Source organism: Azorhizobium doebereinerae UFLA1-100 (assembly GCF_000473085.1).
GTDB classification, from domain to species: domain Bacteria; phylum Pseudomonadota; class Alphaproteobacteria; order Rhizobiales; family Xanthobacteraceae; genus Azorhizobium; species Azorhizobium doebereinerae.
Window position 1 is genome coordinate 1 of record NZ_AXBA01000036.1, and the last position, 54,984, is coordinate 54,984.

Here is a 54,984-nt window from a genome sequence, read left to right on the forward strand (position 1 = left end):
TACGACAGTGCCTGGTTCCGCGAGGCACTGGCCTCCAGGGGCATCAATCCCTGCATTCCTTCATCGCGGAGCCGCAAGCAGCCCTTCCTCTATGACAAATCCCTCTACCGGCAGCGGCACAAGGTCGAGAACCTGTTCGCCAAGCTCAAGGACTGGAGGCGCATCGCCACGCGATACGACCGATGCGCCCACACCTTCTTCTCTGCCATATGCATCGCAGCAGTCGTCATCTTCTGGCTGTGATCAATGAGTCCTGAGCCTAGACTTTGGTGATGGGCTTGCCGCTGGAGGCCCACTCCGTCCAGGAGCCGTCATAGAGCGCCAGCGGCGTCTTGCCGATGCTCTCCAGCGCCACCCAGAGGATGGCGGCGGTGACGCCGGAGCCGCAGGAGGTGATCACCGGCCGGGCGAGGTCGATGCCGGCGGAATCCAGCGCCGCCCGCACTTCGGCGGGGGAAACGAGGGTGCCGTCCCGGACCACCTTGCCGACCGGCAGGTTGAAGCTGCCGGGCATGTGGCCGGAGGACAGGCCGGGCCGGGGCTCCGGCGCGGCGCCGGCGAAGCGCTCCGCCGAGCGGGCGTCCAGCACCTGCGCGGACGCATCCGAAAGCACATGCTCAACCCGGCTGATAGTCGCCACGATGGACTCATCGAGCTTGGCGGTGAAGCGCGCAAACGGCGGTTGTACGGCGCCGCTCTCCGTCGGGCGGCCTTCGGCCAGCCATTTCGGCAGCCCGCCTTCGAGAATCATCACCTCGCGCGCGCCGAAGGCCTTGAAGGTCCACCACACGCGCGGCGCCGAGAACAGGCCGGCGCCGTCATAGACCACGATGCGGGCGTCATCGCCGATGCCGAGCGCGCCCACCGCCGCCGCGAAGGCCTCCGCCGTGGGCAGCATGTGGGGCAGATCGGTGGCCGGGTCGGAGACGGCGTCGAGATCGAAGAACACCGCGCCGGGGATGTGGCGCTCCAGATATTCCCCATGGCCGCTGCGGCCGGTGGCCGGCATGTGCCAGGAGCCGTCCACCACCACGAGGCCGGGCGTGCCGAGGTTGGCGGCCAGCCATTCGGTGGAGACGAAGGGGGAGGAGGCGGTCATGGCGCGGCCTTCGGGCAAGAGGAGAACTGGCGAGGGGTAGGCGGGGGGGGGGGCAGGCGGAAGGGTCAGACGAGGACGTTGGGCACCGCCGCGGTTTCCTCCAGCCACGTGGGCACGGGCAGGTTCTTGGAGCGCAGGAAGGCCGGGTTGAACAGCTTGGACTGGTAGCGCGTGCCGTAGTCGCACAGGATGGTCACGATGGTATGGCCCGGCCCGAGCTCCCTGGCCAGCCGGATCGCGCCGGCGACGTTGATGCCGGACGAGCCGCCCAGGCACAGCCCTTCGTGCTGGAGCAGGTCGAACACGATGGGGATGGCTTCCTCGTCCGGGATCTGGAAGGCGGCGTCCACCGGGGCGTCCTCCAGGTTGGCGGTGATGCGGCCCTGGCCGATGCCCTCGGTGATGGAGGAGCCCTCCGCGTGCAGCACGCCGGTGGTGTAGTAGGAATAGAGCGCCGCGCCCATGGGATCGGCGAGGCCGATCTTCACCGCCGGGTTGCGGTCCTTCAGCGCGAGGCCGACGCCGGCGAAGGTGCCGCCCGTGCCCACCGCGCTGACGAAGCCGTCCACCTTGCCATCGGTCTGCTCCCAGATCTCCGGGCCGGTGGTGTCGATATGGGCCTGCCGGTTGGCCACATTGTCGAACTGGTTGGCCCAGATGGCGCCGTGCGGCGCGGTCTTCGCCAGCGCCTCGGCGAGGCGGCCGGAGACCTTCACGTAATTGTTGGGATTGGCATAGGCCACCGCCGGGACCTCCACCAGCGTGGCGCCGGCGAGCCGCAGCATGTCCTTCTTTTCCTGCGACTGGGTCTCGGGAATGACGATCACCGTCTTGAAGCCGAACGGGGCCGCCACCAGGGCGAGGCCGATGCCGGTATTGCCCGCCGTGCCTTCCACGATGATGCCGCCGGGCTCCAGCTGCTTCTTGGCGATGGCGTCCTGGATGATGCCGAGCGCCGCCCGGTCCTTCACCGACTGGCCCGGATTCATGAACTCGGCCTTGCCCAATATGGTGCAGCCGGTGAGTTCGGAGGCCTGCTTCAGCTTGATGAGGGGCGTGTGGCCGATTGAATCTACAAGTCCGTTACGGAAATTCATGAGAACCACCCCGCTGTCTGCGGGCAACCTAGCCAACGGGTGGGGCGGCGGCAACACCGGCGGCGTGCCCCATGCGCGCCGGCTCAGCCGGCGGAGCGCATGTCCTTGCGGGTATGCTCGAACGCCCGCAGCGCTCTGTCGCGGGCGGCGGCGTGATCGACCACCGGGCGCGGGTAGGTGATGCCGAGGCGGACGCCGGCCTGCGCCAGCTCCAGCCCGCCGGCCTCCCACGGCTTGTGGATGAGGCCGCGCGGCAGGCGGGCCAGCTCCGGCACATAGGTGCGCACATAGGTGCCGTCGGGGTCGAACTTCTCGCCCTGGAGCACCGGGTTGAAGATGCGGAAATAGGGCGCGGCGTCGGCGCCGGAGCCGGCCACCCACTGCCAGCTGGCGGCATTGCTGGCGGGGTCGGCGTCCACCAGTGTGTCCCAGAACCAGCGCTCGCCCTCCTGCCAGTGCAGCAGCAGGTGCTTGGCGAGGAAGGAGGCCACCACCATGCGCACCCGGTTGTGCATCCAGCCGGTGGCCCAGAGCTGGCGCATGCCGGCGTCCACGATGGGATAGCCGGTGAGGCCGCGCTGCCACGCCTTCAGGTCACCGGAGCATTCCCGCCAGGGAAAGGCGTCGAACGAGGCTTGCAGGTTGCGCTGGCCGAGGTCCGGCACGGCATCGAGCAGGTGGTGGGAGAATTCCCGCCAGTACAGCTCGGCCTCGAACTTGCGCACGTCGTCGGCGGGGACGTCTCCCGCCTCGCCCGCGTGCAGCACGGCGGCGAGCGCCTGGCGCGGGGAGATTTCGCCGAAGCGCAGGTGCGGCGACAGCCGCGAGACATGCGGCCGGTCCGGCCGGTCGCGGCCGTCCGCATAGCCGGCGAGGCCATGGGAGATGAAGTCCGCCAGCCGGGCGCGGGCGGCGGCCTCGCCCGGCGTCCAGGCGGCGCGCAGGCCGCCGGCCCAGTCGGGCGCATGGGGCTCCATATCCCAGGCCTCCAGCGCGTCGCTCTCCAGGCCGTGGCGGGCCGCCGTCAGCCGGGGCACGGGCAGGGGACGCAGCGCCGGCCGCTCGCGCAGGGCGGCGCGCTGGAAGGCGGAGAAGGTGCGCGGCAGGCCGCCGGCGGCGGTGCGCACGGTGCCCGGCGCATGGAGGAGATGGCCGAGGGTGGAGATGACCGCGCAGCCGCCCGCCTTCAGCCGGGCCGTCACCTCCGCGTCCACCTTGCCGGCGGCGCGGCCGGGGCGGGCGTTGAAGGCGACGCGGCCGCAGCCGGCGGCCCGTGCCACCTCCGGCACGACGCGCGCGGCCGGGCCGCGCCGCAGCACCAGCGGCACGCCGGAGCGGGCGAGGTCCGCCGCGAGCGCGCGCAGCGCGCCGGCCAGCCACCATTTCGCCGCCCCGCCCGGCTCGCGCAGGCCGGGACTGTCCTCGTCGAGCACATAGAGCGCCACCACCGGCCGCCCGCCTTCGGCGGCGGCGGCGAGGGCGGGATTGTCGGCGAGGCGCAGATCCTCGCGGAACCAGACCAGGGCGGCACCAAGGTCAGGGCTGGCGGCGGCGGGCATGGCGATCCTCCCTCGTGCGGCGTTGAGTCCCGGGAATGGCTCGGGTCCGCCTTCTACGCAGGCATGGTCCCTGAGGGATCATACGCCGAGTTGCGGCGCGTGGGGCGGCGATGGTGCGACCCATCGGCCGATGCGGCGCGGAGCCGCGAACGGCGTGGGAGCGGCGCATGCGGGGCCCTGAAACGCAAAAGTCCTCCGGGCGACGAGCGCCAGGAGGACTTTAGACGTGCGGCCCATGATCCACGCCGAAGCGCGCATCACGTCCGAATTTGGCTCCCCGGGCCGGATTCGAACCAGCGACCAACCGGTTAACAGCCGGTTGCTCTACCACTGAGCTACCGGGGAACGGGTCTTGACACCCGAGGCGCGCCATATAGCAACCACGTGCCGCCTTGTGAAGCCGGAGCGCCGGGATTTCTCGAACGATTGCACCGGGGCGGTGGATATCTTCGACAAATCGCGTGTTTCCGGTGGCGGAGGCGGCGGCCTCAGGCGCTCAGCAGGGCCTCCCCGTGCCCGTCCGCGCAGCGTTCGCCTTCGCTCTCGCCCTCGTGCGCGAACTGGATCTGGTAGAAATTGTAATAGCGGCCGCGCCGCGCCATCAGCTCCTCGTGCCGCCCGCTCTCGACGATGCGGCCGTGCTCGACCACGCAGATGCGGTCGGCGCGCACCACCGTCTGCAGGCGGTGGGCGATGACGATGGTGGTGCGGGTGCGCTGGAGGATCTGCAGCGCCTTCTGCACCTCCGCCTCCGACTCGCTGTCGAGCGCGGCGGTGGCCTCGTCCAGCAGCAGGATGGGGGCGTTCTTCAGGAAGGCGCGGGCGATGGCGATGCGCTGGCGCTGGCCGCCGGAGAGCTGCGCGCCGTGCTCGCCCACATGGGTGTCGTAGCCGTGCTCGAAGCCCATGATGAAGTCGTGCGCGAAGGCATCCTTGGCGGCGGCGACGATCTCCTCCTCGGTGGCGCCGGCGCGGCCGAAGCCGATGTTCTCGCGGATCGAGCCGGAGAACAGGTAGACGTCCTGGCTCACCAGCGCGGTCACCGCGCGCACCGAGCCGCGGTTGCACTTGGTGATGTCCTGCCCGTCGATGCCCACCGCGCCGCCGGTGGGGGTGTAGAAGCGCTCGATCAGGTTGATGATGGTGGTCTTGCCGCCGCCGGAGGGGCCGACCAGGGCCGTGGTCTGGCCGGGCTCGGCGACGAAGTCGAGGCCGCGCAGCACCTGCTCGCTGTCGCGATAGCCGAACGTCACCGCGTCGAAGGCGACCCGGCCGGGGCCGGCGGCGAGCGCCGGCAGGTGCGCGTCCTCGGTCTCCGGCGCGCGCATGTCGAGCATCTCGAACAGCATGTTGGCGCCGATCACGTGCGAGGCCAGCTCCAGGTGGAAGCGGGCGAGGCGCTTGGCCGGCTCGTAGGCGAGCAGCAGCGCGGTCAGCACCGAGAAGAACTCGCCCGGGCTCTTGCCGACGAACATCACGTTGTAGCCGGCATAGAGGATGACGCCGCCGATGGCGAAGCCGCCCAGCGTCTCCATCAGCGGGCTGGACTTGGCCTGGGTGCGCACCAGCTTGTTGGCGGCCCGCTCGACGTCGTCGACATAGGTGTGGACGCGCTCGCGCATGGTGTCTTCAAGGGTATAGGCCTTGATGGTGCGCATGCCCTGGATCACCTCCATGGAGGTGGACGAGAGCTTGATGCCGCTGGCGAACTCCTTGCGGAAGATGTTCTTCGCCTTCTTGATCAGCTTGCGCGTGCCGCCCACCGCCAGCGGCATCATGATGAGGGCCACCAGCGCCAGATTGGGATCCTGGATCACCGCCACCGCCACCAGCGAGATGAGCGACAGCAGGTCGCGCCCCATGGAGGTGATGACGAGGTTCAGCGCGTCGCGGGCGGAATTGGCGCCCTGCTGGAGGCGCATGGAGATCTCGGCGGTGTGGCGGGCGGCGTAGAAGGAGATTTCCTGGCCCAGAAGGTGGTCGAACACCTTCTTCTGATTGTCCGCGACGATGCGGTTGCCAACCCGCGCCATGGTCACGTTCTGGCCGTAGGCCGAGATGCCCTTGATGGCGGACAGCGCCATGATGCCCAGCGCCACGCCCCAGACGGCGGCCACCGTGGGGTGGACGAAGATGGAATTGACCGCGTCGCGCATCAGCCAGGCCATGCCGGCGGTGGAGAACGCCATCAGGCCCATGAAGGCGAAGGCGGTGGCGTAGCCCTTCCAGTGCGTGCGGCCGTCGGCGAGGAACAGACGCCGCAGCACACCGTAGGTCTCGTCGTTGGCGAATTTTGCGCGCAAGCGCACCAACGGTTTGAAGGTCATAAATCTCTCCAGGCGCGGGCCATGCGCCGGACCATCAACCGCCATCCCGGCCGCAAGTCAATGTCGCGGCACGCGATGTCGCGGCCCGGTCGTGCGGTGCCGGCAGGTCTCGCGGCAGGTCCTGCGGCGGGTGGCGCGGGCCGTGCGGGCGTTGGGTCCCGGGGCGTTGGGTCCAGGGACGGTGGTCCAGGGCGAAAAGGCAGCGCGCGGTCCGCGTGGTCGATCGGCAAGATGCTGCGTCGGCAGATGTCGCGGTCGGCAAGAAGCGGCGGTCGGCTAAGCGGGTACGGGGCGCTGCTGGAGGCCACGCCCGGAATCGAACCGGGGTGCAAGGATTTGCAGTCCTCTGCGTAACCACTCCGCCACGTGGCCTCACGTGGGGGCTACCTAAAGCACCGGAGGGCCGGGGGCAAGAGGCGCCGAACGCGGCGCCGCCGCGCGGCTGGGGACGGCAGGGCGCGAGGGCGCGGCAATGTCTTGCCTGTCATGGACTTGCGGCCGCCCGCGCCGGGCCGGCGATGCCGAGCCGGCGCGGCGCCGCCTTGCCCCCTGCGTCCGCGCCCGTGGCCCCGCCAGGGGGCGGGCCGGGCCGGCGTCCCGATTCCCTCCGGGCCGCTCCGCCCCCCGTATGGGAAGCCCGCATGGGAAGCGCGACCGCCGCCTTGCAAAAACGGCGGCGGTGTGGCTCTTGAGTCAGAAACATGGCCCGTATGACGTGCCGGAGGATGGGATGATCGATTTCGTGGAACTTCGCCGTGGCATGGTCGACAGCCAGGTGAGGGCCAATGACGTCACGGACCTGCGAATCGTGGCGGCCATGCTGGAAATTCCCCGCGAGCGCTTCGTTCCCGCCGCGCTGAAGTCGCTGGCCTATATCGACGACGACCTGCTGATCCGGCCGGCGGCCGGCGGGCAGTCGCCGCGCTATCTCATCGAGCCGATGATCCTGGCCAAGCTGATCCATCTGGCCGACGTCCATGCCGATGCCTTGGTGCTCGACGTGGGGGCCGGCACCGGCTACTCGGCGGCGATCCTGTCGCGGCTGTCGCAGCAGGTGGTGGCGCTGGAGGACGATGCCGAGCTGGTGGGCACGGCCAATGCCGCGCTGAGCGACCTTGCCATCACCAATGTGGCGGTGATGCAGGGCGCGCTGCCCGCCGGCTGGGCGCCGGAAGCCCCCTATGACGTGATTCTGCTGAACGGCTCGGTGGACGTGGTGCCCCCGGCGCTGTTCGGCCAGCTCAAGGATGGCGGTCGTCTGGTGGCGGTCGTCGGCCGGGGCGGGGCAGGGCGCGCGGCGGTGTTCACCAAGGTGGGTGATGCCATCTCCGAACGGGTCGTGTTCAATGCCGCGATCCCTCCGCTTCCCGGCTTCGAAGCGGCGCCGCGCTTCACTTTCTGACCGGATGCCGGTGGGGCGTCCGGCAACCTGTGTCCGAACTGTCGCGGTCGTCTAAAAAACATTCACACATCGAACCAGTTGGTTTCCTCAACCCGGGTCGATGGCTATGTTCGCATCACATCCGCGCGTCTGGCTTCGTCTGGCATCTTGCCGAGAGCGAAGCCGCGGTTCGGGAGATCTCAATGTCGCTTGCGACGCACATTAGCCGGCGCCTGACTGTTTTCGCCGCGGCGGCTGTCGTTTCCGGCTTCGCGCTGTCCTCCAGCGTCTCTGCGCAGACACTGGATGCGGCGCTGGCCCAGGCCTACGTCAACAATCCCACTCTCAATTCCCAACGCGCCGGCACCCGCGCGGTGGACGAGACCGTGCCTCAGGCACTGTCCGGCTACCGCCCGAATGTCTCGGCCGGCGCCAGCGTGGGCGGCGAATATGCCCGCGCCAAGGCGAGCGGCGTGGCGACCGACGGCACGCTGCTGCCGCGTTCGGTGAACCTCACCGTCAGCCAGACCATCTTCAACGGCTTCCTCACCGCCTCGACCACGCAGAAGGCCGAATCCTCGGTGAAGGGCTCGCGCGAATCCCTGCGCAACACCGAGCAGACCGTCCTGCTCAACGGTGTGACGGCCTATATGAACGTGCTCCAGGGCATCGCTCTGCTGGAGTTGCAGAATCAGAACCTCGCCGCATTGCAGCAGGAGTTGCGGGCGACCCGCGACCGCTTCAACGTGGGCGAGGTGACGCGCACCGACGTGGCCCAGGCCGAGGCCCAGGTGGCCGACGCCAACTATCAGGTGGCCAATGCGGTGGCCAACCTCCAGGCCTACAAGGCGACCTATCGCCAGGTGATCGGCGTGGAGCCGGGCAAGCTGTCGCCGCCCCGCTCCATCGAGTTCATGCTGCCGTCCACGCTGGACAAGGCGGTGGCGCTCGGCCTGTCGCAGCACCCGGCCATCCAGTCGTCGAAATTCGCCGTCGATGCGGCCATGTTCCAGGTGAAGATGTCCGAGTCCGGTCTCGCGCCGGTGGTCAGCCTCCAGGGGCAGGTCGCCCAGGCCTATGACCAGTCGAACTCGGTGGACAGCGCCACCACCGCCTCCGTGGCGCTCAACCTGACGGTTCCGATCTACCAGGGCGGCGCGGAATATTCCGCCATCCGCCAGTCCAAGGAACTGCTCTCCCAGGCCCGCATCGAAGTGGACGTGAACCGCGACGTGGTGCGCGCCAACGCGGTGCAGTATTGGGGCGCGCTGGAAGCCGCCAAGGCGCAGATCCAGTCGGCCCAGGCCTCGGTCGCCGCCAACACCCTGGCGCTCGAAGGCGTGCGCGAGGAATGGCGGGTCGGCCAGCGCACCACCACCGACGTGCTGAACGCGCAGACTGACCTCACCAACGCCAAGTCGGCCCTGGTGACGGCGCAGCGGGACCGCGTGGTGGCCGCCTATTCGCTGATCTCCACCATGGGCAAGCTCGACGCGGTATCGCTGAGCCTCAAGGTTCCGGTCTACGATCCGCGCGTGCATTACGGCCAGGTGCGCGACGCCTGGGCCGGAGCCCGCACCCCCGACGGAAAATAATCGCGGGATAGGCCGGGCGGGCGCTGTTGTGGCCGCCCGGCGCGATGACATACTCGGCGTGACAGGTGGCGATTCTGGCGTCCAAACTGAAGCTCAGCGTTGCGCGTGGGTTGAGGGACGTCTTCGGCCGAGGGCGAGACATGTCCGCATATCCAAAGCCGCAAGAGCCTTCCATGGAAGATATCCTGGCCTCGATCCGGCGCATCATCTCCGATGATGGGCAGGAGCCGCCGCGCCGCGCGCCGACCTCCCGTCCTGAACCGCATCGGGCAGAATCGCACCGGGCCGAGCCGCATCGGCCTGACGCCGGGCGCGAGGGTGCGCAGCGGCTCCAGGGCCAAGGCGGCCCCGATGGGGCATCGCGCGAGCGTCCCGTTTCTTCCGAGCGCACTTTTTCTCCCGAGCGCGTGCCCTCGCACGCCGAGCACGGGCGTGCGGAGCCGGCGCGCGCCGAGCTGAGCCGCGCCGAGATGGCGCATGCCGCGCCGCGCCCGGAGGTGGTCCGTGCGGGTCCCGCCGTGACGCCGCGCGCGGACGGGGTGCGCCGCGACGCCGATCTGCCGTCCCGCGCGCCGCCGGCGCACGAAGGGCCGCGCGGGGAGGGCGTTCGCCGCGACCCACCGCCGGTGGAGGCGCGTCCGCCGGAGGGGCGTCCGCTGGAGGCGCCGCGCGCCGACGGGCACCGGGCCGAGGCCCCGCGCGCCGCATCCGGGGCGCCCGGCGCCGGGCACGCGCCGGCCGAGGCCGCCGCCCCGTGGGTGGATGGCCGCCTGAGCCGCGACCTGGACCTGGAAGCCGGTCTCGAAGAAGCCTTACTGCGCCTGGAGGCGGAGCCCGTCGCCCAGCGCGCGGCACCCGCCCGTCCGGTGGCCGCCGCGCCGGTCGCGCGCCCCGCTCCCCGTCCGGCGGCGGATGAGCCGGCCGCCGCGCCGCCCCGCCGCAAGGACCTGTTGTCTCCGGCGGTGGATGCCGCCGTCGCCGCCGCCTTCGGCTCGCTGGGCGGTGCCGCCTTGCCGCAGCAGGGGCGAACGGTGGAGGATCTCATGAAGGAGATCCTGCGCCCGATGCTGAAGACCTGGCTGGACGAGAACCTGCCCGACATTGTCGAGCGGCTGGTCCGGGCCGAGATCGAACGCGCCGCGCGCGGCGGGCGCTGACCAGCCGCCGCCGGACCTTGGTCCGCGCGGGCTTTGATCCGCGCAGGGCCGCAATTCCCGCAGGGCCGGCATGCCGCGATGCCGTGACCGGACGCCGCCCCGTTGACGCGGGGGGCGCGGAACGGCTTTAACCCCCACACCGCATGTGCGCGCCGTCCCTCCGGGCGGCCGCGTGGCCATGCCGCGACTGTCCGGGGCCGCCGCCCGTGGGCGGGCGCGCAACCCATCTCCCGGAGTGCGGCCCGCCCGAAGCTTGTCGGCGCGGCGGGCGCGCCCCGGATTTCCTCAGGCGCACGGCGCAGGCGCGCGCGGTGGCCGCCTTGTTTTCCTGGTGAAGGACGCCGTGCGTCCGCGGAGCGCTTGCATGCTCGATAAGGTCTTCGATCCCGCCGCCGTTGAGGCCCGCATCTCCGCCGCCTGGGAAGAGGCCGGCGCGTTTCGCTGCGGCCGGCCGGAGCGGGTGGACGCGCCCGGCTTCTCCATCGTCATCCCGCCGCCCAACGTCACCGGCTCGCTGCACATGGGCCATGCGCTGAACAACACGCTCCAGGACATCCTGGCGCGGTTCGAGCGCATGCGCGGCAAGGACGTGCTGTGGCAGCCCGGCACCGATCACGCGGGCATCGCCACCCAGATGGTGGTGGAGCGCCAGCTGCTGGAGCGCCAGGAGCCGGGCCGCCGCGACATGGGCCGCGCCGCCTTCGTCGAGCGCATCTGGGCCTGGAAGGCCGAATCCGGCGGCACCATCGTCAACCAGCTGAAGCGCCTGGGCGCCTCCTGCGACTGGTCGCGCGAGCGCTTCACCATGGACGAGGGCCTCTCGCGCGCGGTGCTGAAGGTGTTCGTGGAGCTGCACCGCAAGGGGCTGATCTACAAGGACAAGCGCCTGGTCAACTGGGACCCCAAGCTGCTCACCGCCATCTCCGACCTGGAGGTCCAGCCGGTGGAGGTGAAGGGCAATCTGTGGCACCTGCGCTATCCGGTGGAGGGCGAGGACGGCCGCTTCATCACGGTGGCCACCACCCGGCCGGAGACCATGCTCGGCGACACGGCGGTGGCGGTGCATCCGGACGATGAACGCTATGCCGATCTGGTCGGCAAGTTCGTCATCCTGCCGCTGCTCGGCCGCCGCATCCCCATCGTGGCGGACGAGTATTCCGACCCGGAGAAGGGCTCCGGCGCGGTCAAGATCACCCCGGCGCACGACTTCAACGACTTCGAGGTGGGCCGCCGGCACCATTTGCCGATGATCAACGTGCTGGACGCGGAAGCCCGCATCCTGCCCGACGACATCCGCTCGGACTATGAAGCCCGCCGCGACGCCTATGTGGACGACCCGGACTTCGGCGGCGTGCTCTCGCACCTCGCCGGCATGGACCGCTTCGCCGCGCGCAAGCACATCGTCGAGCTGCTGACCAATCTGGAGCTGCTGGAGAAGATCGAGCCGCACCCGCACACGGTGCCGCACGGCGACCGCTCCGGCGTGGTGATCGAGCCCTGGCTGACCGACCAGTGGTACGTGGACGCCAAGACGCTGGCCCAGCCGGCGCTCGCCGCCGTGCGCGAGGGCCGGACGACGTTCGTGCCGAAGAACTGGGAGAAGACCTATTTCGAGTGGCTGGAGAACATCCAGCCCTGGTGCGTCTCCCGCCAATTGTGGTGGGGCCACCAGATCCCGGCCTGGTACGACCCGTTCGGCAACGTCTTCGTCGAGCTGGACGAGGATGCCGCCTTCGAGGCCGCGCTCGCCAAGAACGTGGCGGACGAGAACCTGTCGCCGGAGGAGGCGCAGGCGCTGATCGACGACGCCGACAAGCGCGCCGCCTTCCTCACCCGCGACGAGGATGTGCTGGACACCTGGTTCTCCTCCGCCTTGTGGCCCTTCTCCACCATGGGCTGGCCGGACGAGACGGCGGAGCTGAAGAAGTTCTACCCCACCTCGGTGCTGGTGACGGGCTTCGACATCATCTTCTTCTGGGTCGCCCGGATGATGATGATGGGCATCCACTTCATGGATGGCGAGATCCCGTTCAAGGACGTCTACATCCACGCCCTCGTCCGCGACGAGAAGGGCGCCAAGATGTCGAAGTCCAAGGGCAACGTCATCGACCCGCTGGACCTCATCAACCAGTATGGCGCCGACGCGCTGCGCTTCACGCTGGCGGCGATGGCGGCGCAGGGCCGCGACATCAAGCTCGCCACCTCGCGCGTCGAGGGTTACCGCAACTTCGCGACCAAGCTCTGGAACGCCAGCCGCTTCGCCGAGATGAACGGCTGCGTGCGCGTCGCCGGCTTCGACCCGGCCACGGTGAACGGCACGCTCAACCGCTGGATCCTGGGCGAGGCCACCCGCGCCGCCAACGAGGTGACGGCGGCGATCGAAGCCTACCGCTTCAACGAGGCGGCGGGCGCGGTCTACCGCTTCCTGTGGAACGTGTTCTGCGACTGGCACTTGGAACTGGCCAAGCCCGTGCTGTCCGGCCCGGACGGCGCCGCCAAGGACGAGACGCGCGCCGCCACGGCCTATGTGCTCGATGTGGCGCTGCGCCTGCTGCACCCGTTCATGCCCTTCCTCACCGAGGAATTGTGGGCCCGCACCGGCGAGCAGGGCCCGGCGCGGGACGGCCTGCTGGCACTCGGCGACTGGCCGGTGCTGGCGCTGGAGGCCCCGGACGCCGAGGCGGAAGTGGGCTGGGTGGTGGACCTCGTCACCGAGATCCGCTCCGTGCGCGCGGAGATGAACGTGCCGGCGGGCGCGCAGGTGCCGCTGGTGCTGGTGGCGGCGAGCCCCGACACCCACGCGCGCGCCTCCGCCTGGGAGGACGCCATCCGCCGGCTGGCGCGGCTGTCGGACATCTCGCGCGCTGACGCGGCGCCGTCCGAAAGCGTGCAGATGCTGGTGCGCGGCGAGGTGGCGGCCTTGCCGCTGGCCGGCGTCGTCGACCTGGCGGGCGAACTGGAGCGGCTGCGCAAGGAGGCGGCCAAGCTCGACCAGGAGGTGGCCCGCATCGACGGCAAATTGTCAAACGAGAGCTTCGTCGCCCGCGCCCCCGAGGAGGTGGTGGAGGCCGAGCGGGAGAAGCGCGCCGAATATCTGGCCCGCAAGGACAAGGTGTTAGCCGCTGTTAACCAACTTTCGCGCGGCAATGCGTGAATACTGGGGGCATCACCGCCCTGTGACAGCAAAGCCACACCGATTTCCTTATGCGTGACACGGGGGACTCCCGCGCCCCCGCGCCGCGAAGCCGCCACAAAACGCCACAACATCAGCGACAGGAAACGGCGGTCGCGTAGTCGGGAAATGGTCCCAACCGCCGCGCCCGGGGCAGGTCGCAGATGGTTGGGTTGAGGGCCGTGACAGGTCTGGAAGATCGGGGTTTGTGCCCGCCGTGCCAAGGAGAAGCCTTGGCTCGGCCTTGGCTCGGCCCCGATGTCGCCCGCACCCCGTGGCACCTTGTCCGGGCTATGAACGTGGTGGCTTTCATTCGAGGGGAACGGAGTTCGGCACGGCGCGGCCTCGGCCGGGCGTCGGCCGCGCTCGGCATCGTGCTGGGTGCCGTCTTGGCGTGCGGGGCGCTGTCCCCGGCCGCCGCCTTCGACGGCAGCCCCGATGGCGGCGGCAACGCCCCCGCCGGCCTGACGCCCCCCGCCAGCCTGCCGCTGCCGCCCGGCGCGCGCCCGGTGGACGAGGCATTCCGCTCCGGCGCCCAGGCGCTGCGCTCCGGCCAGACCGCCAAGGGCGTGGACGCGCTGCGCTATGCCGCCGACCAGGGCCATCCAGCCGCCCAGTGGAAGCTGGGCCGCATGTATGCCGACGGCGACGGCGTGAAGCGCGACGACGCCAAGGCGTTCGAATATTTCAGCCGCATCGCCAACCTGCACGCCGAGGACTATCCCGGCACGCCGCAGGCGCGCTTCGCGGCCAGCGCCTTCGTGGCGCTCGGCACCTATTACCTGGCGGGCATCCCGAACACGGCGGTGCGGCGCGATCCGGCCCGCGCCCGGGACATGTTCTCCTATGCCGCGTCCTATTTCGGCGATCCCGACGCCCAGTTCCGCCTCGGCAAGATGTATCTGGACGGCGTCGGCACCCAGCGCGACGCGCGCCAGGCGGCCCGCTGGCTGATCCTCTCCGCCCAGAAGGGGCAGTATGAGGCTCAGGCCATGCTCGGCCACCTGCTGTTCCGCGGCGACGAGGGCATCCCGCGCCAGGGCGCCCGCGGCCTCATGTGGCTGACGCTGGCCCGCGACGGCGCCGCCGGCCCCGACGACAAATGGGTGGTGGACCTCTATGAGGACGCCTTCTCCGAGGCCACGCCCGACGAGCGCGCGCTGGCGCTCAAATATCTTGAGCAGTGGCTCAAGAGCGCCCAGCGTTAGCGCCCGCCCGTCTGCACCGCACGCTATATTGTCTGCCGGCTCCTCTCCGTCATAATCAGCGCTCCGGAGGTGGCATCGCGCCGCCTCCGTAGCAGCGCGGAGCTTGCATGACCCATCTCAGCCGTCGTCAGGTCGTCCGGGGCGGGGCAGGGGCGGCCGGCGTGCTCCTCCTGCCGGCGCTGCGCTGGCCGGCCCTCGCCGTGCCCGCGAAGGCCGGGCTGCTGCTGCCCGGACGGCGCGACGACGGCGGCTTCATGCAGGCGGGTTATGCGGGTTTCGCGCGCGCGACGGGCACGCTGGGCATCGCGACGGTGGTGGTGGACGGCGTCCGCCCGCAGAAGGACGATCTCGTCGCCGCCCTGCGCCAATTGGCGGCGGAGAACCCGACCGTGATCGCCGCCCATGGCGGGCAGTGCAACGAGGCCGCGAAGATCGTGGCGGCGGACCATCCGGCCATCCAGTTCCTGGTGATCCAGGGCGGCGTCGAGGGCGCCAACCTCACCAGCTACGAGGTGCTCCAGGAGGAATCGGCCTGGCTGGCGGGCGCCGCCGCGGCGCTGCTGACCAAGACCGGCACCGTCGGCCACATTTCCGGCATCCGCGTGCCGCCCGGCCTCAAGGGCCGCGCCGCCTATGCCGCAGGTGTTGCCGCCGCCAGGCCCGGCGTGAGGCTCCTGACCACCTTCTGCGGCGAGCAGGACGACGCGGCGCTGGCCCACAAGGTGGCCACCGCCCAGGCGGATGCTGGCGCCGACATCATCTTCACCATGCTCAACGCCGGCCGTCCGGGCGCCATCGCCGCCTGCCGGGAGAAGCACATCTTCCAGATCGGCAACGTGCGCGACTGGTATCCCTCAGCGCCCGACGTCTTCATCGCCAGCGCCGTCGCCGACGTTTCGGTGGCCATGGCGGACGGGGTGAGTGATGCGGTGTCCGGGCGGCTGGTGCCGGGCCGGCATGTGAAGCTGGGCGTCGCGGCGGGCGATGCCGTCCGCCTCGCCCTGGCGCCGGAGGTTCCGGCGGAGGTGCGCGCGGCGGTGGAGCGCTATGCCGCCGGCATCGCATCCGGGGCGATCACCGTGCCGACCGCGTATTCCGGGCCGGAATTCGGCCTCTGAGCCTCCCGCCGCCGGCGGCCTCACGCCGCCAGCCTGAGGTCCACCCACACCGGCACATGGTCCGAGGGCCGTTCCCAGGCGCGCACGTGCTTGTCGATGCCGGCGCCGATCAGCCGGTCGGCGGCCTGCGGCGACAGCAGCAGGTGGTCGATGCGGATGCCGAAGTCCCGCTGCCACGCGCCCGCCTGGTAGTCCCAGAAGGTGAACAGCTTGTCTGAGTCGGAGGTGGCGCGGATGGCGTCCGTCAGCCCGAGGTGGATGAGGTCGCGGAAGGCGGCGCGGGTGCGCGGCAGATAGAGCGCGTCCTGCGTCCACGCCGCCGGGTCCGCCGCGTCGGCGGGGCCGGGGATGACGTTGAAGTCGCCGGCCAGCACCAGCGGCTCCTCCATGGCCAGCCGCGCTGCGGTGAACGCCTTGAGCCGCGCCATGAACCCGAGCTTGTAGTCGTATTTCTCGGTCTGCGGCGGGTTGCCGTTGGGCAGATAGATACAGCACACCCGCGCCACGCCGCCCTTCACCGACACCACAGCCTCGATGAAGCGGGCCTGCACGTCATCCGCGTCCCCGGCGAGGCCGTGGGTGACATCCTCCAGCGGCAGCTTGGAGAGGATGGCGACGCCGTTGAAGCCCTTCTGGCCATGCACCGTCACATTGTAGCCCAGCGCCTCGAACGGCTCGCGCGGGAACTGCTCGGTCTGGCACTTGATCTCCTGGAGGCACACCACGTCCGGCTGGGTCTCCTTCAGCCAAATCGTGGCCTGTTCGGCCCGCAGGCGGATGGAATTGACGTTCCACGTGGCGATACGCATGGGGCCTCCTTCTGCGGCCCGCAGGATAGGGCCAAGCGGCGCGGCAGGGAACCGGCCGGCAGTTTTCATTTTTTCTAAATGGCGGTAATGGAAGATGGTGATACGTGCGGCGTTCAAGTCCAGCGTTCGCATTTCCGTGATGTGCGCTTGCCCCGTGGGCCGATAGGTGGCATTGGCAACCGCACGCAGGACCTGGGCTCGGCACTCTCCGCATGACATTCGCATCGATAGAATTTCTATTCTATTTTCTGCCCCTCTTTTTGTTGCTGTATTTTGCCTCGAAAGAGCTGAAGACGCGCAATTTCATATTGGTCGTCTTCTCGCTTATTTTCTATTCCGTCGGCTATACGCCGCACCTGCTCCTGCTTCTGGCCTCGATCTACGTCAATTACCGCATCGCGCTGGCCATCGACGGCCGCGAGGGCTGGCCGCGCCAGAAGATGCTGATCATCGGCGTGACCGGAAACGCCCTGTTGCTCTGCATCTTCAAATATACCGGCTTCCTGGTCGAGAACCTGAACGTGCTGCTGGAGCCGGCGCACGTCCACATTCCGGTTCCGCGGATCTCCCTGCCGCTCGGCATCTCGTTCTATTCCTTCCACGCCATTTCCTATCTGGCGGACATCTACAAGCGCCGGGTCCACGCCAACCCGAGCCTGGCGCAGTTCACGCTCTACATGTGCATGTTCCCGCAGCTCGTGGCCGGCCCCATCGTGCGCTATTCCAGCGTGGCCCGGCAGTTGGGCGAGCGCCGCACCACCTGGGGGCGATTCTCCGCGGGCATGCGCATCTTCGTCATCGGCCTCGCCTGGAAGGTGCTGATCGCCGACGAGGTGGCGGGGATCGCCGACGGCATCTTCGATTCGACCACGGCGCCGACCTTCGTGGAGGCCCTGGCCGGGGTGTTCGCCTACACCATCCAGATCTATTTCGACTTCGGCGGCTATTCGGCCATGGCGGTGGGCCTCGGCGTCATGGTCGGCTTCACCCTGCCGCGCAACTTCCGCCTGCCGTATGCCGCGCTCAGCATCACCGACTTCTGGCGGCGCTGGCACATGAGCCTGTCGTCCTGGCTGCGCGACTATGTCTACATCACGCTCGGCGGCAACCGGCGGGGGCCGGCGCGCACCTACATGAACCTCTGGGCGGTGTTCCTGCTGTGCGGCCTGTGGCACGGGGCAAGCTGGAACTTCGTCATCTGGGGCGCCTATCACGGCGCCTTCCTGGTGCTGGAGCGCGCCTGGCTCGGCCGCTGGCTGAAGCGGCTGCCCGGCGGGCTCTCCCACCTCTACACGGTGGTGGTGGTGATGTTCGGCTGGGTGTTCTTCCGCGCCGAGACCTTCTCCGGCGCCATGGACATCTTCCGCGGCCTGTTCGGGCTCAACGGCTTCTATGACCAGTCGCTGGCGCTGGGCTTCGGCCTGCACCCGCTCAGCATCGCCGCGCTGACGGCCGGCACGCTGATCGGCTTCTGGCGCTGGCGCCGGCCGGCGATCCTGAAGGGCGACGGCCTCGTCGCCACGGGTGCGGACTACGCCATGGTGGCGGTGCTGATGGCGATCTGCGTCCTGTGGGTCGGCGGCGGCACCGGCACGCCCTTCCTGTACTATCGGTTCTGACCATGCCGCTGCTCAGCCGCCATCGCCGCTATCTCGGGCTGGTCGCCGTGGTGATCTTCGCCGCGTTGCTGCTCGCCAATCTGGTGCCCGACCCCATGGGCCGGGGCGTCTGGCGCACGCGCGGCGTGCCGCCCGCCAATCTGGTCCAGGAGATCACCACCCGGGCGCAGACGCTCAGCCTGTATTTCCAGGACAATTTCGGCTTCCGCGCCAGCCTGCCGATCGTGCGGCGCGACCTGCGCGCCGCGCTCGAATCGCCCAACGACCACAATACCTATTACGGCCGCCACGGCCGGCTGTTCTGGGCCCGCGAGCACACGCCCGAGCAATCCTCCGGCGACCTCATCCGCGCCGAGGCGGTGGACCGCTTCGTGCGCATGGCCGACATCCTCCAGCGCGAGCTGGCGCCGCTCGGCACCAAGGTGGTGGTGGCCATCCCGCCCAACACCCAGTCGGTGGAGATGGACGACCTGCCGCGCTGGCAGCACGGTTTCGAGCGCCGGCCCACCGAATACGATTTGCTGCTGGCCGGCCTGAAGAAGGACGGCGTCGCCAGCGTGGACCTGCGCGAGGTGCTTCGGACCGCGCCGTTCGCGGGGCCGCGCTACCTGAAGACGGATTCCCACTGGAACTTCGCCAGCTCGGTCTATGCCTTCAACGCCACCATGGTGGCGGCGGGCCATCCGGACTGGCAGGTGGACCCCAAGGCGGTGATCGGGCCGCTGGCCCCCTCGCCGGCGGGGGATCTGGTGCGCACCATGCGCATGCCGCCGCCGGTGGAGGATGAGAACTACCAGCTGCGCTTCGCGCCGCCCGACGTGCAGCATCAGACCACGCCGGAGCTGAAGCTCACCCACGAGCACCCGCTGTTCCAGCCTTATGTGGAGCGCTTCCGCCCCGAGGGGCCGCGCGTGCTGGTGATCGGCGACAGCTTCACGGTGAACATCTGGACCCGGCTGTTCGCCGCCACCCCGGTGGCGGAAGCCGCCTGGATGCACTTCTCCCGCCGCACGCTGGGCTATTGCGGCTTCGATGTCGCGGATGTGAAGGCCTACAAGCCGGCGCTGGTGATCCTGGCGCGCACCGAGCGCTTCTTCCCCTGCCTCGACGGCGCCTGGCCCTACAACCTGCCGCAGGAGTGAGCCCGCGGGCCGGCGGGGCCGGCCCGGAGCGCCCGGAGGGGCAGGTCGGCCCGGCGGCTCAGAGCGCGAAGCTGGTGCCGCAGCCGCAGGAAGCGGTGGCGTGGGGATTGTCGATCTTGAACGCGGCGCCGATCAGGTCGTCGACGAAATCGATGCGCGCGCCGGACAGATAGTCGAGCGAAACCTTGTCCACCAGCACGGTTGCGCCGTCCTGCTGGATGATGGTGTCGTCGGCGTTGCGGTCCCGCGTCACGTCGAAGCGGTACTGGAAGCCGGAGCAGCCGCCGCCTTCCACGCTGACGCGCAGTGCGCTCTGCGGGGCTTCCCCGGCGAGGATTTCACTGATGCGGCGTGCCGCGCTGGCGGTCACGACCACGGAATCTGAAGCGGTGTCCATTGTGTGTTCCCGCGCCGATCGGCGGTTGATCCAAGTGTCGATGGATAGTTAAGTGCGCCCGCCGCCGAGTCAACGCCACGGGACCGATCCCGCGCGGCGCGGGCGGCGCGGGAGGGCAGATGGCGGTTTCCGGAGCACGGCCCCGTGTGGCGTGGGCGAGCGACGCCGCCTTCACCCGCGGCCGACTGGTGCCCGAGGCGGAGGGCACGCGCAGCGCCTTCCGCCGGGATTGCGACCGCATCATCCATTCCACCGCCTTCCGCCGGCTGAAGCACAAGACGCAGGTCTTCGTGTTCCACGAGGGCGACCATTACCGCACCCGCCTGACCCATACGCTCGAGGTGGCGCAGATCGCCCGCTCCATCGCCCGCGCCCTGGGGCTGGACGAGGACCTGGCCGAGGCGCTGGCGCTGGCCCACGACCTCGGCCACCCGCCCTTCGCCCATGCGGGCGAGCGGGCGCTCGACGCCTGCATGGCCGACCACGGCGGCTTCGACCACAACGCCCAGTCGCTGCGCGTCGTCACCCGGCTGGAGCGGCGCTATGCCGAGTTCGACGGGCTGAACCTGACCTGGGAGACGCTGGAAGGCATCGCCAAGCACAACGGCCCGCTCACCGACCGCGCCGGGGCTTCGCTGCGCGACCCGGAGGCGCCGCTGCCGCACGCCATCCGCGCCCATTCCGCCGTGCAGGACCTGGAATTGTGGACCCATGCCGGGCCGGAGGCCCAGGTGGCGGCGATCTCCGACGACATCGCCTATGACGTGCACGATCTCGACGACGGGCTGCGCGCCGGCCTGTTCACGCTCGACGAGCTGGCGCCGCTGCCGCTGGTGGGCGAGGTGCTGGCCGAGGTGCGCGGGCTTTGGCCGGGGCTGGAGGAGGGGCGGGTCATCCATGAGGTGATGCGGCGCCTCATCACCCGCTTCGTCGAGGACGTGGTGCGCGAGAGCGAGGGGCGGGCGCGGGCCGCCGGCGTCGGCTCCAGCTATGACGTGCGCATGCTCGCCGCCCCGCTGGTGGCCTTCTCCGCCGGCATGCGCACCGCCGAGGCGGCGGTGAAGGGCTTCCTGTTCCCGCACATGTACCGCCATGCCCGGGTCAACCGCATCATGGACGAGGCCCAGCAGGTGGTGCGCGACCTGTTCGCCCATTTCCGCGCCGAGCCCCAGGATATGCCCAGCGACTGGCGCCTGGAGGGGGCGGCGGACGACCGCATGGCGCGGCGCGTGGCCGACTATATCGCCGGCATGACCGACCGCTACGCGCTGGACCAGCATGCCCGTTTCTTTGACACGACGCCGGAATTGCGTTAGGCGCCGGGGCCCTCATGACATCGGATTGAGCCATGAACGTCTACGCGATCTTCGCCGATCACGTGCGAGATGCCGTCGCCGCCATCGCCGGCGACCAGGTCGAAGCCAAAGGGCTCGACCTCTCCCGGATCGTGGTCGAGCCGCCGCGTGACGCCGCCCATGGCGATCTCGCCACCAATGCCGCCATGGTGCTGGCCAAGGACCTCGGCCTGAAGCCGCGCGACCTCGCCGAGCAGATCGCCGGCAAGCTTGCCGCGGTGGCGAGCGTCGCCAAGGTGGACGTGGCCGGGCCCGGCTTCATCAACCTGACCCTCGATCCGGCCTTCTGGCCGCAGGTGCTGGCCGCGCTGCTGCGCCTCGGCGGCGATTTCGGCCGCTCCCAGGTCGGCGCCGGCGAGCCGGTCAATGTGGAATATGTCTCCGCCAATCCCACCGGCCCCATGCACGTGGGCCATTGCCGCGGCGCCGTGTTCGGTGACGCGCTGGCGAGCCTGATGGACTTCGCCGGCTTCAAGGTGACGCGGGAATATTACATCAACGACGCCGGCGCCCAGGTGGACGTGCTGGCCCGCTCGGTGTTCCTGCGCTACCGCGAGGCGGTGACGGGGCAGGCGGCGGAGATCCCCGACGGCCTCTATCCCGGCGATTATCTGGTGCCGGTCGGTAAGGAACTGGCCGCCATCCACGGCGCGGAATATCTTGAGGCGCCCGAGAGCGAGTGGCTGCCGATCTTCCGCAGCTTCGCCATCGGCGCCATGATGGTGATGATCCGCGACGACCTCCAGGCGCTGGGCATTTCCTTCGACGTCTTCTTCTCCGAGCGCTCGCTGACCGTGGGCGTGGACCGGGTCGGCGGTACCATCGCGCAGTTGCGCCGCACCGGCGAGGTCTACCAGGGCCGCCTGCCGCCGCCCAAGGGCGCCCCGCCGGAGGATTGGGAGGACCGCGAGCAGACCCTGTTCCGCACCACCGCCTTTGGCGACGACGTGGACCGGCCGCTGGTGAAGTCGGACGGCAGTTACACCTATTTCGCCGGCGACATCGCCTATCACAAGGACAAGTTCGACCGCGGCTTCCGCCGCATGATCGACGTCTGGGGCGCCGACCACGGCGGCTACGTGAAGCGCATGCAGGCGGCGGTTAAGGCGGTGTCCGCCGGGCAGGCGAGCCTGGACGTGGAGCTGTGCCAGCTGGTGCGGCTGTTCCGCAACGGCGAGCCGGTGCGCATGTCCAAGCGCGCGGGCTCGTTCGTGACGCTGCGCGAGGTGGTGGACGAGGTGGGCCGCGACGCGGTGCGCTTCATGATGCTGTTCCGCAAGAACGACGCCCCGCTGGACTTCGACCTCGCCAAGGTGATCGAGCAGTCGCGCGAGAACCCGGTGTTCTACGTGCAGTATGCCCATGCCCGCGCCCAGTCGATCCTGCGCAACGCCATGGTGCAATATCCCGACCTGCCGGAGAGCGGCACGGTCTATGCCCATGCGCCGCTGGATCGGCTGGACGACGAGGGCGAGCTGGCGCTGGTGCGCCGCCTGTCCGGCTGGCCGCGCCTCGTGGAGCAGGCGGCCAACGCGCGCGAGCCGCACCGCGTCGCCTTCTTCCTGCACGAGGTGGCGAGCGAGTTCCACGGCCAGTGGAACCGCGGAAAAGACTTGCCACATTTACGCTTCATTATGGAGAATGATCGAGAATTGACCATGGCGCGTCTGGCTCTGGTCCATGGCGTGGCTGCGGTCCTCGCCTCAGGCCTCGGCTTGCTTGGCGTTGAGGCCGTCGATGAAATGAAGTGACCGTCCCTGGTCGGGCTCCTGCCGTCGTTCGGCACCCGTGCTCCCGGCGGTCTTTGGGTAAGATCGAGGCGACATGGGCGACGAAAGCAGGTTCCGCTACCGGCGCGACGAGAATTCCGCCAGCGACGGCCGACTGTCGCGGGCGGAACCGCCGCGCGGGGAGCAGCCGCGCGGGGAACGTCCCGCCGCGCCGCGCAGCGAGGCCGGCGGCAGCCGCGCCGATGACGCGCTCGCCGAACTCGCCCGCCTGATCGGCGACGAGGACCCGTTCGCCGATTTCAACGATCTGCGCACTCCGGAGCCGGAGCCCACCCGGGCCCGCGCCCGGCCGGAAGCCGCGCCCATGCCGCAGTTCTCGGCACCGCCGGTGGAGCGCCGCTTCGACGACTGGCAGCCCGGCCGCCGCGGCCAGCGCACCCCGCCGCCCGGCACCCCCGCCCATATCGCCCCCTCCGCACCGCCGGCGCCGGCCGCCGACGAATGGGCCGACCAGACCCGCGGCAACGTGCGCCAGGGCTACGGCTCGCTGTCCCGCCGCGCCTCGGCGGACTATGACGCCCCCGAGCCTGCGGCCGAGCCGGACTACGACCAGCCCGAATACACCCAGTCGCATTACACCCAGGTCCAGCCCGCGCGGCAGCCGCAGCGGGCCGCCCCGGCGGAGGACGAGGCCGGCTACGCTTATACGGCGCAGGCCCCGCACCAGCAGTATGACGAGTATGACGACGCCTACGACCCGGCCTATACGGACGACGGCTACATGCCGCCGCACGACGAGGACCTGTACGAGGCCGAGCCGCGCCGCCGGAAAAGCCGCATGGTGCTGCTGGCGGTCGCCTCGGTCCTCGCCCTGGTGGTGGTCGGCGTCGGCGGCGTGTTCGCCTATCGCATGATCGGCGGCAGCCGCACCACCGAGACCGCCGGTGGCCAGCCGCCGGTGATCCGCGCCGGCGAAGGCCCGGTGAAGACCGCCGGCCCCGCGCCCACCGGCCAGTCGGCGGACGGCCAGAAGCTCATCTATGACCGCGTCGGCGGCGGCACGCCCGGCAACGAGCGCGTGGTGCCCCGCGAGGAGCAGCCGGTGGACGTGAACGCCGCCGCAGCGGCTGCGGCTGCCGCGGCCGCCGCCAATCCCTCGGCTCAGGCCGGCGCCCCGGGCACCGAGCCCAAGAAGGTCAAGACGCTGACCGTGCGGGCCGATGGCTCGGTGGTCACGGCGGCGGCGCCCGCCGCCGCGCCGGCCCGGCCCAATGCCGTCGCGCCGGTGGCCTATGCGCCCAACCAGAACCCGCTGCCGGTGGCCGCCCCGACGCCGACCTCGGTGACGCCGACGCCGGTGACCAATGTGGCCAGCGCCACGCCCGCCGCCGCGCCCGTGGCTCCGCCCGCCCCGGCCGCCAGCGCCGCCGGCGGCTATGTGGTGCAGGTGGCTTCGCAGAAGTCCGAGACCGACGCCATGGGCTCCTGGAAGGTGCTCCAGTCGCGCTATCCGCAACTGCTGGGCAGCTACAAGGCCACGGTGAAGAAGGCGGACCTGGGCGATCGCGGCATCTATTACCGGGCGCAGGTCGGCCCCTTCAACACCCGCGACCAGGCCAACGAACTCTGCCAGAGCCTGCGGGCGCAGGGCGGCGACTGCCTGGTGCAGAAGAACTGAGGCGGTCGGCGGCGGGCGAACCCGACGCCGGCCCCCACCTTCAGCCCCGGATTCGGCTTTCCGCCGCAGGCAACATAACGATCTATCGCATCAAGGCGGCCCAGGAGGCCGCCTTTTTGCTGGGCGCGGCCAGCGCCGCTGCGCGGGTGCGGGCGGCGAACTGGCGGTCGGCCACCGCCACCTCGTCGATGGCCGCCATCACTTCGGCGGTCGCGGTCTGCTGCACCATGTGGCCGCCCTGCGGGATCAGATGCAGGCTGCTCCGGGGAAGCTGCCCATGCAGGCGCACGGACTGGCTCTGCGGGTCGATGAGGCGGTCGCCGGTGCCCACCACGATGGCGATAGGCATGGCCAGTTCGCCATAGCGGGCGGCGTTGGCCTCGGTGGCCGAGGTCAGCATCGCCACCTCCTGCGTCGCCGCCTCCAGCTGCCACGGCCGCAGCGCCATCTCCTTGGAGAAGCCGGCGAACTTGGGCGGCACCGGCTCGGGGCCGAACACGGTGTCCATCACCAGCGGCCAGGCCAGGCGCGATAGCGCCGGCGTCAGCGTGTAGCTCACCGCCGCGTTCACGCCGGGCAGAGCGAGGGCATTGGCGAGGCGCACGTCGAGGCGCGGATCGGGATAATAATAGCCGGACACCAGCACCAGGCCGGCGACGAGGTTCGGGTCCTGCAAGGCCATGGTGGCGGCCACCAGCGCGCCCCAGGAATGGCCGACGACGATGGCCCGCCGCACCCCGAGCCGGGCCAGCGCGGCGCGGAACAGGGTGGCCTGCATGGCCGGCGTCCATTGGGTGCCGGCGGGGCGGGTGCTGTAGCCGAAGCCGGGACGGTCGAAGGCGATCACATGGTAGCGGCGGGCGGCGAGGCCGACGAGGCCGCTCGCCTGGAAGTCCTCGACGCTGGCGCCGTTGCCGTGCAGCAGCACCAGCGCCTCGCCCTCGCCCTCTTCCACATAGTGCAGCTTCACGCCGCCGAAGGTGAGGAACCGCCCCGTGGGCGGATGGTCCCGCTCCGCCGCGACGCCGAGATAGGCGTTGCCGCCGGCCAATAGCAGCACAAGGAGAACGAACGCGAGCGCGCAGGCGCGCAACGGGGTCAGACGGCGCATGAGGTCTCCGTGGCCCCGTCCGCGGGCGCCCGGAGCGGACGCTCCGGGGAAGGGCCGATGCGCCGCGACAATGGCACGGATCACCCTCCGGGCGGAGCCCCCGCCGGGCCGAAGCCCGCGGGCGCGCGTCCGCCGCTCAGGGGCGCGCCAGCCGGCTCCAGTCGGCCACCGGCCGGGCCTGCGACAGGGCCAGTGTCGCCTCGGCGAGCGCCGCAGCCTCCGTCCCGAGGATCGGCTCGGCCAAGGTGAGGAACTTCGCTTTGAGACCGGCATCGTTCGGGAACAGGTGCGGCTCGCCGGAGGGATCGGGAATGCGGCGCTCTACCTCGCCACCGGCGAAGGAGAGCTTCAGCGTCGCGCCGAAGGGATGGGCGAGGCCCTCCAGCGAGGGGTCGCGCACCACGTCGATGCGGTCCGCCAGAGCATCCAAGCCGGGGTCGCCGAGGCGGCGGTAGTCGTCCCAGCCGAAGCTGCCCTGGTCGAGCGCCACGGCGGCGGTAAAGGGCATGGAGAATTGGCCGTCCACCACCGTCCGCGCCCGGCGCTTGTCGGCCAGCGGGGCGCCGGTGAGGGTGATGCCGTTGGGATGCAGGCCGACCGTGACCGCGCGGATGTCCTCTGCCTTGAGGCCCAGTTCCGCGCGCAGCGCCAGCAGGCCGTCGAGGGCCGCATGGGTGTAGCGACAGCTCGGGTAGGGCTTGAGCGCGATCTCCAGCGTCTCCCAATGCTGGCCGAGGCCCTTCACCGCCTCTTCGGGGCGCGGGGCGCCGCTATAGCCCTGGAAGAAGCCGTGGGTGCCTTCCAGCGCTTCGATGGAGCCCTTGAAGCCGTCCAGGGCAAGGCTGGCGGCGACGAGGCCGTTCATGGCGGCGGCGCCCACCTGGTAGCGCTTGGTCCAGGCGCCGTTGGCGAGGAATTGCAGAGAACCGGCCGCCTGGCTACCGGCGATGCCGAACGCCGTCACCATGCGGTCGGCATCAAGGCCGAAGATCCGGCCGGCGGCGGCCGCCGCCGCGAACACGCCGGTGGTGGCAGTGGGGTGGAAGCCGCGCGCGTAATGGGCGGTGGGGTCCACCGCGAGGCCGAGGCGGCAGCAGACCTCATAGCCCGCCACCACGGCGGCGAGGAAGGTGCGGGTGTCCGCCCCCGTCATCTCGGCCGCCGCCAGCGCGGCCGAGACCACCGGCGCGCTGGGGTGCAGGGAACTGGCGGCGTGGGTATCGTCGAAATCGAGCGAATGGCCGTAGACGCCGTTGAGCAAGGCGGCGACGGGCGGCGCGTAGGTCCGTCCGCTGCCGGCCACGGTGGCGGCGCCGGGGCCGTCGAGGCCGAGGCGGGCGAGGGTCTGGCGCAGCGGCGCGCTGGAATCGGCCTCGGCGCCGCCACGCACGATGTTGCCGAGATAGTCGAGCACCAGGCGCTCGGCCCGCGCCACCACCTCCGGCGGCAGATGTTCGAACGCGAGGCTGGCCGCGAAGGCGGCGAGGGTGCGGGTTTCGTGCGCCATGACTGGCCTCCTTCTGGACGTTCGGGTCGCGCGCGGCGCGCGGGCGATCAGGTGGCGGAGCGCCGCAGGATGCTTTCGGCGCGCAGGCGCACGGGCGCGTCCACCATGGCGCCGTCCACTTTCACCGCGCCGCCGCCCTGCGCCATGGCGTCCAGGATGCGCCGCGCCCAGGCGATCTCGTCCGCGCTGGGGGCGAAGCCGGCCATCACCGGCGCGATCTGGCTGGGATGGATGCACAGCTTGCCGGCAAAGCCGAGCATGGCGGCATAGGCGGCATCGTCCTGCGCCAGCGCCGCGTCGGCCACCGCCGTGGTGACGCCGTCGATTGGGCCGGCCCGGCCGGCGAGGCGGGAGGCGAGCACCAGTTCCGAGCGCGCCATGAGCAGCGCCTCGCGGGTGTGGGCGCTGCCGAGGTCGGCGCAATAATCGATGGAGCCGAAGGCGAGGCGCGCCACGCCGGGGGCGGCGGCGATGGCGCGGGCATTGGCAAGGCCGAGCCCGCTCTCGATCAGCGGGATGACCGGCACGCCCGGCACGGCGGCCTCCACGGCGGCGACATCCTGCGCCTGCTCGGCCTTGGGCAGCACGATGCCGGCCAGCCGGAGGGTGCGGGCGAGGGCGAGGTCGTCGGCGAGGAAGGGCGTGCCGCTGCCGTTCACGCGCAGCAGCAGGCGGCCTTCCGCCGGCCAGTGGGCGGCGATGGCGGCGCGGGCCTGCGCCTTGGCCTCGGTGGCCACTGCATCCTCCAGATCGACGATCACCGCGTCGGCGCCGGCGGCGAGCGCCTTGCCGAACCGCTCGGGGCGGTCGCCGGGGACGAACAGGACCACGAGGCGGTCGGTGCGGAGAAAGTCGCTCATGGGGCATCCTGACAGGGCAGGGCGGCAGAGTGCCGTCTGGCGGCGGCGGCGCAAATAGCGATTTGCGCGCGGGCTTATAGGAAAGTCCTATATGACGCGGGCGGCGGCCTCGGCCTAGCGTGGCGCCGCCCTGGCCGGCCTTCCCTTGGGGGCGATGCCTGCCGTGCGGCGTCCCTGCGTCCTATAGGTTGCCTGCGCCATGCCGAATGATCTTGACGGGTTGCTCGTCGTTTCCGTCGAACAGGCGGTCGCCGCGCCCTATCTCTCCGGGCGCCTCGCCGAGGCCGGCGCGCGGGTCATCAAGGTGGAGCGGCCGGAGGGGGATTTCGCCCGCGGCTACGACAGCCTGGTGCATGGCGAGAGCGCCTATTTCGTCTGGCTCAACCGGGGCAAGGAATCCGTCTGCCTCGACCTCAAGCAGGCGGACGACCGCGCCGTTCTGGCGGCCATGGTCGCCAAGGCCGACGTGTTCATCCAGAACCTGGCGCCGGGGGTGATCGACCGCCTCGGCTTCGCCCCGGCGGAGCTCCGGGCGGCGAACCCGCGCCTCATCACCTGCTCCATCTCCGGCTATGGCGAGGACGGGCCGTATCGCGACCTGAAGGCCTATGACCTGCTGGTGCAGGCGGAGAGCGGCCTGTCCAGCATCACCGGCAATCCGGAGGGGCTGGCGCGGGTCGGGGTGTCGGTGTGCGACATCTCCGCCGGCATGACCGCCTTCCAGGCGGTGCTCCAGGGGCTCTATGCGCGCGAGCGCACCGGGCAGGGGCGGCACATCGCCGTCTCGCTGTTCCATGCGCTGGCCGACTGGATGAACGTGCCGTACCTGCAATATGTCTACGGCGGCAAGGTGCCGGCGCGCGCCGGCCTGACCCATCCCACCATCGCGCCCTATGGCGCCTATGCCTGCGGCGACGGCAAGGCGGTGCTGTTCTCGATCCAGAACGAGCGGGAATGGGTGCTGTTCTGCCGCGACGTGCTGGGCAAGCCCGACCTCGCCGCCGAGCCCCGCTTCGCCGACAATTCCGCCCGCGTCGCCGCCCGCGCGGCGCTCAACGGCGAGATCGACGCGGTGTTCGGCGCGCTGTCGCGGGACCAGGTGGTGGAGCGGCTGGAGGCGGCGCGCATCGCCTATGGCCGGGTGTCCTCGCTGGAGGATCTGGCCGCCCATCCACAGAACCGCTATGTGGAGGTGGACACGCCCACCGGCCCCGTGCGCATGCTGGCGCCCGGGGCGCTGGTGGACAGCACCCCGCCGCATCCCGGCCCGGTCCCGGCGCTGGGCGCCCAGTCCGCGTCGCTCCGGGCCGAGTTCGGCGCGGTGGCCCCCTTGCAGGAGACTTCCCGTCCATGAGCCGCGACGTGCGCACCACCCTGTCGGTGATCGAAGACTATCTCGGCCCGTTCGAAGGCCGCCGCATCCTCGACGTGGGCTGCGGCCACGGCGCGCTCGCCCGCGCGCTGGCCAAGCGTGGGGCCAAGGTCACCGGCATCGACCCGCAGGCGGAGGCGGTCGCCGCCGCCCGGGCGGCGGTGCCGGACGCCACGTTCGAGACCTCCGGGGCGGAAAGCCTGCCCTATGCGGACGGGGCGTTCGACGCGGTGGTGATTCTCAACGCCCTGCACCATGTGCCCGGCCCGCTCATGGACCGCGCGCTCGGCGAGGCGGCGCGGGTGAGCGCCGGCCCCCTGCTGGTCATCGAGCCGCTGGCGGAGGGCTCCTTCTTCGCCGCCGTGCGGCTGGTGGACGACGAGACCCAGATTCGCGCCGAGGCCCAGGCGGCGATCGCCGCCGCGCTGGCCGCCGGCCGCCTGCGGCTTTCCGCCGAGATCGAATATGACGACCGGCGGGCGTTTCCCTCCACGGCCGCCTTCCTGGCCAGGGTGGTGGAGGTGGATCCTGCCCGCGCCGCCATCGCCGAGCGCGAGGCGGACAGCGTGGCGGCCATCATTCGCGAGGTCGGGGAGCCGAACGGCGAGGGCTTCACCCTGCTCCAGCCGCACCGCGCCCACCTGCTGCGGGCGGCGTCGGCGTCATAGGTTTGCGATCGGCTGGAAGGGGGCGGTATAAGGGAAACCTCTGCCCCTCCAGCCCGGTTTGCCCGTGGACCTGCGTCAGCTTCGCTATTTCGTCGCCATCGTCGAGGCCGGGTCCTTTTCCAAGGCGGCGCAGCGGCTGCACATCGCCCAGCCGGCGCTGAGCCAGCACGTGCGCAACATGGAGAGCGACCTCGGCGTCGAGCTGCTGTTCCGCAGCCCGCACGGCGTGCTGCCGACGCAGGCGGGCGAGACGCTGCTGCGCCACGCGCGCGGCATGCTGGCCCAGATGGAGGTCGCCCGCGAGGCGGTGATCGGCCAGCAGGCGGAGCCCGAGGGCGAGGTGCGATTCGGCCTGCCCGGCACCATCAGCCAGATGATCTGCGTGCCGCTCATCACCGAGGCCCGGCGGCGCTATCCCAAGGTGAAGCTGCGGGTGGCCGAGGCCATGAGCGGTTTCGTGCTCGACTGGCTGCGCGAGGGCAAGATTGACCTCGGCGTGCTCTACCGCACCGTGACCGACCGCGGCCTGGAAGCCCGCCACGTGCTCTCCGAGGACCTGTGCCTGCTGGGGCCGGTGGCGCCCATGGGCCATCCCCATCCGCCCGAAGGCCCGGTGCCGTTCCCGGCGCTGGCCGGCCTCACGCTGATCCTGCCCAGCCCCGGCCACGGCCTGCGCGACCTCATCGACGAGCGGGCGGCGGCCGAGGCGGTGCGGCTCGACACGGTGATCGACCTCGACACCTACGGCCAGATCAAGCTGCTGGTGGAAGGCGGGCTCGGCTATGCCATCCTGCCCGCCGCCGCCGTGCAGCGCGAGGTGCTGGACGGGCGGCTGAAGACCTGGCCCGTGGGTGTGCCGGTGCTGACACGCGACCTGCACGTGGTGCGCCCCAGCGACCGGCCCTTGTCCAAGGCGGTGCGGGTGATCGAGGACCTCGCCTATGCCACCCTGGTGCAACTGGTTCAGGACGGCGTCTGGCATGCGTCGCTGGCCGGCGAGGCGCGTCCCGAGCATGCCGCCGGGCGGCGGCTATAACATCGGCTTATGCGCATCAGCGTGAAATCGTCTTTGGTTCTGGCCTCCCCGTTTTGCAACATGCCGGTATCGGGCTCGTGCGGGACGGGCGGGGCCATCATGGGCGCACGACGGCGTTATGATGCGGCTCCGGCCGAAGACTATGTGCCGGACAGTGAAAGGGCGCCATAGTGCGTCCGGCGGATCGCATCGACGAGCCGCGCCAAGACCCCTGGGCCTGCGCCCGCACAGAGGGGCGGATCAACGGAACGCCTTGGGAGAGACGCCAATGAACAGGTTCGTATTCAGCGCGATGGTCGCCGCCGCGGCGCTGCTGGGCACGCCGGCCGCCTATGCGCAGCAGATCGTCATCAAGTTCAGCCATGTGGTCGCTCCCGACACGCCGAAGGGCAAGGGCGCGGACAAGTTCAAGGAGCTGGCCGAGAAGTACACCGCCGGCAAGGTGAAGGTGGAGATCTATCCCAACTCCCAGCTCTACAAGGACAAGGAGGAGATGGAGGCGCTCCAGCTCGGCGCGGTGCAGATGCTGGCCCCCTCGCTGGCCAAGTTCGGGCCGCTCGGCGCGCGGGCGTTCGAGGTGTTCGACCTGCCCTACATCTTCCCCGACAAGGACGTGCTGCAGAAGGTCACCCAGGGCGAGGTGGGCAAGAAGCTGTTCGAGAAGCTGGAGCCCAAGGGCATCAAGGGGCTCGCCTATTGGGACAACGGCTTCAAGATCATGAGCGCCAATACGCCGCTCGTGAAGCCGACCGACTTCCAGGGCCTGAAGATGCGCATCCAGTCCTCCAAGGTGCTGGAGGCGCAGTTCCGCGCCCTGGGCGCCCTGCCGCAGGTGATGGCCTTCTCGGAAGTCTACCAGGCCATGCAGACCGGTGTGGTGGACGGCTCGGAGAACACGCCGTCCAACATGTACACGCAGAAGCACTATGAAGTGCAGAAGTATGCGCTGGTCACCAACCACGGCTACATCGGCTATGCGGTGATCGTGAACAAGAGCTTCTGGGACGGCCTGCCGGCGGACACCCGCGCCCAGCTGGAGAAGGCGATGGCGGAAGCCACCGTCTATGCCAATTCCATCTCCCAGACCGAGAATGACGACGCGCTGGCGGAGATGAAGAAGTCCGGCCGCATCGCCATCCGCGTGCCGACGCCCGAAGAGACCGCCGCCTTCCGCAAGGCGCTGGAGCCGGTCTATGGCGAGATGGCCAGCCGCATCGGCCAGGACACCATCGACATGGTGCTGAAGGAAACCAAGGCCGCCGGCCACTAACGGCCCGCGCACCCACGGTTCCGCACGCTCCGCCCACGCCTGCCGGCGTGGGCTTTTCCACCTCTGCGCACGACGAAACATCCGCCATCGGGCCCCGCGCCGGGTGGCGGCGCGCGGCCTCAGGCCGAAGGGACGGGGAATGGAAGACCCACTTCACAAGTTCTACGTGATGCTGGCGTTCACGGCGGTGGTCTTCGTCGCCTACATGGTGGTGAAGATCCGCGCCGACGGGCTCGGCACCGCCTTGGCGCATCTGCTGGACCATCTGGAAGAGACGCTGATCTCGGTGCTGATCGCCTCGGCGACGCTGCTGATCTTCGTCGCCGTGATGCAGCGCTACGCCTCCGGCATCCGCGTGCTCTATCCCTACGTGCACGGCTTCGACCTGGGCTGGGCGCAGGAAGCCTGCATCCTCATGTTCGTCTGGATGGCCAAGATCGGCGCCGCCTATGGCGTGCGCACCGGCATCCATGTGGGCGTCGACGTGCTGGTGAACCGGCTCAAGGACCGCCCGCGCAAGGCGCTGATCCTGTTCGGCCTGATGTGCGGGGCGCTGTTCACCGCCGTGGTCGGCACCTTCGGCCTCAAGTTCGTGATGGCGCGCTACGGCTTCGGCGACACCACGCCGGAGATGGAGATGCCGTCCTGGATCGCCTATCTCGCCATCCCCATCGGCTCCTATCTCATGTGCTTCCGCTTCCTTCAGGTGGCCTTCTGGTTCTGGCGCACCGGCGAACTGCCCTCCCATGACCACGGCCATGTGGACGGGCTCGACGACCCGCCCGGCATCACCGACAGCGACCTGTTCCCGAAGGAGGTCCGCCGGTGAGCGCTCTCATCATCTTCGGCCTGTTCGTCCTGCTGATGGGGACGGGCATGCCGATCTCCATCGCGCTCGGCCTCACGGTGCTGACCTTCGTCTTCACCCTGACCAGCATTCCGGTCGATATCGTCGCGCAGAAGCTGTTCACCGGCATCGAGAAGTTCGAGATCATGGCGATCCCGTTCTTCATCCTGGCCGGCAACTTCCTCACCCACGGCGGGGTGGCGCGGCGGCTCATCAACTTCGCCACCTCGCTGATCGGCCACTGGCACGGGGGCCTCGGGCTCGCGGGCGTGCTGGCCTGCGCCCTGTTCGCGGCGGTGTCCGGCTCCTCGCCGGCGACCGTGGTGGCCATCGGCTCCATCATCCTGCCGGCGATGCAGGCACAGGGCTTTCCGCCGCGCTTCGGTGCCGGCGTGGTCACCACCTCCGGCGCGCTGGGCATCCTCATTCCGCCGTCCATCGTCATGGTGATGTATGCGGTGGCCACCACCGGCATGCAGATGACGGGACCGTCCGGCGAGCGCGTGACGTCGGCTTCCATCGGACAATTGTTCATCGCCGGCGTGGTGCCGGGTCTGATGCTGGCCTTCATCCTCGGCCTCACCACCTGGTACCGGGCGTGGAAGAACGGCTATCCGCGCCTGCCGCGCGCCAGCCTGGCGGAACGGTGGACGGCGTTTCGCGATTCCGTCTGGGGCCTGCTGCTGATCGTCATCGTGATGGGCGGCATCTATGCCGGCATGTTCACCCCCACCGAGGCGGCGGCGGTGGCGGCGGTCTACGCCTTCATCATCGCCGTGTTCGTCTACAAGGACATGTCGCTGAAGGACGTGCCCAGGGTGCTGCTGTCCAGCGCCAGCATGTCGGCCATGCTGCTCTACATCATCTCCAACGCGGCGCTGTTCTCCTTCCTGATGACCAATGAGAACATCCCGCAGGCGATGACGCAGTGGATGGTGGACCTGGGGCTCGGCCCCATCGGCTTCCTGCTGGTGGTGAACCTCCTGCTGCTGATGGCCGGCAACGTCATGGAGCCGTCCTCCATCGTGCTGATCATGGCGCCGATCCTGACCCCGGTTGCGGTGCGCCTCGGCATCGACCCGCTGCACTTCGGCATCATGATCGTGGTCAACATGGAGGTGGGCATGTGTCATCCGCCCGTGGGGCTGAACCTCTACGTGGCGTCGGGCATCACCAAGATGGGGATCAGCGAACTGACGGTCGCGGTGATGCCGTGGCTGCTGGCCATGCTCGTGTTCCTGGCCATCGTGACCTACATTCCGGCGGTCTCGCTGTTCCTGCCGCGCCTCATGGGCATGTGAGCGGCTCCAAGGGGAAGACTGCATGACACCGCAGGTGGTCATCGCCGAGGAAGATGTCATCGCCAGCGTCGCCGACGCCTTGCAATACATCTCCTATTTCCATCCGCCGGACTTCATCGCCCACCTCTCCCGCGCCTATGAGCGGGAGAGGTCGCCGGCGGCGAAGGATGCCATCGGGCAGATCCTGCTGAACTCGCGCATGGCGGCGCTCGGCCACCGGCCGATCTGCCAGGACACCGGCCTCGTGGTGGCCTTCGTGAAGGTGGGCATGGAGGTGCGCTTCGACACCGCGCGCCCGCTCGCCGCCTTGATCGACGAGGCGGTGCGCCGGGCCTATCTCCACGCCGACAACCCGCTGCGTGCCTCCATGGTGGGCGACCCCCTGTTCGACCGCCGCAACACCGGCGACAACGGCCCGGCCGTGGTGCATGTGGAGCTGGTGCCGGGGCGCACGGTGGAGATCACCGTCGCTGCCAAGGGCGGCGGCTCGGAGAACAAGGCGCGCTTCGTCAATCTCAACCCCGCCGCATCGGTGGTGGACTGGGTGCTGAAGACGGTGCCGGAACTGGGCGCCGGCTGGTGCCCGCCGGGCATGATCGGCCTCGGCATCGGCGGCAGCGCCGAGAAGGCCATGCTGCTGGCCAAGGAGGCGCTGCTGGCGCCCATCGACATGAGCGACCTGCTGGCGCGCGGTCCCTCCAGCAAGGAGGAGGAACTGCGCATCGAGCTCTATGAGAAGATCAACGCGCTCGGCATCGGCGCGCAGGGACTGGGCGGGCTCACCACCGTGGTGGACGTGAAGATCGCCCGCTTTCCCTGCCACGCGGCCTCCAAGCCCGTGGCGCTGATCCCGCAATGCGCCGCCAACCGCCATGCCCATATCGTGCTCGACGGCTCCGGCCCGGTGCGGCTCGACCCGCCGGATCTGGCGCTCTGGCCGCAGATCGTGCTGGAACAGGCCGGCGTCGCTGCCCGGAAGGTCGATCTCGACACGCTCACCCGCGCCGACGTGGCCGGCTGGCAGCCGGGCGAGAAACTGCTGCTTTCCGGTCACCTGCTGACCGGGCGCGACGCCGCCCACCAGCGCATGGTGGAGCTGCTGCGCGCCGGGCAGGACCTGCCGGTCAGCCTGAAGGACCGCGTGCTCTATTATGTCGGCCCGGTGCAGGCGGTGCGCGAGGAGGCGGTCGGCCCCGCCGGTCCCACCACCGCCACCCGCATGGACGGCTATGTGGAGGAGATCCTCGCCGCCACCGGGCTGCTGGCGATGATCGGCAAGGGCGAGCGCGGCCCCGCGGCGGTGGAAGCCATCGCCCGCCACAAGGCGGCCTCGCTGATCGCGGTGGGCGGGGCGGCCTATCTGGTGTCGAAGGCCATCAAGAGCGCGCGGGTGCTCGCCTTCCCTGACCTTGGCATGGAGGCGATCCACGAATTCGTCGTGGAGGACATGCCGGTGACGGTCGCCGTGGATGCCGGCGGCCGCTCGGTCCACGTCACCGGGCCCGCCCAATGGCGGCGCTCGGCCTGAGGAAGCGGGCCGAGGGGCAGCCCCCCGGCCGGGTGCTCAGGAACGTTCCTTCACATAGCGGCCGGGCGCGTCCTCGATGGGATTGAAGGCGCCGCCGCCCGGCTCGCGGGCCGGCACCTCGTCCGGGTGCAAAGCGGAGAACCACTGCAGCCAGTCCGGCCACCAGGAGCCCTTGTGCTCCTGCGCGTTCTCCAGCCAGCCGTGGTAGTCGCCGCCCACCTCGCCGCCGGTCCAGTACTGGTACTTCTGCTTGGCCGGCGGGTTGACCACGCCGGCGATGTGGCCGGAGCCGGCCAGCACGAAGCGCACCGGCCCGCCCAGCAGGCCGGCACCGATATAGGCCGACATGGCCGGGGCGATATGGTCCTCCCGCGTCGCCAGGGAATAGACCGGGACCTGCACCTTGCCGACGTCGATCTTGACCCCGGCGATCTCGGCGAGACCCTTTGCGATGTTGTTCTGCAGATAGCAGTTGCGCAGGTAATAGGAATGGTTCGCCGCCGGCATGCGCGTGGAATCGGCGTTCCAGAACAGCAGATCGAACGGGAAAGGCGATTTGCCCTTCATGTAATTGTTGACCACATAGGGCCAGATCAGGTCGTTCGACCGCAGCATGTTGAAGGCATCGGCCATCTTCTTTCCTTCGAGATAGCCCATTTCCTTCATGCGCCGCTCGATCACTTCGAGCTGCGCCTCGTCCACGAACACCTTCAGGTCGCCCGCATGGGTGAAGTCGATCTGGGTGGTGAGGAAGGAGGCGCTGGCGACGCGGTCGTCGCCGGTGGCCGCCATGTAGGCCAGCGTCACCGCCAGCAGCGTGCCGCCGACGCAATAGCCGATGGTGTGCGCCTGGTGCTCGCCGGTGGCCTTCTCCACCGCGTCGAGTGCGGCGAAGATGCCTTCGCGCATGTAGTCGTCGAACCCCTTGGCGGCGAGGCGGGCGTCCGGATTGACCCAGGAGATCACGAACACCGTCAGCCCGCTGTCCACCATCCACTTGATGAGGGATTTTTCCGGGTTGAGGTCGAGGATGTAGAATTTGTTGATCCACGGCGGCACCAGCAGCACGGGGATCTTCTTCACCGTCTCGGTGGCGGGAGCATACTGGATGAGCTGCATCAGCTCGGTCTCGTAGATCACCTTGCCGGGGCTGAGCGCCAGGTTGCGGCCTACCTCGAACGCGCCCATGTCGGTCTGGCGGATCTTGAGGTCGCCGCCGCCCTCGGCCAGGTCCTCGGCGAGGTTCTTCATGCCGCGCACCAGATTCTCGCCGCTGGAGGCGATGGTCTCGCGGATCAGCTCCGGATTGGTCATCACGAAATTGGACGGCGACACGGCGTTCGAGAGCTGGCGCACCAGGAACTCGGCCTTGTGCTTCACGTGCGGGTCGAGGCCCTCGGCCTCTTCCACCATGGCCTCGGCCCAATGGCTGGTGACGAGGTAAGTCTGCTTCAGCGCGTCGAAGAACGGGCTTTCCCAGTCCGGGTCCTTGAAGCGGGCGTCCTTGGGATCGCTCTTCGCCGCGGCTTCCGCCTGCTCGCCGGCCAGCTTCTTCAGCGCCGAGGCCCACACGCCCATGTAGCCGGTCATCAGCCGCACCTGGGCGTCCAGCGAGCGCTTGGGATCGGACATCCAGTAGTTCGCCACCTCGCCGATGGTTTTCAGCGCATCGGCGATGTCGTCGCTCATGTCGTCGGCCTTGCCCTCCTCGCGCGGGCGCATGTAGGCCGCGACGGCCTTGCCGCCTTCCTCCACCAGCTTGGCGAGGTTCTGGGCGAAGGCCTCCACGTTCATGGAGGCGGGGGGAGCCTTGGTGGTGACGTCGCTCGGCGGGGCCATAAGGGATTCCTTGAGACGGTTCCGTCCGTTATAGATCGTTTTTCCGACGGATCTGTTTCGCGCCGTCAGCTTTGGTCATATTAATGCGGCCATCAAGCGGGGGCGAGTGGCAGACGGGCGCAGGTCCGCCGAGTTGTGAGGATGGGATGGGCATGAGGCCAGAACGCGGCGCGTTGCGCCTGCCGGTCACGCATAAGGACGCCTCCCGCGCCGTGCGGTTGGGGCTGCGCGCCGCCGTGCTGGCCGCCGCGCTGGCGCTCGCCGGCTGCGCGGGCGATTCCCCGTTGGCCTTCCTGAATCCGCACGTGCCGGACGTGCCCAAGGTGGAGCCCACCGCCTATCCGACCCTCGGTGCCCCCGACGTGAAGCGGATGCCGGTGCTGACCCCGGACGCCCAGGCCAAGCTCCAGAAGGATCTGGAAACCCTGTCCAAGGATAATGGCAAGAGCCTGGAGCAGGCCATCGAGAAGGGCACCTGAGGCGCCAAGGGCACCGGAAGCCGGCAGATCCGCCGCTCCGGTGGTAAAACCGCCGCAATGGGTGGTTTTTGATTCACGGAAGAGTGTTAAAAGGGCCGTTCGCCGCGCCGGGAGCTGAGATGCGCGGCCGTTGGAGCTTGTGTCATGACTGACTTTCACCGTATTCGCCGGCTGCCGCCCTATGTGTTCGAGCAGGTGAACCGTGTGAAGGCCGCCGCCCGCAACAACGGCGTCGACATCATCGACCTCGGCATGGGCAACCCCGATCTCGACGCGCCGGCGCACGTCATCGAGAAGCTCAAGGAAACCATCGGCAAGCCGCGCACCGACCGCTATTCGGCTTCCAAGGGCATCCCCGGCCTGCGCCGCGCGCAGGCAGCCTATTACGAGCGCCGCTTCGGGGTGAAGCTCAATCCCGACACCCAGGTGGTGGCCACGCTGGGCTCGAAGGAAGGCTTCGCCAACATGGCGCAGGCCATCACCGCGCCGGGCGACGTGATCCTGACGCCGAACCCGTCCTATCCGATCCACGCCTTCGGCTTCCTGATGGCCGGCGGCGTCATCCGCTCGGTGCCGGTGGAGCCGGACGCGCAGTTCTTCCACGCCATGGAACGGGCGGTGCAGCACTCCATCCCCAAGCCGATCGCGGTGGTGGTGTGCTATCCGTCCAACCCCACGGCAACGGTGGCGAGCCTCGATTTCTACAAGGACGTGGTGGCCTTCGCGAAGAAGAACGACCTCATCGTCCTGTCCGACCTCGCCTATGCCGAACTCTATTTCGACGACAACGAGCCGCCGCCGTCCGTGCTCCAGGTGCCGGGCGCCATGGACGTGACGGTGGAGTTCACCTCCATGTCGAAGACCTTCTCCATGGCCGGCTGGCGCATGGGCTTCGCGGTCGGCAACGAGCGGCTCATCGCCGCGCTGTCGCGGGTGAAGTCCTATCTCGACTACGGCGCCTATACGCCGATCCAGGTGGCGGCCGCCGCGGCGCTCAATGGCCCGCAGGAGTGCATCGCCGAGATGCGCGAGACCTACAAGCGCCGCCGTGACGCCATGGTGGACAGCTTCGGCCGCGCCGGCTGGGACATTCCGGTGCCGAAGGCCTCCATGTTCGCCTGGGCGCCGATCCCTGAGCCCTTCCGGGCCATGGGCAGCGTGGAATTCTCCAAGCTGCTGATCGAGAAGGCCGAGGTGGCGGTGGCGCCGGGCGTCGGCTTCGGCGAGCATGGCGACGACTATGTGCGCATCGCCGTGGTCGAGAACGAGCAGCGCATCCGCCAGGCCGCGCGCAACATCCGCCGCTTCTTCGAGCAGGCGGGGACGCTGCACAATGTCGTGCCGCTGTCCGCCGCCCGCTGACGCATCCGCCGCGGCCCGTCCGGGCTGCGGCCCCTCAACAGGACATCCGTTCGTTCCATGAGCCAATTGAGAGTTGGGCTGGCTGGCCTCGGCACGGTCGGCGTCGCTGTCGTGCAGATGCTGGAGCGCCGCGCCGCCGAGATCGAGGCGCGCACCGGCCGCAGCGTGAAGGTTGTCGCCGTGTCCGCCCGCAGCAAGGGCAAGGACCGGGGCATCGATTTGTCCGGCGTGCGCTGGCATGACGATCCGGTGGCGCTGGCGCGCGACCCGGAGATCGACGTGTTCGTCGAACTGATGGGCGGGGAGGGCGATCCGGCCAAGGCCGCGGTCGCCGCCGCCCTGGCGGCCGGACGGCCGGTGGTCACCGCCAACAAGGCGCTGCTGGCCCGCGCCGGCCTGGAGCTTGCCGAGGTGGGCGAGGCGTCCGGCGCCACGCTGCATTTCGAGGCGGCGGTGGCGGGCGGCATCCCCATCGTGAAGACGCTGCGCGAGGCGCTGGGCGGCAACCGCATCGAGCGCGTCTCCGGCATCCTCAACGGCACCTGCAACTACATCCTCACCCGCATGGCGGACGAGAAGATGGCGTTCGACACCTGCCTCGCGGAGGCCCAGCGCCTCGGCTATGCGGAGGCCGATCCCAGCTTCGACATCGACGGCTACGATACTGCCCACAAGCTGTCGCTGCTCACCAGCCTCGCCTTCGGCAGCAAGGTGGATGCGGACGCCATCTATGTGGAGGGCATCCGCTCGCTGACCCTGGCCGATCTCGAAGCCGCCGACGAACTGGGCTTCAAGGTGAAGCTGCTCGGCGTCGCGGTCCGGACCGAGGAAGGCATCGAGCAGCGCGTGCACCCGACCATGGTGCCCAAGCACTGGCCCATCGCCCAGGTCTCCGGCGTCACCAATGCGGTGGCGGTGGACGGCGATGCGGTGAACCTCACTTTGGTGGGCCCCGGCGCCGGCGGCGCGGCCACCGCTTCGGCGGTGGTGGGCGACCTGATCGACGTGGCGCGCGGCAACGGCGGCTTCGCCTTCGGCCTGCCGGTGGCGGCGCTGCAATCCTCGCCCCGCGCGCCCATGCAGCGGCACGAGGGCGGCTACTACATCCGTGTCGCGGCGGTGAACAAGCCGGGCACGGCGGCCACCATCGCCCGGCGCATGGCGGAGGAGGGCATCTCGCTCGAATCCATCGTGCAGCGCCGGCCGCCCCGGCCCCATGGCGCCTCCGCCTCCGGACCGGACGACGTGGGCGTGATCCTCATCACCTACGCCACCACGGAAGACGCGGTGCGCCGGGCCATGGCCGCCATCGAGGCCGATGGGGTGATCGTCGGCGAGCCTCAGGTGATCCGGATCGAAAAGGACTAGGCCCCATGTCCGCCTCCCGCGTGCCGCAGCAACTGGACCGCCGCCTCGCGCTCGAAATGGTGCGCGTCACCGAGCGGGCGGCCGTGGCGGCGGCGGTCTGGCGCGGGCGCGGCGACGAACAGTCGGCGGAGGAGGCGGCCACCAATGCCGCTTATGCCGAGCTCGGCCATATGCCGGTCAGCGGGCGCGTGGTGATCGGCTCCGGCGTCGAGGGCGAAGTGGCCCACCTGTTCATCGGCGAGAGCGTGGGCGGCGGCGGGGACGTGGTGGAGATCGCCGCCGACGCGCTGGAGGGCGCCACCCTCTGCGCCAAGAACATGCCCGGCTCCATGGCGGTGATGGTGCTGGCCGCGCCCGGCTCGCTGCTGAACGCGCCGCCGGTCTACATGGACAAGGTGGCCATCGGCCCCGGCTATCCGCAGGGCATCGTCTCGCTCGCCGCCAAGCCGGAGGAGAATGTCCGGGCCCTGGCCGAGGCCAAGGGCGTGCCGGCGAGCGAGATCACCGCTTTGGTGCTGGACCGGCCGCGCCATGCCGGGTTGATCGCGGCGGTGCGCGGGGTCGGCGCCTCGGTCAAGCTCATCACCGACGGCGACGTGGCCGGCGTCATCCACACCACCAATCCGCGCGAGAGCGGCGTCGACATCTATCTCGGCATCGGCGGCGCGGCCGAGGGCGTCCTGGCGGCCGCCGCGCTGCGCTGCATGGGCGGCCAGATGCAGGGGCGGCTCATCCTCGACAGCGAGGACAAGCGCACCCTCGCCAAGCGCCAGGGCATCCGCGATTTCGCCAAGGTCTATGCCTTGGAGGACATGGTGGCCGGAGACTGCCTCGTGGCCGCCACCGGCGTCACCGACGGGCCGCTGCTCCAGGGCGTTCGCCTCGGGCGCTCGGTGGTGGAGACGGACACGCTGCTCATGCGCGCGGCCACCGGCACGGTGCGCCGCATCGCCACCCAGCATCGCGACCTCGCCAAATTCGGCTTCGACGATTAGGCCGCCCCGGGGGCGGCCGGACGGGGAGCGGGGCTGATGCAGGATCTTCTGGTCAGGCTGGCCATCGCGCTCGGCATCGGGCTTCTGGTGGGCGTGGAGCGGGGCTGGCGCACGCGCAAGTGGCCCGGCGGAAGCCGTGCCGCCGGCGTGCGCACCTATGCCCTGTGCGGCCTCTCCGGCGGGGTATTCGCGGCGGTGTCGCAGGCGCTGGGAGGCGCCCCGGTTCTGGTGGCGGGCTTCCTGGTGTTCGCCGCCGTCTTCACCGTTTTCAGCCTGCGGGAAATGCGGGCGCGCCGGCAGTTCAGCGCCACCGGCCTCGTGGCGGCGCTGCTGGTGTTCGCGCTCGGCGCGCTGGCGGTGGTGGGCGATGCCCGGGTGGCGGGGGCCTGCGGCATCGTGGTCGCCGGCCTGCTCGCCAGCCGGGAGATGCTGCACGGCCTGGTGCGGCGCCTCACCTGGGTAGAGCTGCGCTCCGCCCTGGTGCTGCTGGGCATGACGGTGATCGTCCTGCCGCTGCTGCCGGACCGCGCCATCGACCCGTTCAACAGCGTCAATCCACGCGAGATCTGGCTGTTCACCGTGCTCACGGCGGCGATCTCCTACGCCGGCTATGTCAGCATCAAGGTGGCCGGGCCGCAGGTGGGCATCGTCATCAGCGCGCTGGCGGGCGCAGTGGTGTCGTCCACTTCGGTGACCATCGCCTTCGCGCGCCGGGCCAAGGCCGGCGACCCGGTCGGGCTGCTGGCGGGTGGCGCGGCCCTGGCGGCCATGGTCTCGCTGCTGCGCGTCCTGACCCTGCTGGCGCTGGTGGCCCCCGCCCTGCTGGCCGTGGTGGCGCCGCCGACGCTGGCGGCGGCGGCGGTGTTCGCCCTCGGCGCCGTGGCGCTCATGCGCCGGCGCGAGCCCGGCGCGGCGCCGGGAACGGAGCCGGGCAATCCGTTCGAGCTCCAGTCGCTGCTTGTGTTCGCGGCGGTGTTCGCCGCCGTCTGCGCGCTCTCCGGCTGGCTGCTGCAACGGGTCGGCACCGCCGGCCTGCTGGTGATCTCAGCGGTGATCGGCATCGTCGACGTGGATGTGGCGACCCTGAACGCCGCGCGCCTGCCGGCCGGGACGGTGGCGCCGGAGGCCGCCGGCAGCGCCATCCTCGCCGCGCTGCTGGTCAACGGGCTGGCGCGGGTGGTGTTCGGCGTGGCGGGCGGCACGCCGGGCTACGCGCTCCGGCTGCTGCTGGTGAGCGTCCTCGCCGGGCTGGCGGGTGGGGGCGTGCTGCTGGCCCTGCGGGCGTAGGGCAGCCCTGCGTCCCGTGGACTCGACGGGGCATGCCCGCTCTGTCTTCATGACGCCCGTGAACCTGATGCTGACGAATCGCCCCTTCCTGTCGGTCTCGCGCTCGGCCACCGGCCGGGTGTGGCGGGACCGGCTGGACGTGCGCGGCTCTCAGGCGGCGCTCGCCATCTCGCAGCGCCACCATGTGCCGGACCTTGTCGCCCGCATCCTCGCCGGGCGCGGCGTCGATCTCGACGAGGTGCCGGCCTATCTCGATCCCACCATCCGCGCGCTGCTGCCGGACCCCGACACGCTCACCGACATGGGCGGGGCGGTGGACCGCATCGCCGCCGCCGCCGCCAAGGGCGAGCAGGTGGCGGTGTTCGGCGATTACGACGTGGACGGCGCCACTTCCACCGCGCTGCTGGTGGAGGTGCTGCGCGCGGCGGGGCTCGACCCGTTCTTCCATATTCCCGACCGCATCTTCGAGGGCTACGGCCCCAATGTGGGGGCCATCGAACAACTGGCGGCCAAGGGCGTGACCCTGCTGGTGACGGTGGACTGCGGCACCACCAGCGCCGAGCCGCTGGCCGCCGCCCGGCGCCTCGGCATGGACGTGGTGGTGATCGACCACCACCAGGCCGGCGAGCACCTGCCGGAGGCGGTGGCCATCGTCAATCCGAACCGGGAGGACGATCTCTCCGGCCTCGGGCACCTGTGCGCGGTCGGGCTGGTGTTCGTCACCATGGTCGGGCTGCTGCGCAAGCTGCGCCAGATCGGCCACTGGACCGCCGAGCGCCCGGCGCCGGACCTCCTCGCCGCGCTCGATCTCGTGGCGCTGGGCACGGTGGCGGACGTGGTGCCGCTCAAGGGCCTCAACCGCGCCTTCGTGTCGAAGGGGCTGATCGCGCTGCGGCGACGGGAGCGGCCGGGCCTCACCGCCCTGATGGATTGCGCCCGCCTCGATGGGCCGCCGCGCCCCTGGCATCTGGGCTTCCTGCTCGGCCCGCGGATCAATGCGGGCGGGCGCATCGGCGACGCGACGCTGGGCACGCGCCTGCTGCTGACCCGCGACCCGGCCGAGGCGCGGGCTATCGCCGCCGAACTCGACCGGCTGAACAGCGAGCGGCAGGCGGTGGAGCAGGGCATCCTGGCGGACGCCGAGGCTGAGGCCCAGGCGGCGCTCGGCATCGACGGGGAGGGGGCCGCAACGGTCGTGGTGAGCGGTGCCGGCTGGCATCCGGGCGTGGTGGGCCTCGTTGCCTCGCGCCTTAAGGAGCGCTTCAACCGCCCGGCCTTCGCCATCGCCTTCACCGGCGACACCGGCACCGGCTCCGGCCGCTCGATCCCCGGCGTCGACATCGGCCGCGCGGTGCGGGCCGCCGTGGAGCAGGGCATGCTGGTCAAGGGCGGCGGCCACGCCATGGCGGCCGGCCTCACCGTGGCGCGCGACCGGCTCGGCGACCTGCGTGCCTTCCTGGAAGCCGAACTGGCGCCCGCCGTGGCGCGTTCGAGCGGCGAGGGCGAACTGATCATCGACGGGGCGCTCACCGCCAGCGGCGCAACGCCGGCGCTGCTGGAACAGGTGGCGAGAGCCGGGCCTTTCGGCGCCGGCAATCCCGAGCCGCTGTTCGCCTTCCCCGCCCATCGCCTCACCTATGCGGAGACCTTCGGCAACGGCCATGTGCGGGCGCGCCTCGCGGCGGGCGACGGCACCACGCTGAAGGCGGTGGCCTTCCGCTGTGCGGAGGAACCGCTCGGCCGCGCCATCCTCGGTGCGCGCGGGCGCAGTGTGCATGTGGCCGGCTCGCTGGAGCTGGAGCATTGGCAGGGCGAGACCCGCGTCGGCCTCCGGGTGCGCGACGTGGCGGAGATCGGCTGACCGGCGCTCAGCGGCCGGAGGGCTTTCCGCGCACCGGCCCGTCCAGCAGGATGCCGCGCTTCACCGCAGCCGCGCCGAACTTGGCCCGCACCGCGTCCATGGCGGTCTCGGTGGCCTTGATGCGCTGGGTGGAGGTGTCCACCAGGTCCGCTGGGTCCGCATCGCTGCCCGGCGAGAGGTCGGAGAGGCCGACGCCGATGAGACGGAAGGGCGTGCCGTCCACTTCCTTCAGCAGCAGATCGTGCGCGGTGGCATAGAGCCGGGCGGCCAGGTGCGTGGGGCTGTCGAGGCCGCGTGAGCGGGTGCGCAGGCGAAAGTCGGCGGTCTTCAGTTTCAGCGTCACCGAGCGGCCGGACAGGTCCGCCTGCTTCATGCGGGCCGAGACCTTCTCGCATAGGGCATAGAGCGTCTGTTCCAGCGGGCGCAGGTCGCGGATGTCGGTGTCGAAGGTGGTCTCGGAGGAGACGCTCTTGGCTTCCCGGTCCGGGGTCACGCTGCGGGCATCGATGCCGCGCGCCAGCCGCCACAGGCGTAGTCCCTCCGCGCCGTAGCGGCGGGCCAGGTCCTTCTCGTCCGCCCGCTGGAGATCACCGATCAGCTTGAAGCCGTCGCGCGCCAGCTTGCCGCCGAAGGCGGGGCCGACGCCCCAGATGAAGGTGACGGGCCGAGGGGCGAGGAAGGCGGGGGCTTCCTCCAGTCCCAGCACGGAATAACCGCGCGGCTTGTCCAGCTCGGATGCGGTCTTGGCGAGGAATTTGTTGGCGGCAAGGCCCACCGAGACGGTGATGCCGATGTCCGTCTCCACCGCGGCGGCGAAGCGCGCCAGCACGCGGGCCGGGCTCATGCCGTGCAGGCGCCCGGTGCCGGTGAGGTCGAGGAAGGCCTCGTCGATGGACAGCGGCTCCACCAGCGGCGTCAGGCTCTGCATCATGGCCCGCACCTGCCGGCCCACGGCGGCGTACTTGGCCATGTCGGGCTTCAGCACCACGGCATTGGGGCATAGCGCCTTGGCCTTGAACATGGGCATGGCCGAGCGCACGCCGGAGATGCGGGCGATATAGCAGCAGGTGGAGACGACGCCGCGCGTGCCGCCGCCGATGATGAGCGGCACGTCGGCGAGGGCCGGATTGTCCCGCTTCTCCACCGCCGCATAGAAGGCGTCGCAATCCACATGGGCGACGCTCAGCTCATCGATTCGCGGATGCCGCACCAGGCGCGGGCTGCCGCAGGCGGCGCAGCGCGGGCCGTCCCCCGCATCCGCCAGGCAGTCGCGGCAGAAGCCGGGGACGCGGGTCGCGCCGGCCATGGCGCTCAGTGCGCCCGCCGCACCACGGCATCGGGGTCCGCCGGCGGGCTCAGGATGTCGTGGGCGCGGGCCACCGCCTGCGGCTCCAGGCCGGCATGGGCGCAGAACACCAGCAGCAGCGGCTCGTCGGCGAGCAGATAGGCCAGCACGCCGGCGCCGAAGTCCGCCCGCTTCACTGCCTCGCGCAGCGCCGAGGGATCGAGTCCGGTGGCCTCCAGGAAGCCGGCGATGCGCTCACCGTCGCCGGCGAGGAAGGAGAGGCCCGCGAGGGCGATGTCGTCTGCCCGCGCGCGTTCGGCGGGCCGTTCCTTGATGGGCATTTGCGCTTCCGCAACGATTGGTCTCTAGCTATGCCATCATGTCCGATCCGCTTGCACGTGCGAAGCGGCAATAAGGTGGCCCGGGGGGCAACACACATGCCGAAGACCGTGATGATCGTGGAAGACAACGAGCTCAACATGAAGCTCTTCCACGATCTGCTGGAGGCGCACGGCTATCGCACGGTGGAGACGCGCAACGGCATTGAGGCGATGGACCTTGCCCGCGCCCATCAGCCGGACCTCATCCTCATGGACATCCAATTGCCTGAGGTATCGGGCCTGGAAGTGACCAAGTGGCTGAAGGCGGACGCGGAGCTGAAGTCCATCCCCGTGGTCGCCGTCACCGCCTTCGCCATGAAGGGCGATGAGGAGCGCATCCGCGCCGGCGGCTGCGAGGCCTATCTGTCCAAGCCGATCTCGGTGGCGAAGTTCCTGGAGACGGTGCGCCAGTTCACCGGCGGCTGAGCCGTCCGCGTCCCAGGGGAATCGCCCGCCCCGAGCGTGGCCCTTTGCTTTCCCCCGGCCATAGGCTAGCTTTGGCCTGATGTTGGAACATCGGGTGTTGCCTGACGTCGCGTGACGCGCAGCCCCTGTTCTAACCCTACGGAGTGCTCAGGTCCGCCGCATCTCCTGGGTCCGTGGGGTTCGGCCGGCTGGTGGACGATCACGGGAGGCCTCCCCGTCCGTCCACCGCCGGCCACCTCATCCCTCCAATCCGTCCCGTCCGCCGTGATCGATGTCGCGATTCGCCGACGCCTGTCGCGGTGTCGGCGCACGAGGTGTTGGACCGGGCGCCGGGTCAAAGAAAAAGGCGCCTTCCGGGGAAGGCGCCTTTAGTCGGTCACAAATCGCGGCGGGATCAGATCACTTGATCTTGGTCTCGCGGAATTCCACGTGCTTCTTCGCGACGGGATCGTACTTCTTCATCGCCAGCTTCTCCGTCTTGGTGCGGGAGTTCTTCTTGGTGACATAGAACACGCCCGTGTCCGCGCTGGACAGAAGCTTGATCTTGATGGTTGCAGCCTTGGCCATGGTCGTTCCTTGATGCCGTTCCGGCGGGCAAGCCGACGAGGTCGGTTGCGGGTAAAGAATTACGGACGCGCTGCCGGTGCGGCGGCTCGTGGACGCGGAAATTCCCTCATCAGCCTTTGTTTGTCAAGCCGTCCCGCATCCCGGCACGCACCAGACAGGCGACCACCACCGCGACGTAAAGGCCGAGAAGCCCGGCGACCACGACGGCGAAGCCGTAGGGATTGTAGGCGTCCATGCCGAAGCCGACGAGCGGCGGCCCGATCACGAGGCCGATGGAATAAAGCATGACGAAGGCCGCATTGGCGGCGGCGAGGTCCGCGCCGCGGAATCGTTCGCCCAGAAGGGCGAGACCGATGGTGTAGATGCTGCCGACGATGCCGGTGACCAGGAACATGGCCACCTTGAAGCCCAGCGTGTCCACCGGAATGAACGGCAGCACGGCGGCGCCGAGCGTGCCCATGCTGGCGCAGAACAGCAGCAGGTAGCGCCGGTCGATCTTGTCACTCACGAGGCCGAGCGGGACCTGGAAGGCGACATTGCCCAGCACGGCGATGGTCAGCAGCAGCGAGGCCTGGGAATCGGACAGGCCGAGCCGCACGCCGTAGAGCGGCAGGAAGCTCATCACCGCCGTCTCGATGGCGCCGAACATCAAAGCGGCGAGGGTGGCGATGGGCGAGCGGCGCACGAAGCCCAGCACGCCGTGATGGTCTTCCTCGTGGATCCTCGGCGTCATGCCGTGGGCCAGCAGGATGGGGATGATGCCGAGGGTCATCACCGCCGCGCCCGCCACGTAAGGCGCCCAGCCGCGCGCGCCGAGCACGCCGAGAATCACCGGGCCGAGGGCCGCCCCGACCGACAGGCCGGTGGCGTAGAGCCCCATGACGAGGCCGCGCCGGTGGGGCGGGGCCACCGCATTGATCCAGAACTCGCTGACCGCGAACAGGATGCACAGCGCCGCCCCGAAGACGAAGCGGAGCGGGAACCACATGGCGAAGGAGGGAATCGCCTTGAAGCCGAGCAGGCTCAGTGCGGTGGCGAGGATCGCCAGCGTCAGCACGCCGCGCACGCCGAGCTTGCGCACCATGAGCGGCACGAAGGGCGCGGTGAAGATGGTGGCGACGCCGGCCACCGCCGTGTTCACGCCGATCCAGGTATTGGCGATGCCGCGGCTCTCCAGCTCCAGGGCCAGGAGCGGGATGGACAGGCTGAGGCCGATGCCCACCACGGACACGGCGGAAATCGCGGCTGCGATGGATGCAGACCGGCCCGCGCGCGAGATGGGCCGCTCGGGAGCGTGCATGAAAACCTCAGGACCTCGCGTGCGCCACGGCCGGCGCGCGCATGGGGTGAAGTGGAAGGGCGCCTGCCCGGGCGGGGGCTGCGCGGTCGATCGGAGCTGCGGTCATCGGCGGCGGCGTCAATCCAGCAGCGCGCGGACGAAGCGGCTGCGCGGCATGGAATAGAAGGGCACCGGCGCCCGGCGCGGCAGCCCCGCCTCGATCCGCGCGCCGACCTCCTGGAGGACGACGCGGGTGATGGTCGGCAGTTCCAGGGCCTCGGTCTCGGCGAGCGTGAGCCAGCGCAGCTCCGTCAGCTCCGACTGCGGGCCGACCATGCCGTCGACGCGCGCGGCCACGTCCGAGGCGTCGGCGAGAAAGAAGCGGGTGTCGAACCGCTTGGGCCGGCGCGGCGGGGTGATGGCGCGCGCCACGAAGGTCAGCGATTCGAGATTGGGAAACACGCCGTGCTCGGAGAATGCCCGCCATTCGCCGGCGGGAGCCTCCGGCGAGCCGGCATCGGTGGTGCCCAGCAGCAGGCCGGTTTCCTCGAATGTCTCGCGGATGGCGGCGGCGGCGAGCGCCCGGGCGCGCAGCGCGGAGGGGCGCTGGACCTGGGCCATCAACCGGCGCTCGCTGTCGGCATCCAGCGTGCCGTAGACCGGCATGGCGCGGTCGCACGTCTCCACCCGTCCACCGGGGAAGACGAAGACGCTCGGCATGAAGCGGTGGTCGGCGTGGCGCAGCCCCAGCAGGACGCGCGGCGCCTTGCGGCTGCGGTCCACCAGGATGAGCGAGGCGGCGTCGCGCGGGCGCACGTTGGGATGATCGCGGCGGCGCTCGGCCTCGGTGAGGCGTTCGGCAAGGTCGGGGGCGGGGGCTGTCATGGCCGGTGCTGTCATGGGGCGAGCGGCGTCTTCTGTACGGCCGCGCCGGGGGGCAGGGCCTCGAATTCAGGGCTGTCGGGGTCGAAGCCGTGCATGCGCAGCGCCCATTGCAGGCCGACCAGTGCCCCCTTGGTGACCGGCAGCAGCGCGAGGCTGAGGCCCAGCGTCAGCGGCATCCAGATCACCAGATGGATCCAGACCTCCGGACGGTACATCTCCTCCACCAGCACGAGGAGCGGTACCACGATATGACCGACGATGAGAATGGTCATGTAGGGCGGGGCATCGTCCGCGCGGTGGTGGTAGAAGGCCTCGCCGCAGGCGGGGCAGTGATCCGCCACCTTGAGATAGCGCGTGAACAGGGCGCCGACGCCGCATTTGGGGCAGCGCCCGCGCGCGCCGCGCCACATGGCGCTGGCCACGTCGCGCTGCCGTCCGGTCCCGATGCTCCTCGTCGTCAACGCTTGCGCCCCTTCCGCGATGCGGCTGTCCTCGATCCCGGCCCGCCTTCGGTGTAGCCCGGGCCGTCGTCGGCGCCCGCCGGACGGCCCGGCCCGCGCTTGGCGGCCCCAGCCTTGGGCGCGCCGGCTTTCGGAAAGCCGGCCTTCGGCTTGCCCTGGCCGGCTTTGGCACTGCCGGCCTTGCCTGCATTGCGGGATCGGGCGCCGGCAAACTTGCCACGCGCCCTCCCCACATAGGAGCCTTCGCTCAGAAGTTCAAACCGCAGCGCGCCCGCAACCGGGGCGGCTTCCACCAGCTTGACCTCAACCCGGTCGCCGATGCGGTGCATTTCGCCCGTGCGATCGCCCACCAGGGCCTGCCGGGCCTCGTCGAAACGGTAATAGTCCTGGCCGAGAGTGGCGGCGGGGACGAAGCCGTCCGCCCCGGTCTCGTCCAGCGATACGAACAGTCCGGCGCGGGTGGCGCCGGTGACGCGGGCGGGGAAGACCGCGCCGATCTGGTCGGCCAGATGGTGGGCGATCAGCCGGTCCACCGTCTCGCGCTCCGCCGCCATGGCGCGGCGCTCGGTCGCGGAAATGTCGGCGGCGACTTCCGCAAGGGTATCGGTGGTCACGCTCTCCGGCAGGGCGTCCGGGCCGCCGCCGAGCGCGCGCAGCAGGCCGCGATGCACCACGAGGTCCGCATAGCGCCGGATGGGCGAAGTGAAATGGGCGTAGCGCCGCAGGTTCAGGCCGAAGTGGCCGTAATTCTCCGGGGAATATTCCGCCTGCGACTGGCTGCGCAGGATCACCTGGTTGACCAGAGGCGCGGCATCCGTGCCCTCCACCTGGGCGAGGATGCGGTTGAAATTGGAGGGGCGGACCTGGTCGGTCTTGGCCAGCGGGATGTCCAGCGTGGCGAGGAATTCGCGCAACGCCGAGAGCTTGGCCAGCGTCGGGCCGTCATGGACGCGGAAGATCAGCGGCACCTTCTGCTGCTCCAGCGTCTCCGCCGCCGCCACGTTGGCGAGGATCATGAATTCCTCGATCAGGCGGTGGGCGTCGAGCCGGGGCGGCACGATCACCCGGTCCACCGTGCCGTCCGCCTTCAGCAGGATCTTGCGTTCCGGCAGGTCGAGGTCGAGCGGCTGGCGGGCATCGCGCGCCTGCTTCACGCAGGCATAGGCCGCATAGAGCGGGCGCAGCACGCCCTCCAGCAAAGGATCGGTGGTGTCGTCGCTTTGGCCGTCGATGGCGGCCTGGGCCTGGGCATAGGCGAGCTTGGCCGCCGAGCGCATGAGGATGCGGTGGAAGCTGTGGCTGCGCTTTCGCCCGTCCTTGGCGATGACCATGCGCACGGCCAGCGCCGCGCGGTCCTCCAGCGGGCGGAGGGAACACAGGTCGTTGGAGATCCGCTCCGGCAGCATGGGCACCACGCGGTCGGGGAAATAGACCGAATTGCCGCGCAGCAGCGCCTCGCGGTCGAGCGCCGAGCCGGGGCGCACATAGGCGGCCACGTCGGCGATGGCCACCGTGACGACGAAGCCGCCCGCATTGCCGGGATCCTCGTCCGCCACCGCGTGCACGGCGTCGTCATGGTCCTTGGCGTCGGGCGGATCGATGGTGACGAGGGGCAAGGCACGCCAGTCCTCGCGATCCTTGGCGGTGGCAGTCTTCGCCGCCTCGGCCTCGGCGATCACCGCGCGGGGGAAGGCGTTGGGAATGCCGTGGGCGTGGATGGCGACCAGGCTGATGGCCTTCTCCGAGGCCAGCGAGCCCAGCCGGTCCTTCACCCGCGCGGTGGGCAGGCCGAACACGCGCTGGTGCATCAGCTCCACCGAGACGAGGTCGCCTTCCTCGGCACCGTTCTCCGCGCCCGGCGGCACCTGCAACTCGCGGCCGAGGTTCTTCTTGTCGATGGGGATGATGCGCCCGCCGCCCTGGGGCAGGCGGCGGAACACGCCCAGCGTCTGCTTGCGGGCCTTCTCCAGCACCTTGATGATGCGCCCGCTGTAGGCGATGCCCTCGGCCGGGCTGTCGGCCTCCACCCGCACCAGGATGCGGTCGGACAGGCCGGGCGCCGGGCCGCGCAGGCGCTCGGTCGCCTTCAGCAGGATGAGCGGCGCGTCGCCATGCTCCTCCTGGTCCCATTCCACCGGGCTCGCCACCAACTCGCCGTCGCCGTCGCGGCTGGTGATGTCGGCCAGCACCACGCCGGGCAGCGTGCCGGGCACGTGCACCTTGCGGCGGCTGCGGTCCACCACGCCCTCTTCGGCGAGGTCCCGCAGCAGCGCCTTCAGCTCGATCTTCTGGCCTGAGCCGAGGCCGAAGGCGCGGGCGATCTCGCGCTTGCCCACCTTGCCGGTCTGGGCGGCGATGAAGGCGATGATCTCCTCCTTGCTGGGCAGCACGCCTTGCGGCCGGAACGCCGGCTGCGGCGCGTTGCGCCCGGCGGGCGGCTTGCGGCCGGGGGAGGAAGGGCGCTTCGGCGTGGAGGGGCGTTTGGGCAAGAGCGTGTCCCGTGGCCCGGCGGGACCGGGCATATGGCATCTTCACTGTCCCCGGCGATGCGGACGTCTCGCCTGGACAGCCGGGAGGGTTGCGCGCAGGCTAGTGCAGCGGGCACGCCAGTTCAAAGGCATTCCGCGCGGGGCGGGCGTCGGGGACGCAGCTGTGGCGGGATTGTGGTCCGTGCCCGCTTGCGGTGCATGCCCCGCGCAAGCGCCATGCGAGACGGCGCTTGAAGTGGCGGCGATCCTGCTGAAAAATAGCAAGGCTCACTTAGCATTCAGTGGACCCGACCGGCGTGTCCGGCCGCAACGGGTCTCCAGAGGTTCCATGTCCCCAACAGCTGCGGGCGCCCCGCTCGACCATGCCGACGTCCGCGCCATCATCATCGGCATCCTGCTGGCGATGCTGCTGGCGGCGCTGGACCAGATGTAGCGCGCAAGATCGAATGTCACCGCGCGCAGGATCATATGTCACCCGCGCGCGGTGCGTTTTCAGCCCCTTAAACGTCGATCAAAGCGATGTCTGAGAGTGCGCCACGCGAGCGCCGCAGCCAGGGGGCAAACGCCGTTACCGGCCGCGTGGTATCGCTCCAGCCGATGGGCCAGCCCATCAGCCACTCCGTGAAGGCTGGGTTCAAGATCCACTCGCCCGGCGAGCACCCGCTCCCAGGCCGGATGGTCGCCAGGACGCGGTGGGAATAAGGGAAGGCCGGCATTGGCCCCGGCCTCCAGCCCAGGGCGGTCATCACCCGGCGCATCACGCTCCAGTCCTTCGCCGCCTCGGCGATGGACACCTGGNTGCCGCGCTGGTCGGCCGCCGGCACCCACGCCATCCCCGCCGCGTTCAGCCTCAGCTCCGCCCGGTTCGCCATGATCGAGGCCGTGGGCGTGGGCCAGCACGAAAAGGCGGACCCGCCAATGAGGAGCGCCGACTTCAGCCGCCGAGAACAGGCCCGCTTCGAGGCCATAGCCCATTGCCTGTAGCTCTCGGGCGACTTGGTGGAAGCCTCGATCGACATGGCCGGAGACGTTTTCGAGGAACAGCCATCGCGGGGCGACCTCGGATGCGATGCGGGCGACGTGCGGCCAGAGGTGGCGGGGGTCGCGCTCGGCGAGCTTCCGGCCGGCGGCCGAGAACGGCTGGCAGGGATAGCCCGCAGTGAGGAGATCCACCGCGCCACGCCACGGGCGGCCGTCGAAGGTGGCAAGATCGTCCCACACAGGCGCGTCACATAGGACCGCGTCTTCCATCCGCGCCACGAGAACGGACGCAGCATGGCCGTCCCGCTCGACATAACAAACAGTGCGGTATCCGGGTTCTGCGATGCCGAGGCCGAGCTCCAGGCCTCCCACGCCCGCGCACAGCGCAAGGCCTCGGATCGTGCCCGCGCGGGCAACAGGTTCAACGGGATATAGAGCCACAATTCGCGCTTCCTTGATCGGGACGCTCGCGGCGCTCGGGTTTGGGCTCGGGGGGCCTCAATGCGTTCAGGGTGCCGCAGCGGCGGCACTTGATTTCGATGGTGCCGGAGATGGCACCCCGGCCGGCGCGGAACAGAAGCGCGCGGCACGATCCACAACGGATGTTCTCCACTTGTTAAGGCCCAGTGGGTTAGCGCCCCCAGAGGGGGACCGTAACCCTTCGTTCGGTCGCGCGGGTTGATGCTGCCAGGCTGGCCCGCGTTCGGGGCGCTTGCGCCCCGCCCCACCTCACTCATCGTCATCGCCATCTTCGCCTGCGGTGCTCTTGCTCTCAGCGGCCTCCTTGGTCTCCAGGGTCAAAGTGGTGATCCAGCCGGATCCGGGCTGGATGTCGTGCTCGACGCTCTCGGCGCACCAGGCGGTGCCGTCCGCGTCCGGGCCGAAGCCGGTCACCTTCACCGGGCAGCCGGCGACGGCTGCGGGATCGCCCGCGCCGGTCACCTGGCCGGTGGCGGACTGGCGCCCGCGCTCACGGGCCGCCGCGCGGGCGCCGTGGCGGGCCTCGGCCTTGGAGGGCCACGGATGCGGGCGAGCCAGCCGGCCCTTGCCGCCCTGCTCCGTCTCGTCCTCGTCCTGCCAGGTGCCGGTCTCTTCAT

Annotated in this window: 45 protein-coding genes, 2 tRNA genes and 1 pseudogene; 26 read left to right on the forward strand and 22 right to left on the reverse strand. The window is 70.1% G+C overall.

Annotated elements, in window-relative coordinates; translation table 11 throughout:
- The coding region (locus YU1_RS0121450) for an IS5/IS1182 family transposase (RefSeq protein WP_029005834.1) at positions 1–243 on the forward strand (243 nt) is incomplete at its 5' end.
- A 16-nt stretch (positions 244–259) separates the two neighbouring features.
- Here YU1_RS0121450 and sseA read toward each other — a convergent pair.
- The 6 genes from sseA to YU1_RS0121480 all read right to left on the reverse strand — a co-directional run bounded on the left by sseA (position 260) and on the right by YU1_RS0121480 (position 6,454).
- Positions 260–1,099 carry a 3-mercaptopyruvate sulfurtransferase gene (sseA, locus tag YU1_RS0121455; protein WP_029005835.1) on the reverse strand — a complete coding sequence of 280 codons (840 nt, stop codon included), beginning with the start codon at positions 1,097–1,099 and terminating at the stop codon, positions 260–262.
- Between the two features lie 65 nt (positions 1,100–1,164).
- Positions 1,165–2,196 (reverse strand): cysteine synthase A, encoded by a 1,032-nt coding sequence (locus YU1_RS0121460; RefSeq protein WP_029005836.1) that lies wholly within the window; start codon positions 2,194–2,196, stop codon positions 1,165–1,167.
- An 83-nt stretch (positions 2,197–2,279) separates the two neighbouring features.
- Positions 2,280–3,755, reverse strand: coding sequence for a cryptochrome/photolyase family protein (locus tag YU1_RS0121465; RefSeq protein WP_029005837.1), 1,476 nt, complete (start codon positions 3,753–3,755; stop codon positions 2,280–2,282).
- A gap of 270 nt (positions 3,756–4,025) precedes the next feature.
- Positions 4,026–4,100, reverse strand: a tRNA-Asn gene (locus YU1_RS0121470).
- A gap of 143 nt (positions 4,101–4,243) precedes the next feature.
- Positions 4,244–6,082 (reverse strand): ABC transporter ATP-binding protein, encoded by a 1,839-nt coding sequence (locus YU1_RS0121475; protein ID WP_051357139.1) that lies wholly within the window; start codon positions 6,080–6,082, stop codon positions 4,244–4,246.
- 298 nt (positions 6,083–6,380) lie between these two features.
- Positions 6,381–6,454: transfer RNA gene (locus YU1_RS0121480), tRNA-Cys, on the reverse strand.
- Between the two features lie 358 nt (positions 6,455–6,812).
- Between YU1_RS0121480 and YU1_RS0121485 the strand changes: the two genes are divergently transcribed.
- From YU1_RS0121485 to YU1_RS0121510, 6 genes are all read left to right on the forward strand, one after another.
- Positions 6,813–7,484 carry a protein-L-isoaspartate O-methyltransferase family protein gene (locus YU1_RS0121485; RefSeq protein ID WP_029005839.1) on the forward strand — a complete coding sequence of 224 codons (672 nt, stop codon included), beginning with the start codon at positions 6,813–6,815 and terminating at the stop codon, positions 7,482–7,484.
- Between the two features lie 182 nt (positions 7,485–7,666).
- Positions 7,667–9,058: a TolC family outer membrane protein gene (locus tag YU1_RS0121490; RefSeq protein WP_029005840.1), complete on the forward strand. Its 1,392-nt coding sequence runs from the start codon at positions 7,667–7,669 to the stop codon at positions 9,056–9,058.
- A gap of 65 nt (positions 9,059–9,123) precedes the next feature.
- The gene (locus YU1_RS32165; protein WP_156922348.1) at positions 9,124–10,215 is read left to right on the forward strand and encodes a DUF2497 domain-containing protein; all 1,092 of its coding nucleotides are present in this window, start codon (positions 9,124–9,126) and stop codon (positions 10,213–10,215) included.
- Between the two features lie 364 nt (positions 10,216–10,579).
- On the forward strand, positions 10,580–13,369 hold the full coding sequence (locus YU1_RS0121500) for a valine--tRNA ligase (RefSeq protein WP_029005842.1): 2,790 nt from the start codon (positions 10,580–10,582) through the stop codon (positions 13,367–13,369).
- Between the two features lie 389 nt (positions 13,370–13,758).
- Entirely contained in the window at positions 13,759–14,595 is an 837-nt protein-coding gene (locus YU1_RS0121505) for a tetratricopeptide repeat protein (protein ID WP_035716244.1), read from the forward strand.
- A gap of 107 nt (positions 14,596–14,702) precedes the next feature.
- The gene (locus YU1_RS0121510; protein WP_029005844.1) at positions 14,703–15,713 is read left to right on the forward strand and encodes a BMP family protein; all 1,011 of its coding nucleotides are present in this window, start codon (positions 14,703–14,705) and stop codon (positions 15,711–15,713) included.
- A 20-nt stretch (positions 15,714–15,733) separates the two neighbouring features.
- Here YU1_RS0121510 and xth read toward each other — a convergent pair whose 3' ends face one another.
- Entirely contained in the window at positions 15,734–16,522 is a 789-nt protein-coding gene (gene xth, locus YU1_RS0121515; RefSeq protein WP_029005845.1) for an exodeoxyribonuclease III, read from the reverse strand.
- Between the two features lie 308 nt (positions 16,523–16,830).
- On the opposite strand from xth, the gene YU1_RS0121520 reads away from it, so the two are divergent.
- Complete coding sequence (locus YU1_RS0121520; protein ID WP_245263406.1) at positions 16,831–18,141, forward strand: MBOAT family O-acyltransferase; 1,311 nt, start codon at positions 16,831–16,833, stop codon at positions 18,139–18,141.
- 2 nt (positions 18,142–18,143) lie between these two features.
- On the forward strand, positions 18,144–19,283 hold the full coding sequence (locus tag YU1_RS0121525; RefSeq protein ID WP_029005847.1) for an alginate O-acetyltransferase AlgX-related protein: 1,140 nt from the start codon (positions 18,144–18,146) through the stop codon (positions 19,281–19,283).
- A 58-nt stretch (positions 19,284–19,341) separates the two neighbouring features.
- Here the strand turns inward: YU1_RS0121525 and erpA are convergent, their stop codons facing one another.
- On the reverse strand, positions 19,342–19,680 hold the full coding sequence (gene erpA, locus YU1_RS0121530) for an iron-sulfur cluster insertion protein ErpA (RefSeq protein ID WP_029005848.1): 339 nt from the start codon (positions 19,678–19,680) through the stop codon (positions 19,342–19,344).
- Between the two features lie 119 nt (positions 19,681–19,799).
- Here erpA and YU1_RS0121535 point away from each other — a divergent pair, with 119 nt between their 5' ends.
- The 3 genes from YU1_RS0121535 to YU1_RS0121545 all read left to right on the forward strand — a co-directional run bounded on the left by YU1_RS0121535 (position 19,800) and on the right by YU1_RS0121545 (position 24,443).
- Entirely contained in the window at positions 19,800–20,996 is a 1,197-nt protein-coding gene (locus YU1_RS0121535; protein ID WP_029005849.1) for a deoxyguanosinetriphosphate triphosphohydrolase, read from the forward strand.
- Positions 20,997–21,028: 32 nt separating this feature from the next.
- Positions 21,029–22,786 carry an arginine--tRNA ligase gene (gene argS / locus YU1_RS0121540; RefSeq protein ID WP_029005850.1) on the forward strand — a complete coding sequence of 586 codons (1,758 nt, stop codon included), beginning with the start codon at positions 21,029–21,031 and terminating at the stop codon, positions 22,784–22,786.
- 73 nt (positions 22,787–22,859) lie between these two features.
- Entirely contained in the window at positions 22,860–24,443 is a 1,584-nt protein-coding gene (locus YU1_RS0121545; protein WP_029005851.1) for an SPOR domain-containing protein, read from the forward strand.
- Between the two features lie 82 nt (positions 24,444–24,525).
- Here the strand turns inward: YU1_RS0121545 and YU1_RS30585 are convergent, their stop codons facing one another.
- The 3 genes from YU1_RS30585 to YU1_RS0121560 form a co-directional block, all read right to left on the reverse strand.
- Complete coding sequence (locus YU1_RS30585; RefSeq protein ID WP_084540026.1) at positions 24,526–25,554, reverse strand: alpha/beta fold hydrolase; 1,029 nt, start codon at positions 25,552–25,554, stop codon at positions 24,526–24,528.
- A 136-nt stretch (positions 25,555–25,690) separates the two neighbouring features.
- Positions 25,691–27,061, reverse strand: coding sequence for an MmgE/PrpD family protein (locus YU1_RS0121555; RefSeq protein WP_029005852.1), 1,371 nt, complete (start codon positions 27,059–27,061; stop codon positions 25,691–25,693).
- Between the two features lie 47 nt (positions 27,062–27,108).
- Positions 27,109–27,921 (reverse strand): HpcH/HpaI aldolase/citrate lyase family protein, encoded by an 813-nt coding sequence (locus tag YU1_RS0121560; RefSeq protein WP_051357141.1) that lies wholly within the window; start codon positions 27,919–27,921, stop codon positions 27,109–27,111.
- Positions 27,922–28,120: 199 nt separating this feature from the next.
- On the opposite strand from YU1_RS0121560, the gene YU1_RS0121565 reads away from it, so the two are divergent.
- The 7 genes from YU1_RS0121565 (at position 28,121) to YU1_RS0121595 (ending at position 35,943) form a co-directional block, all read left to right on the forward strand.
- Positions 28,121–29,275 (forward strand): CaiB/BaiF CoA transferase family protein, encoded by a 1,155-nt coding sequence (locus YU1_RS0121565; RefSeq protein ID WP_029005854.1) that lies wholly within the window; start codon positions 28,121–28,123, stop codon positions 29,273–29,275.
- Positions 29,272–29,961 (forward strand): class I SAM-dependent methyltransferase, encoded by a 690-nt coding sequence (locus tag YU1_RS0121570; protein ID WP_029005855.1) that lies wholly within the window; start codon positions 29,272–29,274, stop codon positions 29,959–29,961. Before YU1_RS0121565 ends, YU1_RS0121570 begins: the two co-directional genes overlap by 4 nt.
- A gap of 64 nt (positions 29,962–30,025) precedes the next feature.
- Positions 30,026–30,997: a LysR family transcriptional regulator gene (locus YU1_RS0121575; protein WP_029005856.1), complete on the forward strand. Its 972-nt coding sequence runs from the start codon at positions 30,026–30,028 to the stop codon at positions 30,995–30,997.
- A 268-nt stretch (positions 30,998–31,265) separates the two neighbouring features.
- Entirely contained in the window at positions 31,266–32,267 is a 1,002-nt protein-coding gene (locus YU1_RS0121580) for a TRAP transporter substrate-binding protein (RefSeq protein ID WP_029005857.1), read from the forward strand.
- Between the two features lie 205 nt (positions 32,268–32,472).
- Positions 32,473–33,096, forward strand: a complete 624-nt coding sequence (locus tag YU1_RS30590; RefSeq protein WP_051357148.1) for a TRAP transporter small permease — start codon at positions 32,473–32,475, stop codon at positions 33,094–33,096.
- Positions 33,093–34,415, forward strand: a complete 1,323-nt coding sequence (locus YU1_RS0121590) for a TRAP transporter large permease (protein WP_029005858.1) — start codon at positions 33,093–33,095, stop codon at positions 34,413–34,415. The genes YU1_RS30590 and YU1_RS0121590 overlap by 4 nt, the downstream gene beginning before the upstream one ends.
- Positions 34,416–34,437: 22 nt before the next feature.
- Positions 34,438–35,943 (forward strand): fumarate hydratase, encoded by a 1,506-nt coding sequence (locus YU1_RS0121595; RefSeq protein WP_029005859.1) that lies wholly within the window; start codon positions 34,438–34,440, stop codon positions 35,941–35,943.
- A gap of 36 nt (positions 35,944–35,979) precedes the next feature.
- On the opposite strand, the gene YU1_RS30595 is transcribed toward YU1_RS0121595, so the two are convergent.
- Complete coding sequence (locus YU1_RS30595) at positions 35,980–37,782, reverse strand: class I poly(R)-hydroxyalkanoic acid synthase (protein WP_051357144.1); 1,803 nt, start codon at positions 37,780–37,782, stop codon at positions 35,980–35,982.
- Positions 37,783–37,934: 152 nt separating this feature from the next.
- Here YU1_RS30595 and YU1_RS0121605 point away from each other — a divergent pair, with 152 nt between their 5' ends.
- From YU1_RS0121605 to recJ, 6 genes are all read left to right on the forward strand, one after another.
- Positions 37,935–38,261 carry a hypothetical protein gene (locus YU1_RS0121605; RefSeq protein ID WP_156922350.1) on the forward strand — a complete coding sequence of 109 codons (327 nt, stop codon included), beginning with the start codon at positions 37,935–37,937 and terminating at the stop codon, positions 38,259–38,261.
- 144 nt (positions 38,262–38,405) lie between these two features.
- Positions 38,406–39,623, forward strand: a complete 1,218-nt coding sequence (locus YU1_RS0121610) for an LL-diaminopimelate aminotransferase (RefSeq protein ID WP_029005861.1) — start codon at positions 38,406–38,408, stop codon at positions 39,621–39,623.
- A 57-nt stretch (positions 39,624–39,680) separates the two neighbouring features.
- A complete protein-coding gene (locus YU1_RS0121615) occupies positions 39,681–40,991 on the forward strand; it encodes a homoserine dehydrogenase (RefSeq protein ID WP_029005862.1) in 1,311 nt (436 codons plus the stop codon).
- A 5-nt stretch (positions 40,992–40,996) separates the two neighbouring features.
- On the forward strand, positions 40,997–41,986 hold the full coding sequence (gene glpX / locus YU1_RS0121620) for a class II fructose-bisphosphatase (protein ID WP_029005863.1): 990 nt from the start codon (positions 40,997–40,999) through the stop codon (positions 41,984–41,986).
- Positions 41,987–42,022: 36 nt separating this feature from the next.
- Positions 42,023–43,273 carry an MgtC/SapB family protein gene (locus YU1_RS0121625; protein ID WP_029005864.1) on the forward strand — a complete coding sequence of 417 codons (1,251 nt, stop codon included), beginning with the start codon at positions 42,023–42,025 and terminating at the stop codon, positions 43,271–43,273.
- A 67-nt stretch (positions 43,274–43,340) separates the two neighbouring features.
- Complete coding sequence (recJ, locus tag YU1_RS0121630; RefSeq protein WP_342447008.1) at positions 43,341–45,134, forward strand: single-stranded-DNA-specific exonuclease RecJ; 1,794 nt, start codon at positions 43,341–43,343, stop codon at positions 45,132–45,134.
- A gap of 7 nt (positions 45,135–45,141) precedes the next feature.
- On the opposite strand, the gene YU1_RS0121635 is transcribed toward recJ, so the two are convergent.
- Positions 45,142–46,440, reverse strand: a complete 1,299-nt coding sequence (locus YU1_RS0121635; RefSeq protein ID WP_029005866.1) for a DNA polymerase IV — start codon at positions 46,438–46,440, stop codon at positions 45,142–45,144.
- Positions 46,441–46,445: 5 nt separating this feature from the next.
- Positions 46,446–46,760, reverse strand: coding sequence for a DUF3572 domain-containing protein (locus YU1_RS0121640; RefSeq protein WP_051357146.1), 315 nt, complete (start codon positions 46,758–46,760; stop codon positions 46,446–46,448).
- Between the two features lie 96 nt (positions 46,761–46,856).
- Here YU1_RS0121640 and YU1_RS0121645 point away from each other — a divergent pair, with 96 nt between their 5' ends.
- The gene (locus YU1_RS0121645; RefSeq protein ID WP_029005868.1) at positions 46,857–47,225 is read left to right on the forward strand and encodes a response regulator; all 369 of its coding nucleotides are present in this window, start codon (positions 46,857–46,859) and stop codon (positions 47,223–47,225) included.
- A gap of 399 nt (positions 47,226–47,624) precedes the next feature.
- Here YU1_RS0121645 and rpmG read toward each other — a convergent pair whose 3' ends face one another.
- The 8 genes and pseudogenes from rpmG to YU1_RS34100 form a co-directional block, all read right to left on the reverse strand.
- The gene (gene rpmG, locus YU1_RS0121650) at positions 47,625–47,792 is read right to left on the reverse strand and encodes a 50S ribosomal protein L33 (protein WP_029005869.1); all 168 of its coding nucleotides are present in this window, start codon (positions 47,790–47,792) and stop codon (positions 47,625–47,627) included.
- Between the two features lie 109 nt (positions 47,793–47,901).
- Positions 47,902–49,092 (reverse strand): MFS transporter, encoded by a 1,191-nt coding sequence (locus YU1_RS30600; RefSeq protein ID WP_035716236.1) that lies wholly within the window; start codon positions 49,090–49,092, stop codon positions 47,902–47,904.
- Between the two features lie 117 nt (positions 49,093–49,209).
- Positions 49,210–49,956: an NUDIX hydrolase gene (locus tag YU1_RS0121660; RefSeq protein WP_029005870.1), complete on the reverse strand. Its 747-nt coding sequence runs from the start codon at positions 49,954–49,956 to the stop codon at positions 49,210–49,212.
- An 11-nt stretch (positions 49,957–49,967) separates the two neighbouring features.
- Positions 49,968–50,417: a DUF983 domain-containing protein gene (locus YU1_RS0121665; protein ID WP_029005871.1), complete on the reverse strand. Its 450-nt coding sequence runs from the start codon at positions 50,415–50,417 to the stop codon at positions 49,968–49,970.
- A complete protein-coding gene (rnr, locus tag YU1_RS30605; protein ID WP_425339172.1) occupies positions 50,414–52,807 on the reverse strand; it encodes a ribonuclease R in 2,394 nt (797 codons plus the stop codon). Before rnr ends, YU1_RS0121665 begins: the two co-directional genes overlap by 4 nt.
- Before the next feature lie 591 nt (positions 52,808–53,398).
- Positions 53,399–54,328 (reverse strand): DNA cytosine methyltransferase, encoded by a 930-nt coding sequence (locus YU1_RS32875; RefSeq protein WP_245263407.1) that lies wholly within the window; start codon positions 54,326–54,328, stop codon positions 53,399–53,401.
- Positions 54,309–54,500, reverse strand: coding sequence for a Com family DNA-binding transcriptional regulator (locus YU1_RS34940; protein ID WP_084540029.1), 192 nt, complete (start codon positions 54,498–54,500; stop codon positions 54,309–54,311). The genes YU1_RS32875 and YU1_RS34940 overlap by 20 nt, the downstream gene beginning before the upstream one ends.
- A gap of 116 nt (positions 54,501–54,616) precedes the next feature.
- Positions 54,617–54,984: pseudogene (locus YU1_RS34100) on the reverse strand (hypothetical protein); the annotation flags it as partial.

What these genes read in the sequence shown, in the direction of transcription:
- sseA (WP_029005835.1), bottom strand. Translation starts at nt 1,099, where the DNA reads ATGACCGCCTCCTCCCCCTTCGTCTCCACCGAATGGCTGGCCGCCAAC.
- YU1_RS0121460 (WP_029005836.1), bottom strand. Translation starts at nt 2,196, where the DNA reads ATGAATTTCCGTAACGGACTTGTAGATTCAATCGGCCACACGCCCCTC.
- YU1_RS0121465 (WP_029005837.1), bottom strand. Translation starts at nt 3,755, where the DNA reads ATGCCCGCCGCCGCCAGCCCTGACCTTGGTGCCGCCCTGGTCTGGTTC.
- YU1_RS0121475 (WP_051357139.1), bottom strand. Translation starts at nt 6,082, where the DNA reads ATGACCTTCAAACCGTTGGTGCGCTTGCGCGCAAAATTCGCCAACGAC.
- YU1_RS0121485 (WP_029005839.1), top strand. Translation starts at nt 6,813, where the DNA reads ATGATCGATTTCGTGGAACTTCGCCGTGGCATGGTCGACAGCCAGGTG.
- YU1_RS0121490 (WP_029005840.1), top strand. Translation starts at nt 7,667, where the DNA reads ATGTCGCTTGCGACGCACATTAGCCGGCGCCTGACTGTTTTCGCCGCG.
- YU1_RS0121500 (WP_029005842.1), top strand. Translation starts at nt 10,580, where the DNA reads ATGCTCGATAAGGTCTTCGATCCCGCCGCCGTTGAGGCCCGCATCTCC.
- YU1_RS0121510 (WP_029005844.1), top strand. Translation starts at nt 14,703, where the DNA reads ATGACCCATCTCAGCCGTCGTCAGGTCGTCCGGGGCGGGGCAGGGGCG.
- xth (WP_029005845.1), bottom strand. Translation starts at nt 16,522, where the DNA reads ATGCGTATCGCCACGTGGAACGTCAATTCCATCCGCCTGCGGGCCGAA.
- YU1_RS0121525 (WP_029005847.1), top strand. Translation starts at nt 18,144, where the DNA reads ATGCCGCTGCTCAGCCGCCATCGCCGCTATCTCGGGCTGGTCGCCGTG.
- erpA (WP_029005848.1), bottom strand. Translation starts at nt 19,680, where the DNA reads ATGGACACCGCTTCAGATTCCGTGGTCGTGACCGCCAGCGCGGCACGC.
- YU1_RS0121535 (WP_029005849.1), top strand. Translation starts at nt 19,800, where the DNA reads ATGGCGGTTTCCGGAGCACGGCCCCGTGTGGCGTGGGCGAGCGACGCC.
- argS (WP_029005850.1), top strand. Translation starts at nt 21,029, where the DNA reads ATGAACGTCTACGCGATCTTCGCCGATCACGTGCGAGATGCCGTCGCC.
- YU1_RS0121545 (WP_029005851.1), top strand. Translation starts at nt 22,860, where the DNA reads ATGGGCGACGAAAGCAGGTTCCGCTACCGGCGCGACGAGAATTCCGCC.
- YU1_RS30585 (WP_084540026.1), bottom strand. Translation starts at nt 25,554, where the DNA reads ATGCGCCGTCTGACCCCGTTGCGCGCCTGCGCGCTCGCGTTCGTTCTC.
- YU1_RS0121555 (WP_029005852.1), bottom strand. Translation starts at nt 27,061, where the DNA reads ATGGCGCACGAAACCCGCACCCTCGCCGCCTTCGCGGCCAGCCTCGCG.
- YU1_RS0121560 (WP_051357141.1), bottom strand. Translation starts at nt 27,921, where the DNA reads ATGAGCGACTTTCTCCGCACCGACCGCCTCGTGGTCCTGTTCGTCCCC.
- YU1_RS0121565 (WP_029005854.1), top strand. Translation starts at nt 28,121, where the DNA reads ATGCCGAATGATCTTGACGGGTTGCTCGTCGTTTCCGTCGAACAGGCG.
- YU1_RS0121570 (WP_029005855.1), top strand. Translation starts at nt 29,272, where the DNA reads ATGAGCCGCGACGTGCGCACCACCCTGTCGGTGATCGAAGACTATCTC.
- YU1_RS0121580 (WP_029005857.1), top strand. Translation starts at nt 31,266, where the DNA reads ATGAACAGGTTCGTATTCAGCGCGATGGTCGCCGCCGCGGCGCTGCTG.
- YU1_RS30590 (WP_051357148.1), top strand. Translation starts at nt 32,473, where the DNA reads ATGGTGGTGAAGATCCGCGCCGACGGGCTCGGCACCGCCTTGGCGCAT.
- YU1_RS0121595 (WP_029005859.1), top strand. Translation starts at nt 34,438, where the DNA reads ATGACACCGCAGGTGGTCATCGCCGAGGAAGATGTCATCGCCAGCGTC.
- YU1_RS30595 (WP_051357144.1), bottom strand. Translation starts at nt 37,782, where the DNA reads ATGGCCCCGCCGAGCGACGTCACCACCAAGGCTCCCCCCGCCTCCATG.
- YU1_RS0121605 (WP_156922350.1), top strand. Translation starts at nt 37,935, where the DNA reads ATGAGGCCAGAACGCGGCGCGTTGCGCCTGCCGGTCACGCATAAGGAC.
- YU1_RS0121610 (WP_029005861.1), top strand. Translation starts at nt 38,406, where the DNA reads ATGACTGACTTTCACCGTATTCGCCGGCTGCCGCCCTATGTGTTCGAG.
- YU1_RS0121615 (WP_029005862.1), top strand. Translation starts at nt 39,681, where the DNA reads ATGAGCCAATTGAGAGTTGGGCTGGCTGGCCTCGGCACGGTCGGCGTC.
- glpX (WP_029005863.1), top strand. Translation starts at nt 40,997, where the DNA reads ATGTCCGCCTCCCGCGTGCCGCAGCAACTGGACCGCCGCCTCGCGCTC.
- YU1_RS0121625 (WP_029005864.1), top strand. Translation starts at nt 42,023, where the DNA reads ATGCAGGATCTTCTGGTCAGGCTGGCCATCGCGCTCGGCATCGGGCTT.
- recJ (WP_342447008.1), top strand. Translation starts at nt 43,341, where the DNA reads ATGCTGACGAATCGCCCCTTCCTGTCGGTCTCGCGCTCGGCCACCGGC.
- YU1_RS0121635 (WP_029005866.1), bottom strand. Translation starts at nt 46,440, where the DNA reads ATGGCCGGCGCGACCCGCGTCCCCGGCTTCTGCCGCGACTGCCTGGCG.
- YU1_RS0121640 (WP_051357146.1), bottom strand. Translation starts at nt 46,760, where the DNA reads ATGCCCATCAAGGAACGGCCCGCCGAACGCGCGCGGGCAGACGACATC.
- YU1_RS0121645 (WP_029005868.1), top strand. Translation starts at nt 46,857, where the DNA reads ATGCCGAAGACCGTGATGATCGTGGAAGACAACGAGCTCAACATGAAG.
- rpmG (WP_029005869.1), bottom strand. Translation starts at nt 47,792, where the DNA reads ATGGCCAAGGCTGCAACCATCAAGATCAAGCTTCTGTCCAGCGCGGAC.
- YU1_RS30600 (WP_035716236.1), bottom strand. Translation starts at nt 49,092, where the DNA reads ATGCACGCTCCCGAGCGGCCCATCTCGCGCGCGGGCCGGTCTGCATCC.
- YU1_RS0121660 (WP_029005870.1), bottom strand. Translation starts at nt 49,956, where the DNA reads ATGACAGCCCCCGCCCCCGACCTTGCCGAACGCCTCACCGAGGCCGAG.